This window comes from Streptomyces sp. NPDC005374, assembly GCF_042872225.1.
Classification (GTDB): Bacteria; Actinomycetota; Actinomycetes; order Streptomycetales; family Streptomycetaceae; genus Streptomyces.
Map to the genome: position 1 here is coordinate 459,439 of NZ_JBIAKA010000008.1, position 40,729 is coordinate 500,167.

36 protein-coding genes (1 of these 36 cut by a window edge) are annotated in these 40,729 nt (G+C 70.8%); 18 read left to right on the plus strand and 18 right to left on the minus strand.

Features of this window, described 5'->3' with window-relative positions:
• Positions 1 to 342 carry the 3' portion of a MalY/PatB family protein gene (locus ACFYRX_RS22980; protein ID WP_389102752.1) on the plus strand. The gene continues 843 nt to the left of window position 1, outside the view, so the window shows 342 of its 1,185 coding nt (coding positions 844–1,185); its start codon lies beyond the left edge, outside the window; the stop codon is at positions 340 to 342.
• Between the two features lie 44 nt (positions 343 to 386).
• Here ACFYRX_RS22980 and ACFYRX_RS22985 read toward each other — a convergent pair whose 3' ends face one another.
• The gene (locus tag ACFYRX_RS22985; RefSeq protein WP_389102614.1) at positions 387 to 1,649 is read right to left on the minus strand and encodes a cellulase-like family protein; all 1,263 of its coding nucleotides are present in this window, start codon (positions 1,647 to 1,649) and stop codon (positions 387 to 389) included.
• 76 nt (positions 1,650 to 1,725) lie between these two features.
• Between ACFYRX_RS22985 and ACFYRX_RS22990 the strand changes: the two genes are divergently transcribed.
• Entirely contained in the window at positions 1,726 to 3,774 is a 2,049-nt protein-coding gene (locus ACFYRX_RS22990) for a glycoside hydrolase family 2 protein (protein ID WP_389102616.1), read from the plus strand.
• A gap of 75 nt (positions 3,775 to 3,849) precedes the next feature.
• Here the strand turns inward: ACFYRX_RS22990 and ACFYRX_RS22995 are convergent, their stop codons facing one another.
• The 3 genes from ACFYRX_RS22995 to ACFYRX_RS23005 all read right to left on the minus strand — a co-directional run bounded on the left by ACFYRX_RS22995 (position 3,850) and on the right by ACFYRX_RS23005 (position 7,101).
• Positions 3,850 to 4,779 carry a carbohydrate ABC transporter permease gene (locus ACFYRX_RS22995; protein ID WP_389102619.1) on the minus strand — a complete coding sequence of 310 codons (930 nt, stop codon included), beginning with the start codon at positions 4,777 to 4,779 and terminating at the stop codon, positions 3,850 to 3,852.
• On the minus strand, positions 4,776 to 5,690 hold the full coding sequence (locus ACFYRX_RS23000) for a carbohydrate ABC transporter permease (protein WP_389102621.1): 915 nt from the start codon (positions 5,688 to 5,690) through the stop codon (positions 4,776 to 4,778). Before ACFYRX_RS23000 ends, ACFYRX_RS22995 begins: the two co-directional genes overlap by 4 nt.
• A 64-nt stretch (positions 5,691 to 5,754) precedes the next feature.
• On the minus strand, positions 5,755 to 7,101 hold the full coding sequence (locus ACFYRX_RS23005) for an ABC transporter substrate-binding protein (RefSeq protein WP_389102624.1): 1,347 nt from the start codon (positions 7,099 to 7,101) through the stop codon (positions 5,755 to 5,757).
• A 167-nt stretch (positions 7,102 to 7,268) separates the two neighbouring features.
• Between ACFYRX_RS23005 and ACFYRX_RS23010 the strand changes: the two genes are divergently transcribed.
• The 9 genes from ACFYRX_RS23010 to ACFYRX_RS23050 all read left to right on the plus strand — a co-directional run bounded on the left by ACFYRX_RS23010 (position 7,269) and on the right by ACFYRX_RS23050 (position 16,248).
• Positions 7,269 to 8,012, plus strand: a complete 744-nt coding sequence (locus ACFYRX_RS23010; protein WP_389102626.1) for an SDR family NAD(P)-dependent oxidoreductase — start codon at positions 7,269 to 7,271, stop codon at positions 8,010 to 8,012.
• Between the two features lie 43 nt (positions 8,013 to 8,055).
• Positions 8,056 to 8,802 (plus strand): FadR/GntR family transcriptional regulator, encoded by a 747-nt coding sequence (locus ACFYRX_RS23015; protein WP_389102629.1) that lies wholly within the window; start codon positions 8,056 to 8,058, stop codon positions 8,800 to 8,802.
• Complete coding sequence (dgoD, locus tag ACFYRX_RS23020; protein ID WP_389102632.1) at positions 8,799 to 9,944, plus strand: galactonate dehydratase; 1,146 nt, start codon at positions 8,799 to 8,801, stop codon at positions 9,942 to 9,944. Before ACFYRX_RS23015 ends, dgoD begins: the two co-directional genes overlap by 4 nt.
• A gap of 47 nt (positions 9,945 to 9,991) precedes the next feature.
• Complete coding sequence (locus tag ACFYRX_RS23025; protein ID WP_389102634.1) at positions 9,992 to 10,612, plus strand: bifunctional 4-hydroxy-2-oxoglutarate aldolase/2-dehydro-3-deoxy-phosphogluconate aldolase; 621 nt, start codon at positions 9,992 to 9,994, stop codon at positions 10,610 to 10,612.
• A 50-nt stretch (positions 10,613 to 10,662) separates the two neighbouring features.
• Positions 10,663 to 11,583 carry a sugar kinase gene (locus ACFYRX_RS23030; protein WP_389102755.1) on the plus strand — a complete coding sequence of 307 codons (921 nt, stop codon included), beginning with the start codon at positions 10,663 to 10,665 and terminating at the stop codon, positions 11,581 to 11,583.
• A gap of 17 nt (positions 11,584 to 11,600) precedes the next feature.
• Positions 11,601 to 12,500 (plus strand): SMP-30/gluconolactonase/LRE family protein, encoded by a 900-nt coding sequence (locus ACFYRX_RS23035; RefSeq protein WP_389102637.1) that lies wholly within the window; start codon positions 11,601 to 11,603, stop codon positions 12,498 to 12,500.
• A gap of 163 nt (positions 12,501 to 12,663) precedes the next feature.
• Positions 12,664 to 14,058: a C4-dicarboxylate transporter DctA gene (dctA, locus tag ACFYRX_RS23040; protein WP_389102639.1), complete on the plus strand. Its 1,395-nt coding sequence runs from the start codon at positions 12,664 to 12,666 to the stop codon at positions 14,056 to 14,058.
• An 84-nt stretch (positions 14,059 to 14,142) separates the two neighbouring features.
• Positions 14,143 to 15,042 carry a LysR family transcriptional regulator gene (locus tag ACFYRX_RS23045; RefSeq protein ID WP_389102642.1) on the plus strand — a complete coding sequence of 300 codons (900 nt, stop codon included), beginning with the start codon at positions 14,143 to 14,145 and terminating at the stop codon, positions 15,040 to 15,042.
• A gap of 111 nt (positions 15,043 to 15,153) precedes the next feature.
• Entirely contained in the window at positions 15,154 to 16,248 is a 1,095-nt protein-coding gene (locus ACFYRX_RS23050) for a tartrate dehydrogenase (RefSeq protein ID WP_389102645.1), read from the plus strand.
• Here ACFYRX_RS23050 and egtD read toward each other — a convergent pair.
• The 4 genes from egtD to egtA form a co-directional block, all read right to left on the minus strand.
• Complete coding sequence (egtD, locus tag ACFYRX_RS23055; RefSeq protein WP_389102648.1) at positions 16,238 to 17,242, minus strand: L-histidine N(alpha)-methyltransferase; 1,005 nt, start codon at positions 17,240 to 17,242, stop codon at positions 16,238 to 16,240. The genes ACFYRX_RS23050 and egtD overlap by 11 nt on opposite strands.
• A gap of 62 nt (positions 17,243 to 17,304) precedes the next feature.
• Complete coding sequence (gene egtC, locus ACFYRX_RS23060; RefSeq protein WP_389102651.1) at positions 17,305 to 18,084, minus strand: ergothioneine biosynthesis protein EgtC; 780 nt, start codon at positions 18,082 to 18,084, stop codon at positions 17,305 to 17,307.
• The gene (egtB, locus tag ACFYRX_RS23065; protein ID WP_389102654.1) at positions 18,084 to 19,415 is read right to left on the minus strand and encodes an ergothioneine biosynthesis protein EgtB; all 1,332 of its coding nucleotides are present in this window, start codon (positions 19,413 to 19,415) and stop codon (positions 18,084 to 18,086) included. The genes egtC and egtB overlap by 1 nt, the downstream gene beginning before the upstream one ends.
• On the minus strand, positions 19,412 to 20,701 hold the full coding sequence (gene egtA, locus ACFYRX_RS23070) for an ergothioneine biosynthesis glutamate--cysteine ligase EgtA (RefSeq protein WP_389102656.1): 1,290 nt from the start codon (positions 20,699 to 20,701) through the stop codon (positions 19,412 to 19,414). Before egtA ends, egtB begins: the two co-directional genes overlap by 4 nt.
• Before the next feature lie 236 nt (positions 20,702 to 20,937).
• Between egtA and ACFYRX_RS23075 the strand changes: the two genes are divergently transcribed.
• The gene (locus tag ACFYRX_RS23075; protein WP_389102659.1) at positions 20,938 to 21,768 is read left to right on the plus strand and encodes a TIGR02452 family protein; all 831 of its coding nucleotides are present in this window, start codon (positions 20,938 to 20,940) and stop codon (positions 21,766 to 21,768) included.
• Between the two features lie 39 nt (positions 21,769 to 21,807).
• Here the strand turns inward: ACFYRX_RS23075 and ACFYRX_RS23080 are convergent, their stop codons facing one another.
• From ACFYRX_RS23080 to ACFYRX_RS23095, 4 genes are all read right to left on the minus strand, one after another.
• The gene (locus ACFYRX_RS23080) at positions 21,808 to 22,263 is read right to left on the minus strand and encodes a type II toxin-antitoxin system PemK/MazF family toxin (protein WP_389102662.1); all 456 of its coding nucleotides are present in this window, start codon (positions 22,261 to 22,263) and stop codon (positions 21,808 to 21,810) included.
• A 38-nt stretch (positions 22,264 to 22,301) separates the two neighbouring features.
• Positions 22,302 to 23,816 (minus strand): SPFH domain-containing protein, encoded by a 1,515-nt coding sequence (locus ACFYRX_RS23085; RefSeq protein WP_389102665.1) that lies wholly within the window; start codon positions 23,814 to 23,816, stop codon positions 22,302 to 22,304.
• A 132-nt stretch (positions 23,817 to 23,948) separates the two neighbouring features.
• Positions 23,949 to 24,167 (minus strand): hypothetical protein, encoded by a 219-nt coding sequence (locus ACFYRX_RS23090; protein ID WP_389102668.1) that lies wholly within the window; start codon positions 24,165 to 24,167, stop codon positions 23,949 to 23,951.
• 26 nt (positions 24,168 to 24,193) lie between these two features.
• A complete protein-coding gene (locus ACFYRX_RS23095) occupies positions 24,194 to 25,618 on the minus strand; it encodes an amidase (RefSeq protein ID WP_389102670.1) in 1,425 nt (474 codons plus the stop codon).
• A 251-nt stretch (positions 25,619 to 25,869) separates the two neighbouring features.
• Here ACFYRX_RS23095 and ACFYRX_RS23100 point away from each other — a divergent pair, with 251 nt between their 5' ends.
• On the plus strand, positions 25,870 to 27,249 hold the full coding sequence (locus ACFYRX_RS23100; protein WP_389102672.1) for a glycoside hydrolase family 43 protein: 1,380 nt from the start codon (positions 25,870 to 25,872) through the stop codon (positions 27,247 to 27,249).
• A 77-nt stretch (positions 27,250 to 27,326) separates the two neighbouring features.
• Here ACFYRX_RS23100 and ACFYRX_RS23105 read toward each other — a convergent pair whose 3' ends face one another.
• From ACFYRX_RS23105 to ACFYRX_RS23120, 4 genes are all read right to left on the minus strand, one after another.
• On the minus strand, positions 27,327 to 28,406 hold the full coding sequence (locus ACFYRX_RS23105) for an MBL fold metallo-hydrolase (RefSeq protein WP_389102675.1): 1,080 nt from the start codon (positions 28,404 to 28,406) through the stop codon (positions 27,327 to 27,329).
• 55 nt (positions 28,407 to 28,461) lie between these two features.
• Complete coding sequence (locus ACFYRX_RS23110) at positions 28,462 to 29,832, minus strand: MFS transporter (protein WP_389102678.1); 1,371 nt, start codon at positions 29,830 to 29,832, stop codon at positions 28,462 to 28,464.
• 53 nt (positions 29,833 to 29,885) lie between these two features.
• A complete protein-coding gene (locus ACFYRX_RS23115) occupies positions 29,886 to 30,665 on the minus strand; it encodes a class II aldolase/adducin family protein (RefSeq protein ID WP_389102681.1) in 780 nt (259 codons plus the stop codon).
• Positions 30,666 to 30,804: 139 nt separating this feature from the next.
• Positions 30,805 to 32,427 (minus strand): PucR family transcriptional regulator, encoded by a 1,623-nt coding sequence (locus ACFYRX_RS23120; RefSeq protein ID WP_389102684.1) that lies wholly within the window; start codon positions 32,425 to 32,427, stop codon positions 30,805 to 30,807.
• Between the two features lie 159 nt (positions 32,428 to 32,586).
• Here ACFYRX_RS23120 and ACFYRX_RS23125 point away from each other — a divergent pair, with 159 nt between their 5' ends.
• Genes ACFYRX_RS23125 through hpaD form a run of 5 tightly spaced genes read left to right on the plus strand, consistent with a single transcriptional unit; the run spans position 32,587 to position 37,612 of the window.
• Positions 32,587 to 32,769, plus strand: coding sequence for a hypothetical protein (locus tag ACFYRX_RS23125; protein WP_389102687.1), 183 nt, complete (start codon positions 32,587 to 32,589; stop codon positions 32,767 to 32,769).
• Between the two features lie 10 nt (positions 32,770 to 32,779).
• A complete protein-coding gene (locus ACFYRX_RS23130; RefSeq protein WP_389102689.1) occupies positions 32,780 to 34,213 on the plus strand; it encodes a fumarylacetoacetate hydrolase family protein in 1,434 nt (477 codons plus the stop codon).
• Entirely contained in the window at positions 34,210 to 35,136 is a 927-nt protein-coding gene (dapA, locus tag ACFYRX_RS23135; protein ID WP_389102691.1) for a 4-hydroxy-tetrahydrodipicolinate synthase, read from the plus strand. Before ACFYRX_RS23130 ends, dapA begins: the two co-directional genes overlap by 4 nt.
• A gap of 2 nt (positions 35,137 to 35,138) precedes the next feature.
• Positions 35,139 to 36,620 carry a 5-carboxymethyl-2-hydroxymuconate semialdehyde dehydrogenase gene (gene hpaE, locus ACFYRX_RS23140; protein ID WP_389102694.1) on the plus strand — a complete coding sequence of 494 codons (1,482 nt, stop codon included), beginning with the start codon at positions 35,139 to 35,141 and terminating at the stop codon, positions 36,618 to 36,620.
• The gene (gene hpaD / locus ACFYRX_RS23145) at positions 36,617 to 37,612 is read left to right on the plus strand and encodes a 3,4-dihydroxyphenylacetate 2,3-dioxygenase (RefSeq protein WP_389102697.1); all 996 of its coding nucleotides are present in this window, start codon (positions 36,617 to 36,619) and stop codon (positions 37,610 to 37,612) included. The genes hpaE and hpaD overlap by 4 nt, the downstream gene beginning before the upstream one ends.
• A 77-nt stretch (positions 37,613 to 37,689) precedes the next feature.
• On the opposite strand, the gene ACFYRX_RS23150 is transcribed toward hpaD, so the two are convergent.
• Together ACFYRX_RS23150 and ACFYRX_RS23155 are read right to left on the minus strand one after the other, a co-directional pair.
• A complete protein-coding gene (locus ACFYRX_RS23150; RefSeq protein ID WP_389102700.1) occupies positions 37,690 to 39,705 on the minus strand; it encodes a beta-galactosidase in 2,016 nt (671 codons plus the stop codon).
• A gap of 47 nt (positions 39,706 to 39,752) precedes the next feature.
• Positions 39,753 to 40,637 (minus strand): carbohydrate ABC transporter permease, encoded by an 885-nt coding sequence (locus ACFYRX_RS23155; protein WP_389102702.1) that lies wholly within the window; start codon positions 40,635 to 40,637, stop codon positions 39,753 to 39,755.
• Positions 40,638 to 40,729 lie beyond the last annotated feature (92 nt).

The following is a 40,729-nucleotide window of genomic DNA, read 5'->3' on the forward strand; positions in this document are numbered from 1 at the left end:
GTGATCGCCCACACCGCCGCGCTGCGGGACGGCGGCGCCTGGCTCGACGCCCTGCTCACCGGCCTCGACGACAACCGACGGCTGCTGGCCGGGCTCCTCGCCGAGCACCTGCCCGCCGTGCGCCACGAACCGGGCCGGGCCACCTACCTCGCCTGGCTGGACTGCCGCTCGCTGGACCTGCCCGGCGATCCGGCGGCGGTCTTCCTGGAGCGCGGCCGGGTCGCCCTGAACTCCGGCGAACCGTTCGGCACGGGCGGCGCGGGCTTCGTCCGGCTGAACCTGGCGACAGCCCCCGAGCTGATCACCGAGGCGGTACGGCGCATGGCGGCGGCCCTCGACTGAGCAGCAGTACCGCCGACGGCGACAACCCTCGCCGCGGCCCGTGTTCAGGCCGCCGTGATACGGGCGTTGACCTTCCGCATCCAGTCCCGGTCGGTGTGCCACATGGGGTGGTGCGGGGCCGCGTTGGAGGTCAGGACGACGCCCCGGAAGCCCGCCGCGAGGCAGCGGTCGACGACGAACTCGGAGATGTCCTTGCCGACGGCGTCCTCCTCGAAGCGCGTCAGCAGCGGGGTGTAGCCCACGACGCCTTCTCCGAGGACCGCGGGGATGCCGCGGCGGCGGGCGAACTCGGCGACGGAGTCGACCCACCCGGCCAGCGTCTCCCGCATGGACTGCCGGTACGCCGGATAGTTCTCGTAGAGCCACAGGTCCCAGCGGTCGGGGTCGACCCAGTCGAGTGTGTAGAACAGTTCGCGTGGGATGCCGGTGGCAGCCAGTCGCCAGGGCTCGTCCGGGTGGTAGTCGGCGAACGCGGGTGCGTCGGGGCGCAGCATGGCGACCAGTTCGGGGGTGGGCCAGGTGGCCGTCTCGGGCGCCGCTTCGGTGCCGTGGCCGAGCCCGACCGCCTCGTAGAGCGCGCCGAGCACGCCGTAGACGTAGAAGTGGAAGTGCGCGATCTGCGCCCCCTCCGGCAGGTCGTCGATCTCGCTGGGCCAGGGCTCGCCCAGCGAGTAGGTGACGGGGATGCCGGGGTGGCGGGCCTGCAGCAGCTTCACGGCGCGGTCGAGGGGTTCGCGCAGGTAGGCGTAGTGGGTGACGCCGTCACGCGGTACCAGGGAGCAGTTGTCGACCTCGTTGTGCACCTCGACGTAGGCGACCTGGTCGGACAGTCCGCGTTCGGTGAGGAAGTCGAGGAGCTCGGCGAGCGCTTCGGCCACCGCCTCGGCGCGGTCCGGGCCGGGAATCTCGGCCAGGGCGCGGTGCCAGGCGTCGGTGTCGGCGAAGCTGGGGGACTGCTGGTACTCCCAGGAGGACACGATCACCTTGCAGTCGTGGCGGGCGGCCGCCTCGAACAGCTCGACGAGCCGTCGGCGGCCGTCCAGCGCATAGCCGCCGCGCACGTCGTACCAGCGGGTGCGCTGTCCGAACTCCTCGCCCAGGCCGCGGACCTGGATCGACTCCGGCTCCTTGACGCGTCCGGAGAACAGCAGGAAGGGCATGGCGCAGACGCGCACGGTGTTGAAGCCCCGGTCCACGGTCTCGGCGAAGGCGCGGTCGAGATCGGCGAAGGGCTCGCCGGGCCCTGCCTGTGTGTACCAGCTGAAGTCCCACAGGGTGATGGCCATTGGTTGCTGCTGTGTGGTCATGAGGGCACGGTAGCTCAATTCATTAATTATGAATAATGCTTGACAGGCGTGATGGGGCTGCCCAGGCTCATGTGCCATGACCGAACCCATGCACCCCTCCCGGCGCACCGTCGTCACGGCCCTCGCGGCGGCCGGCGTCGTCGCCCTGCCGGCCTGGCCGGAGACGGCACAAGCGGCGGACGGCACGGCCGCGGCCACCGCGAACGGCCCGGTACTCGACTCCCACCCCGCCACCGAGCCCTCCGGTACCCACGTGCGCGACGTCGGCGGCACCAACGTGGTCTTCCAGTACGGCGCGGTGCTTCCGGCCTTCGACGGCTGGCGCACCCACGAGCCCACCCGTGACCACCTCTCCCTGGACAAGCGGTGGCGCTTCCGCTTCGACCCCGCCGACCAGGGACTCGGTCAGACCTGGCAGTCCCCGCACCACGACGACCGGACCTGGGACCACATCGATGTCCCGGCGGCCTGGGACCTGCTGAACACGCCCGGATTCGGCTCGGAGACCACACCCTTCGGCAAGGGCACGGCGTTCTCCGACGGCTACGCCTGGTACCGCACCACCGTCGACGTGCCCGCGTCCTGGCGGGCCCGCCATGTGCGCATCGCCTTCCTCGCCGCCGGCTACAGCGCCGAGGTCTGGCTCGACGGCACACACCTCGGCAAGCACGAGGGCGCCAACTCGCCCTTCGCGCTTCCGGTGGGCGGGGCGCTGCGGCCGGGAACCTGCCAGACGATCGCCGTGCGCGTCTTCCGCCGGGCCGGCTACACCGACTACACGGCCGCGACGGCGCAACCCGTCACCGACGACCACGAGCTGCCCTACAAGCCCGTCGACTATTGGCCCTACGCGGGTCTGACCCGGTCGGCCTGGATCGAGGCGGTCCCGCAGGTCACCGTCGCCAAGCTGCTGGTGGCCGCCGCGAACGGGCGTCTCGAGGCACGTGCGGTCGTCGAGAACCACAGTGACCGGGACTTCGACGGCCGGCTCACCCTGGATCCCGGCCGGGGAAGCGGCGGCCGGCCCACCGTGGTCGCGGCCCGGATCGCCGCCCGGTCGGCGGGTCTCGTACGGGTCGTGGTCCGCATACCCGGCGCGCCCCGCTGGAGCCCGGCCGCGCCGCACACGCTCACCGCCCGCGCCACCCTGGCCGCCGGGAGGTCCTCGGGGCCACGGGTGGACACCCTGTCCACCGTGTACGGCGTACGCGAACTGAGCATCGCCGACGCGCAGTTGCGCCTGAACGACAAGCCACTGTTCCTCAAGGGCCTCAACTGGCACGAGGAGACGGCCGCGCACGGCAGGGCGATGACCCCGGCCGAGTACGACCGGGAACTGGGCCATCTCACGGCAGTGGGCGCCAACTTCATCCGCAACTGCGTCTACAACCGCCATCCGTACGTCTACGACTGGGCGGACGAGCACGGCGTGCTGGTGATGGACGACATCGACACGATGTGGCTCAACACCGCCCAGGAGAAGCTCCAGACCGAGCGCTACGGCCTCGCCCGCGCCCTGGCCCTGACGATGGCGTGGAACCAGCACAACCACCCCTCGGTGATCCTCTGGGGGCTCCAGAACGAGTCGGAGATCGACGCGGACGGCGCCCCCGTCTACCGCGCCTGGCTCGCCGACCTCAAGGCGGCCGTCAAGTCGGTCGACTTCACCGCCCGCCCCGTGACCTGGGCCTCCAACACGAGCAACGACCCCGCGTTCGACCTCGCCGACGTGATCGGGTTCAACGAGTACTTCGGCTACTTCTACGGCAAGGACGCCGACCTCGGCCCCACGCTGGACGCGGTGCACGCGAAGTATCCCGGCAAGCCGATCCTGATCACCGAGAACGGCACCTGGTCCGTGGCCGGCACCCACGGGCCCGCCACCACACAGGGCACGGAGGAGTGGCAGGCGGCGAGCTTCACCGCGCACTGGGCGCAGGTGACCGCGCGCAGCGCGTTCGTGGCCGGGTTCACCTACTGGGTGCTCAAGGACTACAAGGAGCGGGCCGGGTACAACCAGGACTACAACGGGATCTCCGTGATGGGCCTGCTGACGTTCGCGGAGGAACGGCCCAAGCTGGTCCACGACGCCTTCCGGAAGGCGGTAGTGCCGGTCGGCGAGTGAGCGTCGAACGACTGAAGGGGGAGGGGCGGACCGCCCCTCCCCTCCCAGGTGGCAGGACCGTCAGGTCCGGCGGCGTCAGCCCTTCACGCTGCCCTCGGTCAAGCCGCTGCGCCAGAAGCGCTGCAGGGCGATCATGGCGATCATCAGAGGGACGACGGAGACGAAGGCACCTCCGACGGTCAGCTGGTAGAGCTGCGGTTGGCGGTCGGCGAAGGACTGCCACGACGTCAGACCGAGGGTGATGGGATACAGCTTCGAGTCGGACAGCATGACCAGCGGCAGGAAGTAGTTGTTCCAGATACCGACGAACTGGAACAGGAAGATCGTCACCAGGGCGGGGGTCATGATGCGCAGAACCACGACCGTGAAGATGCGGAACTCTCCCGCGCCGTCGATGCGGGCCGCCTCCAGCAGCTCGTCCGGTATGGACGCCGCGGCGTAGATCCGGCTCAGGTACACGCCGAAGGGACTGACGACGCTCGGCAGCAGTACGGCCCAGTAGGTGTTGGCCAGGCCTGCCTTGCTGAACAGTAGGTACATGGGCAGCGCCAGCGCGGTGGCAGGGATCAGGACGCCACCCAGGACGATGTTGAAGAGGGTGTCGCGGCCGGCGAAGGAGAACTTGGCCAGCGCGTAGCCGGACATCGCGGCCAGCAGCGTCGCGATCCCCGCGCCGACGCCCGCGTACAGCAGGCTGTTGGCGGCCCAGCGCAGGTAGATCCCATGGTCGTAGGTGACCACCTCGTGCAGGTTGCTCAGGAACCGGGGATGGGAGAACCACAGCCCGAAGGTGCCGAACAGGTCGCCGGTGGACTTGGTGGACGCCACGGCCAGCCAGCACACGGGGAGCAGGAAGTACCCGGCGGCCGCGACCAGCAGTCCGGTGACCAGGATGCGGCTGCGCGCGGTGACCCCCGTGATGTCGCTGCGTGGCGTCGTACCGTCGTCGGAGCCCGGCGTCCCGTCCTGTGGCGGGACTGTGCGGGCCGGTGTCTGGAGACTCACGCGTCCCCACCTCTCTTGTTGATCAGCCGCAGAAAGCCGAAGGAGAGCGCGAACGCGGCGAGGGCGAGCAGCACTGCCTCGGCGGCGGCGAGGTGGTAGTTGTCGTTGGTGAACGCCTCGTTGTAGGCGCTGAGGTTGGGGGTGTAGGCGCTGTCGATGCTCGACGAGACGGGTTTCAGCACGAGCGGTTCCGCGAACAGTTGCAGCGTGCCGATGATGGTGAAGACCGTGGTGAGGATCAACGCGGGGCGCAGCAGCGGCAGTTTGACGTGCCGGACGGTCTCCCACGCACTGGCGCCGTCGATGCGGGCGGCCTCGTACAGTTCCGAGGGGATGGTACGCAACTGGGCGACGAGTACCAGCACGTTGTAGCCGGCGAACTCCCAGGTGACGATGTTCGCGATGGACCACAGGACCGTGTTTCCGCCCAGCAGGTCGACCGATATGCCCAGGTGGCTCATGCCGTCCACGAGAGGGCTGACTCCCGGTACGTACAGGAAGCCCCACAGGATGGACGCGATGACGCCCGGAACGCCGTAGGGCAGGAAGAAGGCGGCGCGGAAGAACCGCACGCCCCTGGCCGAGGCGCTGTCCAGCAGCAGTGCGAGCCCGGCGGACAACGCGACCATCACCGGCACCTGGACGGCCGCGAACAGCAGTACGCGACCGATGCTGCGTACGAAGGCGTGATCGGACAACGCGTCCGCGTAGTTGCTCAGCCCCACGAAGACGGTACGGCTGCCGCCGAGCCCCAGGGCTCCGGTGTGCTCGACGTCCATGACGCTCTGGTAGACGGCGTAGCCGATGGGGAGGGCGAAGGTCAGGAGGAACAGCAGGAGGAACGGCGCGACGAAGACGACGGGCGTCAGATTTCTGCGGCGGCGGCGGGGTGCGCGGGTGCGGGTGGGCATCTGGGTGCTTTCTTGAGTCCGGAGGGGAGAACGGCGGCGGCCGTGTCGCGCCCTCCGGAGGTGGTCACTGGCCGGTGGAAACCTTCAGGCCCTTCCTCTTCAGGTCCTCGACGGTCTGCTTCTGCGCCTGCTGGACCGCGGAGACGAACGTGCCCTTGCCGGCCAGGGCGGCCTGGAAGCCGTCGTTGAGGTGCTGGTAGGTGGCGTCGATCGTCGGTATCCACTTCCACGAGTTGTCGATGCTCTTGTCCGCCTCGGCGAAGACCTCGTTGTACTTCTGGCCTCCGAAGAACGTCGACGGCTTGTCCAGCGAGGAGCCCTTGTACCCGTCGGCCGCCGCGGGCCAGCCGTATCCGCCCTGCAGCAGCAGGTCGACGCTCGCGGGATCGGTGTTGAGCCATTCGGCGAACTTCAGGGCCTCGGGGATGTGCTTGGCGCCCTTGAGGACGGCAGTGGAGGAACCACCCCAGTTCGCGGACACGTTCGCGCCCTTGGTCCACTGCGGCATGGGCGCCACCGCCCACTTGCCGGTGGTCTTGGGAGCGTTGCCGCTGATGATGGCGTCGCCCCACTGGGCGCTGACCCACGACGTGATGCCACCGGTCTGCAGGTCCTTGTACCAGGCGTTGGCGAAGTCGGGTTCGGTCTTGATCACCTTCTTGGTGCGCAGGTCGTCCCAGAAGGCGGCGACCTTGAGGGTCTCCGGGGAGTTGATGTTCACCGTCCAGGTGTCGCCGTTCACGCCGAACCACTTGGCGCCGGCCTGCCATGCGAGGGCGGTGAACCAGGCGGAGTTGCCGGCCGGGAAGGTGCTGATGTAGGCCTTCGGGTCGGAGCTGTGGATCTTCTGCGCGGCCTGGGCGAACTCGTCCCACGTGGTGGGCGGCGTGATGTCCCACTTCTTGAACAGGTCGGAACGGTAGAACAGGCCCATCGGACCGGACGCCTGGGGGATCGCGTAGACCTTCGAGTCGAAGACGCCCTGCTGCCACTGCCAGTCCGTGAACTTCGACCGGTCCTTGTCCGCGCCGTACTCGGACAGGTTCACCAGGCCGTTCTCCAGCAGGAACGAGGGGATCTCCTGGTACTCCACCTGAGCCAGGTCGGGCGCGTTGCCGCTCTTGAGCGCGGCGCGCATCTTGGCGTAGGTGCCGCTGCTGCCCGCCGGGACCTTCTCCAGTTTGACGTGGATGTCCGGGTGGGTGGCGTTCCACTTGTCGACGGCCTTGTCGACACCGGGAACCCACGACCAGAAGCGCAGGTCGACCTTCTGGCCGGGCTTCGCGGGGGCCTGTGCCTTGTCGTCCTGCGCATCGCTCGAACCTCCGCAGGCGGAGAGGAACAAGGAGGCGGCGGCAAGGGCCACGGCGATGGTGCCCCGGCTTCTGCGGCGGGGTGTGGTGCGGCTCATGGGAGGAGGTCCTTCCTGGCTTCGACCGAAGCTGCTTGGTGCGTGCCGGTCAGTCTCGGAGCGTCACCGTCATGCCGTCAAGATATATTCATAATTAATTGAAACAGCTATGGTGGGCTCGTAGGCAGCAGCGAGGGGAGACGTACGTGATGACGGAATGCCGCAGGATGACAGGGCGCGTGGCGGTGATCACCGGGGCGGCGCACGGAATCGGCGCGGCCACGGCCCGGCGTTTCGCGGCCGAAGGGGCGGTGGTCGTGGTCACGGACGTGGACGACGCGGCCGGCAAGGCTGTCGCGGCAGAGATCGCGGACAGCGGCGGTCTCGCGGAGTACATACGCTGCGACGTCACCTCGGCCGCCGACTGGGAGCACCTGGCCCGTCACGTCGAGCAGCACCACGGACGGCTGGACGTGCTGCACAGCAACGCCTTCGCCCAACTCAACAAGCCCGCACACGAGTTGAGTGAGGCGGAATGGGACGGTCAGATGGCCGTGCTGCTCAAGCCGGCCTGGCGGGCCATGAAGACCTTCGCGGCCATGCTCCGTGAGGCCTCGGGCTCCGTCGTCCTCACCTCCTCGGTGCACGCGGTCATCGGGCTGCCGGGCCATGCCGCCTACGCCGCCGCGAAGGGCGCGCTGTGCTCGCTGGGACGGCAGTTGGCCGTCGAGTACGGTCCGGACATCCGGGTCAACACCGTGTTGCCCGGACCCATCCTCACCGCCGCCTGGGACGGCATACCCGAGCAGGACCGGGAACGCAGCGTGGCGGCCACCGCGGCCCGGCGCTTCGGGCAGCCGGAGGAGGTGGCGGCCGCCGTCGCCTTCCTGGCATCGGCGGACGCCTCCTATGTGACCGGAGCCAGCCTCGTGGTCGATGGAGGATGGAGCGTCATGAAGGAGTCCTCGTGAGAAGTGCGCACAGCACTTCAGGACCGATACGGAAACGGAGCACGTGGTGACCCATCCCCCCAAGGGGCTGCACGGCCAGGCCGTGGAGGAGCTGGGCCGGCGCATCATCCGCGGCGACTACCCCCCGGGTTCCGTGGTGGACCCGGTCAAGTTCGAGACCGAACTCGGTGTCAGCAAGACCGTGGTGCGCGAGGCGATGCGCGTGCTGGCCTCCAAGGGCCTGCTCGAGTCGAAGCAGAAACGCGGTACGACCATCCGGCCCCGCGCCGACTGGAACCTGCTCGACAGCGACCTGCTGCGCTGGCAGGGCAGCAGCGCCCCCACCGACGGCTTCCTGGAGGACCTCGCCGAGGTCCGCGCGATAGTCGAACCCGCCGGAGCCCGCCTCGCCGCGACCCGACGCACCCCCTTGGACCTGGAGGCGATGCGGCAGGCGCTCGACGCCATGGCCGCGGCCGGCGCGGACGCGGACGCGATGGTCGAGGCGGACCTGGCCTTCCACCGTGCACTGCTGGAGTCCGCGCACAACGAACTGCTCAGCCGGATGGAGGTCGTCATCGAGGCCGGCCTGCGCATCCGTGACCGGATCGTGCACGGCGCCCGGCACTTCTCCGACTCCATCCCCGTGCACCAGGAACTGCTGGACGCGGTCGAAGCCGGCGATCCGGACGCCGCCGTGGCCGCCGTCGAGTCCCTCCTGGCCCAGGCCTCCGACGACCTGGCGGCCGTACGGGCCCGCGACGACCACAACGACGTGGCGCCCCATCCGCTGCCGAAGGAACTTCCTTGAAGATAACCGGACTTGAGACGTTCCTCGTCGCCCCGCGCTGGCTGTTCCTGCGCGTCGCCACCGACGAGGGCGTCACCGGCTGGGGCGAGCCCGTGATCGAGGGCCGCGCCGAGACCGTACGCGCCGCGGTCCACGAACTCGCCGACCACCTCGTCGGCCGGGACCCGCTGCGCATCGAGGACCACTGGCAGGTGCTCACCAAGGGCGGCTTCTACCGCGGCGGACCCATCCTCTCCAGCGCCGTCGCCGGCATCGACCAGGCCCTGTGGGACATCGCCGGCAAGACCTACGGCGTCCCCGTGCACCGCCTCCTGGGCGGCCCTGTCCGCGACCGCGTCCGCATGTACGCCTGGATCGGCGGGGACCGGCCCAGCGAGGTCGCGGAACTGGCCGAGGAACAGATGAAGGCGGGCTTCACCGCCGTCAAGATGAACGCCTCGGCCGAACTCGCCCCGATCGACACCCCGGCCCGCACCGCCGAGGTCGTCGAGCGCGTCGCCGCCGTCCGCGAGGTGCTGGGCGACGAGCGGGACATCGCCGTCGACTTCCACGGCCGCGCCTCCACCGCCATGTCACGCCGCCTGCTGCCCCAACTGGAGCCGCTGCACCCGCTGTTCGTCGAGGAACCCGTCGTACCGGAACACTCGGGCAACCTGCGCAGCCTGGTGGAGTCCACCAGCATCCCGCTCGCCACCGGCGAACGCCTGTACTCCCGCTGGGACTTCCGCGAGGTCATGACCAGCGGCATCGCCGTCGCCCAGCCCGATCTGTCGCACGCCGGCGGCATCTCCGAGGTCCGCCGCATCGCGGCCATGGCCGAGACGTACGACGTCGCCCTGGCCCCGCACTGTCCCCTCGGCCCGATCGCGCTGGCCGCGAGCCTCCAGATCGCCTTCTCCGTACCGAACTTCCTCATCCAGGAACAGAGCCTCGGCATCCACTACAACAAGGGCGCCGACCTGCTGGAGTACGTGATGGACCCCGAACCCTTCCGCTTCCGGGACGGGTACGCCGTCGCCTCCACCCGCCCGGGTCTCGGTGTCGACATCGACGAGAAGGCGGTACGCCACGCCGCCGAGACCGGACACCGCTGGCGCAACCCCGTATGGCGGGGAGCGGACGGGGCGTTCACCGAATGGTGAGCACCATCAGGCCCCCACACCCCCGAGCCCAAGGAGAGCCCGCCCCCATGAACCTGGTGGAATCGCTGCGCGCCCACCGCCTGCTGGCGATCGTCCGCGGCAAGGACCCCGCCGCTGCCCTGCGCACGGTGAGCACCCTCGCCGAAGAGGGCATCGCCGCCATCGAGGTGTCGCTGACCACCGCCGACGCCCTGACCGTCATCCGGCAGGCGCGCGCCGAACTCGGCCCCGACGCACCTCTCGGTGCCGGAACCGTGCGTTCGGCCGATCACGCGGCCCGCGCCGTGGACGCCGGCGCCTCCTACCTCGTCACCCCGGCCCTCGTCGACGGACTCGAGCCGTACGGCGTGCCCGTGCTGATGGGCGCCCTGACACCGAGCGAGGTCGAAGCCGCCCTCGCCCGGGGCGCCGACGCGATCAAGCTCTTCCCCGGCTCCTTCGGCGGCCCCGGCTATCTGCGGGCACTGCGCGACCCCTTCCCCGAGGTGCCCTTCGTGCCCGTCGGCGGAGTGGACGCGCGGGCCGCCCGCGACTACCTGGACCGGGGTGCCCTCGCCGTCGGCGTCGGCTCACCGCTGGTCGGGGACGCTGCCGACGGCGGCGACCTGGAGCAACTCCGCGTCCGCGCGGCCGCGTTCCGCGAGGTGGCCGCGGGAGGGACCCCGTGACGACACTGACCGGCCTGGAGGCGCCCGAGGTGGTGACCTTCGGCGAGACGATGGCGGCCCTGCGGGCCCACGGCGCACTGCGCCTCGGCGGCAGCCTCGGCATGTCCGTGGCGGGAGCCGAGTCCAACGTCGCCATCGGCCTCGCCCGGCTCGGACACCGGGTGCGCTGGGCAGGGCGGGTCGGCGCGGACGAACTCGGCGCGCTGGTCCTGCGCACCCTGCGTGCCGAGGGAGTCGACATCGACCACGCCGTCACCGATGACACCGGCCGCCCCACGGGACTGCTGCTCACCGAACCGCGGCTGGGCACGCTCACACGCGTCAGCTACTACCGCGCCGGTTCGGCGGGTTCGGCCGTCTCCCCGGCCGACGTCCTGCCCGCACTGGCGCAAAGGCCCCGCATCCTGCACCTGACCGGCATCACACCGGCGCTCAGCGCGTCGGCGGCCGAGGCCGTCGTGGCCGCCGCCACCGCCGCCCGCGAGGCGGGCATCACCGTCTGCCTCGACGTCAACCACCGCTCCCGGCTGTGGACTTCGGACCGCGCCCGCACCGCGCTCCGGCCCCTGCTGGTCCACACCGACCTGCTCATCGCCTCCGAGGACGAGCTCCCGCTGGTGCTGGAACGGCCCGGCGCGGAGGAATCCGAGGCCGTGCACAGCATCCTGGCAGCAGGCGTGAGCGAGGTGGTCGTCAAGCGGGGCGCGAACGGCGCGACCAGTGTCACCGCCGACGGGACGACCGACCGCGCGGCGCGACAGGTCGACGCCGTCGATCTGGTCGGCGCGGGCGACGCCTTCGTCGCCGGGTACCTGTCCGGGCTCCTCGACGGCGCGGACATCCCGGCCCGGCTGCACCGGGCCGTCACCACCGCGGCCTTCGCCGTCGCCACCCGGGGCGACTGGGAGGGCCTTCCCACGCGGGACGAACTCGGTCTGTTCGACCAGCCCGAGGGCACGACCATCCGCTGAACCTGGAGAGAGGGAACATGACATCAACGGCAGCGTCGGCGGCGGTACTCGTGGACGGAGGGTACGAGCTCGCCGAGGGCGGCCGCTGGGTCGACGGCCGGTATGTGTACGTCGACATCCTCAGCGGCCGGCTCTTCGAACTGCGCGACGCGGGCGGCCCCGTCCCACGCCGACTGGCCGCCCTCGACGTGCCGTTGGGCGCCGTCGCGCCGGTGCACGGCCGACCGGACACCTGGATCGCCGCCGCGGGCACCGGCATCGCCCTGCTCGACGCGGACGGCGCCCTGGAGTGGCTGGACCGGCCCGAGGACCGCACGCCGGTCCCCAGCCGGATGAACGACGGCGTCGCCGACCCCGCGGGGCGCTTCTGGGCCGGCAGCATGGCCTACGACGGCACCCCCGGTGCGGGCTCGCTGTACCGAACGGACCACGACGGCACGGTGGTTCGCGTCCTCGACGGTCTGACCATCGCCAACGGCCCGGCGTTCACGGCGGACGGCACCACCATGTACCTCGCCGACACCGCCGTCGGTACCGTCCTGAGGTGCCGGGTCGACCCCGCCTCGGGCGATCTCCTGGGCGGCCCGGAGGCCTTCGCCCGGTTGCGTGACGGCGAAGGCAGCCCCGACGGAATGACCGTCGACGAGGAGAACTGCCTCTGGGTCGCGCTGTGGGGTGCCGGTACGGTCCGCCGGTACCACCCCGACGGCCGCCTGCTCCACACCCTGACCGTGCCAGCCCCTCACCCCACGTCGGTGTGTCTGCGCCCCGACGACAACCGCCCCGACGACAACCGCCTGTTCGTCACCACGGCCCGGTACGGGGTGACGAACCCGACCGCCGCGTCCGGCGCGGTGCTGAGCGTTCCCGTACCGGTCGCGGGAGCGGCGGCCTGCGCCTGGCGGGGCCTGCTCTGAGACGCGCGCCGAGCCCGGGGTGAGCCTGCGCCGGTACTGATAGGCCCGGCCTATACAGGGCATCGATTTTTGGTCGTGGACCCCTCAACCGCGGCCCGGTTCACTGTGGCGAAAGTCCGCGCGGACCGATCGGGCTCGGTGCCGTGCGATCAGGGAGGCTGCAATGACGCATACCCCGGGCAACGGACGAGCCGAACAGGCCGCGCGCATCACGGCGAAGCCGTGGTACCGGCAGTTGTACGTCCAGGTGCTGGTGGCGATCGTGATCGGCATCGTGCTCGGCTGGCGATGGCCGGACCTGGCCACCGACATGGAACCGATCGGTACGACCTTCATCACCGCGATGAAGATGCTCATCGGCCCGATCGTCTTCCTGACGATCATCGGCGGCATAGCGGGGGTCGCCGACCTGAAGAAGGTCGGACGCACCGGGATCAAGGCGCTCACCTACTTCCAGGCCGGCACGATCGTCGCGCTGCTGACGGGCCTGGTGGCGATCAACGTCTTCCGGCTCGGCGACGGCGTGCACGCCGATCCGTCGACGCTGCGGACCTCGGGCGACGCGAGCCAGTACGTCGAGCAGGGCGAGCACCAGCACTGGTGGGAGTTCCTCACCAACATCGTGCCGAACAGTTTCTTCGGCCCGTTCGTCGAGGGGAACATCCTCCAGGTCATCTTCCTCGCCGTCGTCTTCGGCATCGCGATCAAGATGGTGGGCAAGCCGGGCGAGCCGATCATCGCGGCCGTCGGGCGGCTGACGGAGGTCGTCTTCAAGGTCCTGTCCTTCGTCATGAAGGCCGCGCCACTGGGCGCGTTCGGCGCGATGTCGTACGCCATCGGGAAGTTCGGCCTGTCCACACTGACCAGCCTCGGCTCACTGATCGTCCTGTTCTACGTCACCTCGGCCCTGTTCGTCGTGGTCGTGCTCGGCGGAGTGCTCGCCCTGTACGTGCGGCTGAACATCTTCCAGCTCTTCCGCTACTTCAAGGAGGAGTTCTGGCTGATCCTCGGCACCTCGACCGCCGAACCCGCGCTGCCCGGACTGATGCGCAAGCTGCACTTCATGGGCGCGGAGCGCTCCACTGTCGGTCTGGTGGTGCCGACCGGCTACAGCTTCAACCTCGACGGCGCGGCGATCTACCTCTCGCTGGCCACCCTGTACATCGCCCAGGCCACCGACACCTCACTGTCGATCGGGCAGCAACTCGGCCTGCTGGCCGTCATGTTGCTGACGTCGAAGGGTGCTGCCGGTGTCGCGGGCGGCGGGTTCATCGCGCTCACCGCGACCTTGTCGACGGTCGGCTCGGTCCCGGCGGCGGGCATCATGCTCATCTTCGGCATCGACAAGTTCATGTCGGAGTGCCGGGCCCTGGTGAACTTCTTCGGCAACGCCGTCGCCACCCTGGTCGTCGCCAGGTGGGAGAACGGCCTGGACCTGGAACGGGCCCGGGCGGTGCTGGCCGGCCAGGCGGGCGAGCCTCCCCTGACCACCGAGGCCGAGGACATCCGGCCGGTCGCCGTGGCCCCGGCCCCGCAGACCGCCCAGGCGGCGCCCTGACCGGCCCATGCTGGAGGCGGCGGAACGGAAACCGGCAGGTAGGCTCGCCCCGCCCGTCGGACCAGCACAGAGCGGGGAGGCGCCGTGGACGCCCGGCAACTGGAGTACTTCCTCGCCATCGTCGAGCACGGCGGCTTCAGCAAGGCCGCCGCCGCCCTCCACGTGGCCCAGCCCTCGCTGTCCCAGGCGATGGCGAACCTGGAGGCCGACCTCGGAGTGGCCCTCTTCCACCGTGTCGGGCGGGGCGTCGTACTGAGCGAAGCCGGTGCGGAACTGCTGGAGCCGAGCCGGCGCGTGCTGCGGGACCTGACGGCCGTACGGGACACCGCGGCCGCGCTCGCCGGGCTGCACGGCGGCAGCGTCGAGGTCGCCACCATGCCCTCGCCCGGCATCGAACCGCTCACCACCCTCATCCACCGCTTCTCCGAACTCCATCCGTCGGTGACGGTGAGCACCCGGGCCGCCTTCACGCCGGACGAGGTCGTCTCCCTGGTGCGCAGCGGCGCCTGCGAACTGGGGCTGCTGGGCAGCGCCGCCCCCGTGCACCCCTCCGGCCTCGACGTCCTGCACGTCGAGGACCAGCCGTTCGTCGTCGTCGCCGCACCCGGCGGCGCGATCCAGGACGACGTGACGATCCGGCCCGAGGACCTGGCAGGCCAGAAACTCATCGCCTCCCGGACCGGCAGCCTGATGCGCAGCATCGTGGACGACATCACCGCGGGCGGCACCGGCACGGAGATCGTGACGGTCGTGGACCACCGCACGTCGATCCTGCCGCTGATCCTCACCGGGGTGGGCGTCGCGGTCCTGCCCTCCGCGTGGACCCGGCTGGCCCGCCGTTGCGGCGCGGTGGTCGCCCCCATCGAACCGACCGCCCACCTCCACGTGGCGATGGTCGGCCTGCCCGCGCACCTCACACCGGCCGCGCGCGCGTTCCTCACCCTCACCAGGTCTCTGGCAGAGCGGCGGGCACGCCCCACCTGACGCAGGACCGATCGGCCACGCCTATACGTCGTATCGAAAGCAGGTCTTGGACGCGCACTGACACCGGTGTGTTGACTCGGACCGACCGCACGACGCGAGCCGGAGGCACCCATGACAGCCGCACCCCGCACGTTCCGCATCGCCGCCATCCCCGCCGACGGGGTCGGCAAGGAGGTCGTCGCCGCCGGGCGGTCCGTCCTGGACGCCCTGGCCGAGACCTCCCGGGACTCCGCCGAACCCTTCGCGTTCGACTGGGAGGAGTTCCCCTGGGGCTGCGAGTACTACACGCGCACCGGGAAGATGATGGACGAGGACGGCCTGGAGCGGCTCAAGGACTTCGACGCGATCTACTTCGGCGCGGTCGGCTGGCCCGGCGTCCCCGACCACGTCAGCCTGTGGGGCCTGCGCCTGAGGATCTGCCAGAACTTCGACCAGTGGGCCAACGTCCGCCCCGTGCACTTCCTGCCCGGAGTGCGGAGCCCCCTGCGCAAGGCCGACGACACCGAGCTCGACTGGGTCGTCGTCCGCGAGAACAGCGAGGGCGAGTACGCCGGTCTCGGCGGCCGCAACTTCGGTGGGCGCGGACCGGGCGGTGAAGTCGCCGTCCAGTCCGCCCTGTTCACCGAGGTCGGGTGCGAGCGGATCATGCGGTTCGCCTTCGACCTGGCCCGCACCCGGGACCGCAGGAAGGTCTCCTCCGTCACCAAGAGCAACGCCCAGCAGTACGGCATGGTGCTGTGGGACGACGTCTTCAAGCGCGTCGCGCTCGACTACCCGGACGTGGAGACGGAGAGCGTCCTGGTCGACGCCATGTCCGCGAAGTTCGTCCTCAGGCCCGAGGACCTCTCCGTCGTCGTCGCCTCCAACCTCAACGCCGACATCCTCTCCGACCTCGGCAGCGCCCTCGCCGGCAGCCTGGGCCTGGCCGCCAGCGCCAACCTCAACCCCGAGCGCCGCTTCCCCAGCATGTTCGAGCCGGTCCACGGCTCCGCCCCGGACATCGCGGGCCAGGGCCTGGCCAACCCCATCGGCGCGGTCGGCAGCGCGGCCCTGATGCTGGAACACTTCGGTCTGCCCGACCAGGCGGCCCGCCTGAACAAGGCGATCGAGGCCACGACCGGTGCGGGCATCCTCACCCGCGACGTCGGCGGCACGGCCACGACCGAGGACGTGACCAAGGCGCTGATCGACGCGCTCAGCGCCTGACGGCCTGCTCTGTCCGGTGCGCGGTGGCGAGGGTGATCGCGAAGCCCGCCTCGGAGTCGGCCCACACCTGGTCGGTCTCCAGACCCGCAGCGGTCAGTTCCGCCCGCAGCCCGTCCGTGGTGAACTTCGCGCTCCGTTCGGTGATCCATTCCTCTCCACGGTCGAAGTGCACCGTGAGACCGAGTCGCCGGATGGAGACGCGCTGCTCGGTGAGACTGCGCAGCCTCATCTCGATGTGCTGTTCGGCGTCGTTCCACACGGCCCGGTGCTCGAAGGAGTCGGGCTCGAAGTCGGCGTCCAGCTCACGGTTGAGGACGTACAGGAGATTCTTGTTGAACTCGGCGGTGACGCCTTCACAGTCGTCGTACGCCGCGATCATCTCCTCGGTGTCCTTGACCAGGTCGGCGCCGATCAGCAGGAAGTCCTCGGGGCGCATGAGGCTCCGGATCTCCCGCAGGAAGGGGACCCGGACGGGCCGGCGGAAGTTGCCCAGCGTGCTGCCGATGAACGCGATCAGCCGTGGCGCGTCCGCCGGCGGCTCGGGCAGTTCCAGAGGAGCCGTGAAGTCGGCGCGAAGGGCATGGAGCGTGAGCTCCGGATACGCCTGGACGAGTTGGGCTCCGGCCTGGTGCAGAGCGTCCTCGCTGACGTCGACGGGGACGTAGTGCAGCCCCGCAGGACCGAGGGCCTCCAGGATCAGTTTCGTCTTGGTGCTGCTGCCCGAGCCGAGTTCCACCAGGCTGCGGGCCCCGGTGCGCTCGGCGATGTCGCGGGCGTGGAGCACGAACAGCCCGAGCTCCGCACGCCACAGCGGGTACTCCTTGAGCTGGGTGATCTCCTCGAACAGCTCGCTGCCACGGGCGTCGTAGAACCAGGTGGGCGCGGTGGACTTGGGAGTGCTCGTCAGGCCGTGCCGGATGTCGGCCCGCAGGGCCCTCGCGTAGTGCTCGGCGTCCAGGGTGTCGGTGTAGCCGTAGGTGCGGGTGCCGGTCACGGGTGCCTCACTTCGGTCGACGGCGGAGGACGGGAGGTCTGACCCCCACTGAGGGAACGGGCTCACGTGCGGGGCTCCTTGAGTGGTTCCGCGGACGGTTCCTTGAGTGGTGTGAGCAGGACATCGGTGCGGCTCGCCGCGAGCAGGGTGCGGTCGGGGACCTCCTGCCAGTGCGGATCGTCGTCATACGGCTCGGAGGCCACGACCGTGCCGCCGCCGGGGCGTGAGAGGTACCAGAGGGTGTCGCCCCAGGCGGTCGCGGCGATCGACTCGCCGTTGGTCAGAAGGAGGTTGAGCCGCGAGGCCGGTGCCGCCTCGGCCACCTCCAGGACCGTGTCGGCGAGCGCTTGGCCCTCCTCGTCACCGCCGCGCAGCCGGTTCAGGACCAGGGCCCACACGAACGCCGAGTCGTTGCGGGCCTCCATCGACAGCAGATCCGCCGGCGGCACGGAGGCGGTCAGGGAGGCCAGGGAGTGCGGCCAGCCCTTGACCGCGCCGTTGTGGCTGAACAGCCAGGGTCCCGAGGCGTACGGGGCCGCGGCGGCCTCGGCGTCGGCTCCCGCCAGGGTCGCGTCCCGTACGGCGGCCAGGACGGCCCCCGAACGCACGACCCGTGCCAGGTCGGCGAACGACAGGTCCGCCCAGATGGGCCCGGCCCGCCGGTAGCGCGCCGGGGACGGGTCGCCCTCGGCGTACCAACCGACCCCGAAACCATCGGCGTTGACCGTGCCGTGCCGTTGCCGCCGCGGTTCCCACGACTGGTGGTACAGGCTGTGCGGGGGCTCCACGAGGAGCCGGCCGAGCGGCTCCTCGGGGCCCAGGTACGCGAGGTGACGGCACATCAGGCGGCTCCCGCGGAACGGGCCGTGCGGAAGCCGGAGAAGATCTGCCGCCGGATCGGGTAGTCCCAGTTGCGGAACGTGCCCCGGCAGGCCACCGCGTCCACGGCGAACGAACCACCGCGCAGCACCTTGTGGTCGGGGCCGAAGAACACCTCCGAGTACTCCTTGTACGGGAACGCCTGGAACCCGGGGTAGGGCTCGAAGTCGCTCGCTGTCCACTCCCACACGTCACCGATCAACTGGCGTACACCGAGCGGCGACTCACCCTCCGGGTAGCTTCCGGCGGGGGCGGGGCGCAGGTGCCGCTGGCCCAGGTTGGCGTGCTCGGGCGCCGGGTCGGCGTCACCCCACGGGTAGCGCGTGGAGCGGTTGCCCGCCGGGTCGTGGCGGGCCGCCTTCTCCCACTCCGCCTCGGTCGGCAGCCTGCGTCCGGCCCAGCGGGCGTAGGCGTCGGCCTCGTACCAGCACACGTGGACCACCGGCTCGTTCGGCGGCACGACCTCGGTGACGCCGAAGCGCCTGCGCAGCCACTGCTTGCCGTCGCGGTTCCAGAACAGCGGGGCGTGGATGGAGTGCGCGCGGATGTGGGCCCAGCCCGCGGCCGTCCACCAGCGCTCCTCGTCGTAGCCGCCGTCCTCGATGAAGGCCTGGTACTGGGCGTTCGTCACCGGGGTGGTGTCGATGTGGAAGGAGTCCACCTCACGCCGGTGCGCCGGGCGTTCGTTGTCCAGCGCCCAGGGTTCGTCGGAGGTGCCCATGGTGAACGGGCCGCCGGGGACCAGGACTTCGGCCGGACCGGTGAACAGCGGGGCCGGTCCGGGGTCCGGGGCGGTCAGGGCCGGGGGGCCCTTGCGGAGCTGATGGGTGATCAGCATGGTCTCGTCGTGCTGCTGTTCGTGCTGCGCGACCATCCCGAAGGCGAACCCGGCCTCGGTGAGCCGGGTGCCGTGCAGCGCGGTGCTCTCCAGGACGTCGAGGACCCGCCCGCGCACCTCGGCGGCGTAGCGCCGGGACTCCACGGGCGACAGCAGGGGCAGGGTGGGGCGTTCGGAGCGCGGGTGCTCGAAGGCGTCGTAGATGCCGTCGATCTCGGGCCGTATCGCCTCCTGCCCGGCGACGTTCCGCAGCAGCCACTGCTCCTCCTGGTTGCCGATGTGGGCGAGGTCCCACACGAGCGGCGACATGAGAGGTGAGTGCTGGGCGGTCAGGTCGGGGTCCTCCACGCAGCTGGTCAGGAGTGTCGTGCGGTCCCGGGCGGTGACCAGCGTGGCCACGGCCCGCTCACGAAAGGCCTCGGGGTCGACCGGGGAGTCGGCGGAGAGGTCGGTCATGTGCGGATTTCCTTCCCGAGCGAACCGTGCGTCCGGTCCAGCAGATCGTCGGCGGGGCAGCGGCCCCGGATCACATAGCGGTGCAGATACGTTTCGACGGCGTCGGTGACCTCGGCGGTGGCGCCCAGCCGGGGCAGGGCCTCCAGTGCGGCCGAGAAGCACGCGATCGCCGCCTCGTGCAGCTCGGGGTCGGCCAGACCGTGACGGGCCGCGTCGATCCACAGTGGGTTGTGCGGGGCGGGCAGCGAGTGGGTGCGCTCCGCCAGCGGTTTCACCACCCGGTAGGCGGTCTCGGCGGCCTCCGGGTCGTCGAAGAGCGCGGTCGTCACGGCGAGCGGCACGATCCAGCCGTCCTCGCCGGGCTGTGCGTCGAGCATGCGCAGTTCGAGGTGGCCGCGGGGTCTGACCGGCGGGAACAGGGTGGAGACGTGGTAGTCGAGATCCTCCCGGGTCGGCTGCCGGGGCACTCCCGACCTGGCCCATTCCCGGAAGGCGAGCCCTTCCGGGACGTCCCAGGGGCCGCTGTCCCGTCGGATGCACATCACCGGCGCGTCCAGGACGTGTGCGGTCCAGGCGCTGCGGGGGTCGGTGTCCAGGGCGGGCCCGCCCGCCCGGTCCTTGCCGATCTCGGTCCACCGCAGCTGGCGGGTGGAGAGCCAGCCGGTGGGCTCTCCACCGGCGAGGGGGGAGTTGGCGAAGGCGGCCAGCAGGACCGCGCCCAGCTGGTGTGCCAGCCACCAGCGGCGCCCGAGGCCCAGGGGGCCGGGCTCCTCGTGGCCGGCGTCCACGCACACCTGCACGGAGGCCGTGCCGCACATCATGGCGCGGCCGGCCGGACCGGTGCGGTCGAGGCAGGTCTCCAGGGCGTCGTAGCGCGGTTCGTGCAGGAACCTGCGGGGCGGGTGCCAGGGTTCGTGGCCGATGCCGGCGAGGCCGAGGCCGTGCCCGGCGAGGGCCGCCCGGACGGCGGCGAGGTCGTCGGAGACGGTACCGATGCACTCCATCAGGGAGTCGGCGGGCTGTGAGCTGAGCTCCAGCTGACCGCCGGGTTCAACGGTGAGCGCCGACTTCAGGGGCACGGTCCGCAGTGCGGCGTAGGCCGCCGCGAGTCGTTCCGGTGTCACGGGGAGCCGCGGGTCGCGCAGCTCGTGGACGAGCCATTCCACTTCCACCCCGATGCGGCGGGGCGGGCCGGTCTTGAAGCAGATACCGCGGACCAGAGCCTCCAGCTCGGCCTCCGGTACGGCTGTACGGGGCTCCGTACAACCACTTACCGAGTCGGACATGTCGGGATCCTCCTAGGTGGCCCGGACAGACAACTCGTCCTACCCAAGACCCCCGCCGCGCTTGGCGCAAGGGTGCGTACCGGTACGTTCCGGACTCGTGGTCGTCATTTCCTCCATGGTGCGGGCACCCGGAAAACTCTGTTGCACCGCAGGACCAGCATCGCTCACGATGCGTTCATGAGCACGACGGGGGAGACCGCGCGGCCCGCACTCATGGCGCTCACGGGGGTGGCGCCATGAGCGCGCGGCTGCGCGGCATCGCGCAGGAGACGGAGCGGATCGTCGAGGCGGGACGCTACCGCGCGCCGGACGGACGGGAGGTCTCCGTGGCCGCCGAGATCGAGGCGGCGCGGACGGGGACGCGGATGTACGGTCCGGGCCCGGTGGAGGCCCCGCCCTCCGATCCCGGGGACACGTTCGTCGAGGTCACGGGCGAGAGCAGTCTGGAAGCGGCCCGTCGGCTCGGCGGGCACGTGGCCGTGCTGAACTTCGCCTCGGCCCGCAATCCGGGCGGCGGCTATCTGAACGGCGCCCAGGCCCAGGAGGAGGCCCTCTGCAGGGCCTCCGCGCTGTACACCTGCCAGCGTCAGGCCCGTGAGTTCTACGAGCACCACCGGGCCCACCGCGACCCGTTCTACACGGACCGGGTCATCCACTCACCGGCCGTGCCCGTGTTCCGCGACGACCGCGGCACACTGCTGGACTCGGCACACCTCGTGGGTTTCCTGACGGCGGCGGCCCCGAACGCGGGCGTTATGCTGCGTACGGCGCCGGAGCGCGCGGCCGAGCTGCCGCGGGCCCTCGCGGTGCGCGCCGAGCGGGTGCTGGAGGTGGCCGCGGCCCACGGCTACCCGCGAATGGTCCTGGGCGCCTGGGGCTGCGGGGTGTTCCAGAACGACCCCGCACAGGTGGCGGGGGCGTTCCGGAAGCTGCTCGGGCCCGGCGGACGGTTCGCCGGGGCCTTCGAGCACGTGGTGTTCGGGATCCTGGACCGGACGCGCGGCGCGGTGGTGCGCGAGGCGTTCGTCACCGCGTTCGCGGAGCGGCGGCTCCAGAACCAGGGTTAGTCAGGTCGACGAGGGGTCGGGCAGCTCATCCAGGGTTGGTCAGGTCCAGCCGTACCGCTCGTGCAGCCGGTTCCTGACCAGGTTGAACCGCCCCCGGTCCAGTGCGCACGCCTCCCGGCGCATGCCCTCCTCGTGGAGCCGCAGGATGCGGTCGACGTCCACCCAGGAGTCCCGTCCGGACTTGTCCCAGGGTCCGCCGCCGATCGCGACCCACTCCCGGTCCCCGTCGTGCCTCTTGCTCGACAGCTGTACGGCGAGGAAGGTGCCGGCCGCCTCGCGGGCGACCACGAGCACGGGTCGGTCCTTGCCGCGCCCGTCGTTCTCCTCGAAGGGCACCCAGGTCCAGACGATCTCTCCGGGGTCGGGGTCCCCGTCGTGCGCGGGGGAGTACTCGGTACGCACGGTGCCGACCTCGCGGGGGTCGGCCTCGGTGGTCGCGCCGGCGCCGTGGCGGCCGGGGACGTTCTCATCGGTGTCATGGGTAAACGCAGTCACGGGGGCACCTTAAGGGGTGCCCCCGTGAGCGCGGTGGGTCAGTCCTCCTGGACCGGCACCCGCTGTGCGGCCGGCGACTTGACCAGCCCGTTCAGCGGCGAAGTGCCGTTCGGGTGCTGCCCGTTCCGGTCCCCTGCGCCCTGGTCCCCTCCGTTCTGGTTCATCGACGACAGCAGCTGACGTGCCAGACCAAGCCCGGTGCCGCCCATGGTGAGCGCCTTGGCGAACATGTCCGCCATGCCGTCGGCGCCGTTGAGGATCACCATGTTGTCGGCGTTGCCGAACGCGGACGCGCCCGCCCTGACGATCTCCGGCCAGTTCTCGGCGAGTTGCTGGGCGACGACCGCCTCCTGGTTCTCGGCGAGGGCGGCGGCGCGGGCCTTGATGGCCTCCGCCTCCGCGAGCCCCTTCGCCCTGACCGCCTCCGCCTCCGCGAGACCCCTGGCCTGAGCCGCCGCGGCCTCGGCCTCACCGGTGGCCCGGGTCGACGCGGCCATGGCCGTACCGTGCGCCTTGGTCGCCTCGGCCTCGGCACCCGCGGCCGCCTTGACCCGGGTCGCCTCGGCCGCCGCCGCGAGCTCCGTCTCCTTCGCCTTGGCCTCGGCACCGGAGATCCGCACATCGCGCTCGGCCTCGGCGAGGGTGCGCTTCTCGTAGGCCTTGGCGTCCGCCGGCTTGCGGACGTCCGCCTGGAGCTGCTGCTCCCGCCGGTGCGCCTCGAGTTCGGCGACCCGGGTCTCCTGGATGACGACCTCCTGCCGGGCAGCGGCGTCGGCGAGCGGACCGGCCTGCTGCGCCTTCGCGGCCGCCTTGTCCCGCTCCGCCTGGTAGCCGGCCTGGAGGATCTCGCTGTCCCGGGTGGCCTCCGCCATCCGCGCGAAAGCCTGCTGCTCGGCCTCGGTGGCCAGCCGGTTCGCCTCGGCCTGCGCGATGCGGGCGTCCCGCTGGACGGCGGCCGCGTGCGGCATTGCCATGTTCTTGATGTACCCGGTCGGGTCCTCGATCTCGTGGATCTGCAGGGAGTCGACGATGAGCCCCAGCTTCTCCATCTCCGTGCCGCAGGCGGCCCGGGTCTGCCCGGTGAGCTTCTCCCGGTCACGGATCATGTCCTCGACGGTCAACCCGCCGACGATGGACCTGAGATGACCGGCGAACACGTTGTGCACGCGCTCCGACATCAGCTTCTGCTGGTCGAGGAAACGGCGCCCCGCGTTGGCGATCGACACGAAGTCGTCGCCCACCTTGAAGATGACCACGCCCCGCACCCTGAGCGGGATGCCCTGGTGCGTCGCGCAGTCCACATGCAGTTCGGTCTCGTTCAGGTCGAGCGAGAGCTTGCGCACCGCCTGCACACCGGGCAGCACCAGAGTGCCCCGCCCGGTGACGATGCGGAATCCCATGCCCGCCTCGAGCCCCTCGGTCTTGTGGTTGGAACCCGAGATGATCAGTGCCTCGTTGGGTTCCGCGACACGCCACATCAGTTTGAACAGACCGATCAGAACGGCGATGGCAGCAACGGCCACCCCCGCAACGACGCCGACAACCATCGGCATACGCCCCCTTTGGATGGTGCCCTTTCGGCACCGAACGAAGGGAGTGTGCGCCTGTCCGACACCGGAATACAGACGCCGGCGATTCCTTGTCGAAACCTTGATACTACGACTCTCACCTGCGCGTCAGCGGGCTCAACTGTCGTACGCGGCCTGCACGTAGACCGTCCTCGGCGGCAGGTGTTCCACCACCATCACGACCGTTCCGCGCTCGATCCGGTCCGTGCCGGTGGCGGGGTAGGCGAGGAAGTGTTCGGCGCCGCCCCGCACCCGGACGATCACCTCGCCGACGAGCCCCGGCCCGATCGTCCCGGTGACCCGCCCCATGAGCCCGACCATCGACACATCGTCCATGGTCACAGGGTACGGGCCCGATGCCGTCACGCGGCCGGGGAATCCACGGCGGCCTGCTGGTCAGGCCAGGTCTCGTGCCAGCGCAGCTCCGCCTCCAACTGCGCCGCGAGCGACAGCAGAAGCGGCTCGCTGTTCGCGGGCCCGAGCAGTTGCGCCCCGACGGGCAGGCCCCCGTCGACGAACCCGGCGGGTACGTTGACGCCGGGCCAGCCCAGCACGTTCCACGGCCAGGCGTAGGGGCAGGCGGCGATCATCGCCCGGTCGGTGGCCAGTCCGCCCAGCTTCAGCATCGCGCCGATGCGCGGCGGGGGAGCGGCCGTGGTCGGGGCGAGGACGACGTCGTACGACGTGAAGAACCCGCCGATACGACGGTGCAGGACCGCCTCCGCGCGCCGCGCCGCGCGCAGCGGGACCCCGCCGAGCAGTCCGCCGAGCCGGGCCGCGTCGCGGGTGCGTCGGTCGAGGAGTGCGGGGAAGGGGGCCTCGCGGACCCGTTCGGCGAGGCCGGCGGTGGCGCGCGGGATGAAGGTGAGCCCGATCTGCCCGTACGGCGGATCGGCTTCCTCGACGATGTGCCCCAAGTCGCCCAGTTTCTCGGCGAGTTCGACGACCCGTGCCCGCACCGCTGGGTGAAGTCGTGCGGGCAGGGCGGTGAACGGCGGCTTCAGTGCGAGCGCGATGCGCAGCCGCCCGGGGTCGCGGCCGACCGCGGCGGAGGCGTCGACGACGGGCGGGCGGTGCGGGTCCAGCGCGTGGTTGCCGCTCGCCGCGTCGAGGAGCAGGGCCGCGTCGGCGACCGTGCGGGCCAGCGTGCCGTTGACGGTGATGCCCTGGAAGGACTCGCCGCGGGGCCAGGTGGAGATGCGGCCGCGCTGCGGCTTGATGCCGACGAGATGGGTCCAGGAGGCGGGGATGCGTACCGATCCCGCCCCGTCGGAGCCGAGCGCGGCGGGCACGAGACCGGCGGCGACGGCCGCGGCGGACCCGCCGGACGAACCGCCCGGCGTGTGCTCCGGACTCCAGGGATTGCGGGTCGCCCCGAAGGCGGGCCCCTCGGTGAACGGCCACTGCCCGAACTCGCAGGTGTTGGTCTTGCCGACGATCACGGCCCCGGCCGCGCGCAGCCGCCGTACCGCCTCGCCGTCCCTGGCGACCGCCGGGAACTCCCCCTGGCAGCCGAACGCGGTGGGTTCACCGGCCACGTCCATGTCGTCCTTGACGGCGACCGGCACGCCGAGCAGCGGTTTCCTTGTTCCGGCGGCCAGTTGGGCGTCCGCTGCCTCGGCCTCGGCGAGAGCGGCCTGCGTCCGGACGATCCGGAAGGCGTTGAGGGCACCTTGGGACGTCTCGATCCGCGCCAGGGTCTGTTCGACGAGCGCCCGGGAGGTGGTCGTGCCGTCGGCCAGAGCACGGGCGGTCTCCGCCAGGCCTGCGGAACGGTCGTGCGTCATACGGGCACCTCCGGGACTCCGGGACGATGTTGCCTACCGCACGGTAACGTCCGAAAGCGCTTCGCCGGAACGACCCTGGCGGGAGCGGCGGTCCGCCGGGCGCCACAGCTGCCTCACCACGCTCACCAGGTCATGCGCAAAGCATTGACGCGTCCGGGTCACAGTCTTACCTTCTGATCGACTTTCCGAACCTCGTTCGGCATGTCGGACATTACGAGCCGCGTTGTGTCCTTGCCCCAGGGAGAGCCGCCGTGACCACACGACCCCCCGCGCCGTCCCGGCGTACCCTGCTGCGCGCGATGGCGGCCCTGCCCGCCTCGGCCGTCCTGCTGGGCGAACTGCCCGGCGCGGCCTTCGCCGCCGCCCCGCCGAGCGGTTCCGCGACCCGCTACACCATCGTGCCGTTCCTCAACAGCAACGACGGCACCGTGAACGTCTACCAGTCCGACGACGCCACGGACTTCCGGCTGCTCAAGTCCTCCGCCTACACCCCGCCCGCGAACAGGATCCGCGACGCGAGCGTCTTCAAGCACACCGACGGCTACTACTACGTCACCTACACGACGCACACCTGGCAGGACGTCAGCACCACCATCGGCTTCGCGCGCAGCTCCGACCGGTCCAACTGGACCTTCCTGTACGACTACACGGTCCCGATCGCCAACCTGTCCCGCGCATGGGCGCCGGAGTGGTTCGTCGACAGTGACGGCAGCGTCAACGTCATCGTGTCCTGCTCGCTCACCAGCGACGAGTGGATCTTCACGCCGTACCGGCTGAAGGCGGCCAACTCCGCGCTGACTGCATGGAGTTCACCGGTCGCCCTGTCCGGCATCGGCCCGAACCACATCGACACGTACATCGTGAAGGTCGGTTCGACGTACCACGCCTTCACGAAGAACGAGACGGCGAAGTACATCGAGTACGCGACGGCTTCCGCGCTCACCGGCCCCTACACGGTCTCCAGGACCGGCGACTGGGCGGGCTGGGGCAGCTACCGCGAGGGCCCGTCCGTGATCCAGCTCGACAACGGCGGCTGGCGGATCTTCTTCGACGGCTACGGCGACAACACCTATTACTACAGCGACAGTTACGACACCTTCGCGACCTGGTCGGCCCCGGCCGCGCTGCCGGTCGTCTCCGGTACGGCACGCCACTTCACGGTCATCAAGGAGACCGTCTCGGGCGGACCGGCACTGGCGAAGAACGTCACGCGCTCCTTCCAGTCGGCCAACTTCCCCACCCGCTACTGGCAGACGCAGTCCGCACTGCTCAACCTCCCGGTGGTGACCGGCTCCAGCAGTTCCGCCGAGAAGACGGCGTCCACCTTCACGGTCGTCGCGGGACTCGCCGACTCCGCCGGCTACTCCTTCCGCGACTCCTCGGGCAACTACCTGCGCCACTGGGACTTCCGCGGCCGCTTCGACGCCAACGACGGCACCTCGACCTTCGCCAGGGACGCGACGTTCATCGCCCGCACGGGTTCGTCCTCGGGCTCGATCCGCTGGGAGTCGTACAACTATCCCGGGTACTACCTGCGCCACTACAACTACCAGCTCCGGGTGGACCGGACCAACGGAACAGACCTGTTCCGCCAGGACAGTTCCTTCGTGCCGGTGACGGCCTGGGGCTGAGCTTCCCCCGCCGGCGGCCGACGGTCACCGCTGCCCCGGCAGCCGGTGACCGTCCTGTCGCCGCGCTGTCGCGGACCTCAGCAGCAGCCTGCCGTATGCGCGCTGGTGGCCGCCAACGTGGTCGCCGTGGGAGTGGCGGCCTGCTGGTCCTCGGCGATGCGGCCGCGCAGCATGGTCTCCACGATCTTCATGAAGCGCTGTGCTGTCGGGGCGCCCACGACGAACGGGTTCTCGCGGCCGTTCGGCGCGCTGCGCAGTTCCTCCATGCGCTCGAGGCCGTAGTCGGCGAAGGCGTGGTTGCTCACCTCGACGTCGACCCCGGCCCGCCTCGCCCGGGAGGCGAAGGTGAGGGCGGAGGCGAGGTAGGTCTCCTTGCTCGCGGTGGCCGCGGGCGGGTTGGTCCCGCCCCACAGCATCGCGGTGTGGGTGCGGCCCCGCCAGTGCGCCGGGAAGATCGGCGAGACGGTGCCGGGTGTGTGGCCCGGCGTGTGGTTGAGGGTCACGGTGGTGCGGCCCAGCGTCAGCTTCTGGCCGTCGGCGATGTCCAGGTCGCGGTCGGGTGCGTTGGCCGGGTTCGTGGAGGCGACGAGGTCCCAGTCGGCCGGGGCCATCATGACCCGGGCGCCGTACTGGTCGGCCAGGTACTGGGCGCCGCCGAAGTGGTCGCCGTGGCCGTGGGTGACCACGACGTACTTGATCTTCGAGGGGTCGGCCCCCAGGCTGCGCAGGCCCGAGACGATGTACTGCTCGGCCTCGTCCGGGTTGTCGAGGGCATCGATGAGGATGATGCCGCCCGGGGTGAGGATCGCCGTGGCGGACACGAAACCGACGCTGAGCACGGCGACGTTGTCGAAGATGCGCAGGGGCGCGGGAGCGGGGGGCCTCGGCGGGGTGTAGCCGGTGGTGAGCGCGCCGACGATGCCCGTGAGGACCGGGTTGTCGCCGGCCAGTTCGGCGGCGCGGTCGTAGTAGTCCTGTGCGGTCGGGGCCGTGGCCGGCGAGGGCTCGGCGGAGGCGCGTTCGGGAAGCAGCGAGGCGGTGCCGGCGGCGACCGCTGCGGCGGCACCGAGCTGCCAGAGCCGGCGGCGCGTCAGGGCTCCGTGGGGGCGGCCTTCGGCCGTTGCCGGGCGGATGGGGTCGGTTTGCGGCTCGTTCATGTGGGGCTCCTTGCGATGGGGGCAGCAATGGGGGGCGTGGTGTGGTGCGGTCGCCTCAGGCGGTCACGGTCGCCTGCTCGTCCTTCTCACCGGTCTCGGACCCGGACGCGGACCCGGACCCGGCCTCTGCCTCGCTGAGCGGCACGTCCTGGCGCTCCTTCAGGACGAAGGTGACGGCGAGTCCGATCACCGTCACCCCCGCGAGGTAGACGGCGACGGAGTACACGGTGCCGGTCCCGGCCTGCAGGGCCTCGGCGATCATGGGGGCGAAGGCGCCGCCGAGGACGGCTCCGATGGCGTAGGACAGGGCCGCACCGCTGTACCGGACGGCCGTGGGGAACAGCTCCGAGAACAGGGCGGCCTGCGGCCCGTAGGTGAGCCCGAGGCCGATGCTGTAGAGGACGAGCGCCACTACGACGAGACCGGCGTTCGCCGTGTTGAGCAGGGCGAAGAACGGGAACATCCAGGCGAGTTGGATGACGAAGCCGATGCGGTAGACGCGTAGCCGGCCGAAGCGGTCGGACAGCCGGCCGCCCGCCAGGGTGCTGGCCATCCAGCCGACCGCGGCGACCATGACGCAGATCAGGATCAACGTCGGGTCCATGCCCAGATGGTTCACCGAGTAGCTCTGCACATAGCCACCGGTGGTCATGTAGCCGACGGCGTTGTTGGCGGCGAAGAGCAGGGCGCCGGCCACGACGAGCGGCCAGTGGCTCCTGAACAGCACGGCGATCGGGGCGCGCGACTGGTTCCCGGACTCCTTCAGCTCCTGGTAGACGGGGCTTTCCTCGACCTTGCGACGGATGACGAACCCGGCGCCGACGAGGACGACGCTGAGCAGGAACGGGATGCGCCAGCCCCAGGCGAGGAACTGGTCGTCGGTGGTGAGAGCGGTGACGGCCGCCAGGGCGCCGTTGGCCAACAACAGGCCGAGCGGTGCGCCGAGTTGGGGGTAGGAACCGAACCGGCCGCGCTTCCCCGGCGGTGCGTGCTCCACGGAGATCAGTGCCGCGCCGCCCCACTCGCCGCCCGCCGACAGGCCCTGGAGGATCCTCAGGAACACGAGGATGACCGGGGCGGTCATACCGATGGAGGCGGACGACGGCACGAGACCGATCAGGGTCGTGGAGACGCCCATGAGCAGCAGGGTGGCGATCAGCATCGCGCGGCGGCCGAGCCGGTCACCGAGGTGGCCGGCGAGGGCGGCTCCGACCGGCCGGAAGAAGAAGCTGATCCCGATGGTCGCGAAGGAGACGACCAGCGAGTCGTCGCCGAGTCCGTCGAAGAACTCGCTGCTGAACACCAGTCCGGTGCACAGGGCGTAGATGAAGAAGTCGTACCACTCGATGGTGGTGCCCGCCATGGCGGCCAGTGCGACGGTGCGGTGCCGGCTCCGGGCGCCGGTTGTCTGAGCGGATGGGGACATGGGGAGGTCCGATCGTCGTCGGGTCGTCGTCGGCCCGGGGGAGCGGGAGGGTGTCAGACGGCGTAGTCGGGGGTGATGCGGTCGATCCTGCGGCGCAGTGCGTCGAACAGGGTCCTGCCCGCCTCCGTGCGGTCGCCCATCTGGAAGGACTCCTTGGTCGAGCGCACCGCCGCCGCCCGGCTCACCGGCGTCAGCGGCTGCCCGGACTGCTGGGCGGAGAGCTGGATCTCGCAGGCGCGTTGGAGGGTCCACAGGGCGGCGAAGGCCGCGGGGACGGTCGGTCCCACCGCCAGCAGGCCGTGGTTGCGCAGGATCATCAGGTCGCGGTCACCGAGGTCGGCCACCAGGCGTGGCTTCTCCTCGGGGTCGACGGTGATGCCCTCGAAGTCGTGGTAGGCGACCATGTCGTGCAGTTGGGCGGCGTAGAAGTTGTCCGGGTCCAGTCCGTCGCGCAGACAGGCGACTCCGGTGCCCGCGGTGGTGTGGGTGTGCATGATGCAGTGCGCGTCGGGCCGGCCGGCGTGGATCACCGAGTGGATCAGCAGACCCGCCTCGTTGACGGGCCAGGCCGAGTCGGACAGGACATTGCCGTCGAGGTCGATCTTCACCAGGTTCGACGCGGTCACTTCGTCGTACATCAGGCCGAACGGGTTGATCAGCAGGTGCCCCTCCTCGCCGGGCACCTGGACGGTGATGTGGTTGAAGATCATCTCCACCCAGCCGAGGTGGTGGAAGACGCGGTAGCAGGCGGCGAGTTCGAGCCGTGCCCGCCACTCCGCGTCGCTCATGTGCGGCGGCTTCCTCGTGCTCGTCGGGGTGTCCAGAACGGTCACTGCCGTGCTCCTTGATCGCTGCTCGGGCATCGCCGGTGCCGGGTGACGGCCTCGGTGTGCAGGAGCATGGGCGCCCGACCGCTCCCGGGCCAATGTCGGGATCGACAGTGAATCCGGCCGGGTGGTGTCCGATGCGACATCAGTCCCTGGCCGACGGCTCCGACAGACCGGCCAGGGCCGTCAGTTCCAGCGTCAGCAGGAGGCGCCGCGTCGGATCGGCGAGCGATACGCCGAAGAGTTCCTCGGCCCGGCGCAGCCGCAGCCGCAAGGTGTTCTGGTGGATGTGCAACTGGGCGCTGGCCGCGGCGACATCGCCGAAGTGCCGCAGATAAGCGAGCAGTGTGGCGCAGTAGTCGGTGGCGTGTTCCCCGTCGTGGGCGCGCAGGCGTTCCGCGATACCGGTGCGCAGTTCGGCATCCTCGCGCACCGCGCCGACGAGCCGCCGCAGCACCAGCTCCGGCCGCAGGTCCTCGGCGTGGTGGGCGCCGGGCGCGGCCCGACGCTCCCGGAGGTGGTCGAGCGCGGCGTCGATGTCGCGGCGGGCCGCGAGCAGGGCGGAAGGCGTCCCGACGGTGGGGGAGTCGACCGCCGTGAACGACCGGTGCAGGCTGTGCCGGGCCCGGTCCAGAAGGTGGTCCAGCAGGACCCCGGTGGACACGGCGCCGGCACCGGCGGTCGGCAGCAACACGTAGACGCGGTCCCCGAGCAGGGCGGCCGCCGGTTCGTACCCGAGGGAGCGCCCGTCGAGGACGGCCAGGTCCAGCGCCCGAAGCAGCGCGGCCCGGCGCCGGGCCGCGCTGCCGGCTTCCCACGACTCCTCGTCGCCGCGCTCCTGTCCCGCCTCGGCCAGCCCGACCAGCACGGCGGGAAGCCGGACGCCGCCGGACGGGTCGCCCTGCCCCGACCGGCCCTCCAGCGCGTGACGCAGGGCACGGTCGCGGCTCTCCTGCTCGGCGTCGGCCTGGCGGCGCAGCGCCAGCATGTGCAGGGCCGCGACCCGGGCCGCCTCCTGCAGGGTGGGCCCGCAGTCGGCGGCCGCCGCCTCGTCGGGAAACGCGACCCAGAGGGAACCGAGCACGTCCTCGCCCGCTCTGACGACCACGGCCGTGCGCGGCAGATCCCCGGCCCGGTGCTGACGCACGACCGTGTCACTCACCCACACCTCCCGGTCCAGGTGATCGGCGATCGCGTCCTCGGGCACCCGCCTGCCCAGGATCCCGCGGCGCCGGGTCTCGTCGATGGGCTGGTCGGGCAGGTTCGAGTAGGCGACCACCACCTGCTGTGTGTCCATGATCGCGACAGCGCCGCCGACGATTCCGGCGACCGCGTTGGCCAGGGAGAAGAGGTCGCCGCCCGTCGTCCCGCCGCCCGGTTCCGCAACCGCCTCGCGCGCGGCCAGGATGGTCGTGACCAGGCGCTGCACACGCGTCCACGGCACCCGCGGATCGACGGCCAGGACAGGGACGCTTGCCCTGTCGACCTGTGCCGAGACCTCCGGCGGCGGGGGAGCGGGGCACTTGACGGCGAGTGCGCAGGAACGGTCCGCCGCTGTGCGGAGGGCTGCGCCCAATGCATCACGGTCGGCGATGTCAAGACCGACCCCGAGCAGCAGATGCCCGGGTGCGGTGGTGCCGAGCGCCTCCGGGCAGTCCAGCAACTCGGCGCCGTTGACGCGCCATTCAGCCGCGCCGCCATCGGACAGCAGGCTGATGACACCGCCCCGCAGGGCCTCGACGAGCTGGTCGAGGGGGATCGCGGCCATGCCGGCCTCCGTTCGAGGGGATGTCGGAATCCACATCACGTCACCGTCGTGAGTGTAGGCACCGACATTGTTGCGGGCCGCGACGGGGGCGCATGCTCGCTGCGAACGGCCACACCGGTCCACGAACCCGAGCCCATCCGAAAGGGAGGCGCGACGGCGTTGTCGTATCCGCCCGGGACCCCGCCGCACAGCCGCCCGCCCCGGATCACCGTCCTCGGCCGGGGCGCCGTCGGCGCCACCCTCGCCGGGGCGTTCGCCGCCTCGGGCGCCGCGGTCGGGCAGCACGGACTGCTCGCCCTGCGCGAGCGGGTCCGCGGCCACGGCGAGTCGTCCGGCAGCTGAAGGAGCCCCCGTGCCACACCCCTTGGGGAACCCCCCATCGAAGATCATCGCTGTCCACCTCAACTTCCGCAGCCGCGCCGAGGAACGCGGCCGGACCCCCGCTCATCCCTCCTATTTCCTCAAGCCGCCGTCGTCGCTGGCCGGCACCCAGGAGGCGATCATCAGGCCGCGGGGCTGCCGGCTCATGGGCTTCGAAGGCGAGATCGCCCTCGTCATCGGCTCGCGGGCCCGGCAGGTGCGGCCGGAGGACGGCTGGCGCCACGTGCGCTGGGTGACCGCCGCCAACGACGCGGGCGTGTACGACCTGCGGTACGCCGACCGTGGCTCCAACCTGCGCTCCAAAGGCGCGGACGGCTTCACCCCGATCGGGCCACGGCTGCTGGACGCCACCGAACTCGACCCCGCCGGACTGCGGTTGAGGACCTGGGTGAACGGCGAGGTGGTCCAGGACGACACGACCGACACCCTGCTGTTCCCCTTCGGCGAGCTGGTCGCGGACCTGTCCCGACTGGTCACCCTGGAACCCGGGGACGTGATCCTCACCGGCACCCCGGCCGGCGCCTCGGTGGTCGCACCGGGAGACCTGGTCGAAGTGGAGGTCGGCGACGGCCGGTTGAGCACCGGAGTACTGCGCAACCCGATCGCCTCCGCCGAACACGACCTGGAACCGTGGGGCGCGCAGCCCAGGACGGACCGGGCCGAGGTGGAGTCGGCCTACGGAGCCGGGTACGTCCCGGAGCCGCTGCTGGACGAGGACCTCGCCGACGGTCTGCGCTCGGTCGCCGTGGCGACGATCAGCGCACAGTTGCGCCGACGCGGTCTCCCCCACATGTCGGTCGACGGCGTGCACCCCGTCACGCACGGCACCCGCATGGTGGGCGTGGCACACACCCTGCGCTATCTGCCGCTCCGCGAGGACCTGTTCGAGACGTACGGCACCGGCATGAACGCCCAGAAGAGGGCGATCGAGGAACTCCGGCCCGGACACGTGCTGGTGATGGACGCCCGCCGGGACACCTCCGCCGGAACGTTGGGGGACATCCTCGCCCTGCGCGCCCAACAGCGCGGCGCGGCCGGGGTCGTGACCGACGGAGGGCTGCGGGACAGCGCGGCCGTCGCCGCCCTCGGACTGCCCGTGTTCCACGGCGGAGCCCATCCCTCGGTGCTCGGCCGCCGCCATGTCCCCTGGGACACGGGCGTGCCGGTCGCCTGCGGCGGGGCGCTCGTCCAGCCCGGCGACCTGATCGTGGGCGACGACGACGGCGTGGTCGTCGTACCCCCGGACCTGGCCACCGAGTTGGTCGCCGACTGCCGGGAGCAGGAGCGGCAGGAGCGGTTCATCACGGAACAGGTGGCCGGTGGCGAGAGCGTCGACGGCCTGTATCCGCTGGGCCCTGCCTGGCGGGATGCCTATGAGAACTGGTGCAAGGGAGAGACACAGTGAAGTTCCGCAGCGACCCGTCCATGATCCGCGGCTCGATCGCCCCGCTCATCACCCCCTTCACGGCCGAAGGGGCGGTCGACCACGACAGCCTGGCCGGGCTCGTCCGCTTTCAACTGGAGTCCGGTTCGCACGGCATCTCGCTGGGCGGTTCCACCGGGGAGCCGAGCGCGCAGAGCACCGCCGAGCGGATCGCCGGAATGCGCACGGCGGTCGAGGTGATCGCCGACCGGGTGCCGTTCCTGCCCGGCACCGGCTCGCACAAGCTCGACGAGACCCTCGAAATGACCGCTGCCGCAAGGGAGTTGGGTGCGGACGCGGCTCTGGTCATCACGCCGTACTACGCCCGCCCCACCCAGGAGGCGCTCTACACCTGGTACGCCACGGTGGCCCGCGAGTTCCCGGACCTGCCGATCGTCGCCTACAACGTGCCTTCCCGCACGGCGGTCGACATCGCGCCGGAGACGGTTCTGCGGCTGTTCACCGACTTCGAGAACTTCGTCGGAGTGAAGGAGACGACGAAGGACTTCGAGCACTTCTCCCGTGTACTGCACGCCTGCGGACGCTCGCTGCTGGTGTGGTCCGGCATCGAGCTGCTGTGCCTGCCTCTGATGGCGCTCGGCGGCGCCGGATTCGTCTCGGCCGTGGCCAACCTGGCCCCGACCGCGGTGGCGCGGATGTACGAGCTGTGGGAGGCGGGCGACTTCGACGCCGCCCGTGACCTGCACTACCGCCTGCATCCGCTGGTCGACCTGCTGTTCGTGGAGACCAACCCGGCCCCCGCCAAGTGGGTCCTCGCCCAGCAGGGCCGCATCGCCTCGGCCCACGTCCGCCCGCCGTTGACGACGCCCACCGAGGCGGGTCTGACGAAGATCCGTGCGCTGCTGGCCGAGGGCGGCGACCTGACCGCACAGATCGGAGCATGACCATGAGCATCGAGAACCTGCCGCCCGTCATCCAGCACTGGATCGGCGGCGAGTCGGTCGACAGCGCCGACGGACGGACCTTCCCCGTGGCCGATCCGGTGACCAACACGCCCTACGCCAAGGCCGCGGCCGGCGGTCCGGCCGACATCGACCGCGCGGTGGCCGCCGCAAGGTCCGCGTTCCCGGCCTGGTCGTCGCTCGGCAACCGGGAGCGTGCCAACGTGCTGGTCAGGATCGCCGACGCCGTCGAGGCCCGCCACGAGAGGCTGGCGTCCTTCGAGTCGTACGACACCGGGCTCCCCCTCACCCAGGCCCGCGGTCAGGCCCGCCGGGCGGCGGAGAACTTCCGCTACTTCGCGGACGTGATCGTCGCCCTCGGCGAGGAGTCCTTCCGGCAGGGCGAGGAGCAGTTCGGCTACGTGGTGCGCAGGCCGGTCGGCGTGGCCGGGCTGATCACGCCGTGGAACACCCCCTTCATGCTGGAAAGCTGGAAGCTGGCCCCGGCTCTGGCCTCCGGCTGCACGCTGGTCCTCAAGCCCGCCGAGTGGACCCCGCTGTCCGCCTCGCTGTGGCCGGAGATCTTCGCCGAGGCCGGGGTCCCGGCGGGCGTGGCGAACATCGTGCACGGCATCGGGGAGGAGGCCGGTCAGGCACTGGTCGACCACCCGGACGTACCGTTGATCTCGTTCACCGGCTCCACCGACACGGGCCGCCACATCATCCGCTCCAGTGCCCAGCACCTGAAGACCACCTCGATGGAGCTGGGCGGCAAGTCCCCGGCCGTCGTCTTCGCGGACGCCGACCTCGAAGCCGCCCTGGACTCGGTCGTGTTCGGGGTGTTCTCCCTCAACGGTGAGCGCTGCACGGCCGGTTCACGCGTCCTGGTGGAGCGCCCGGTGTACGAGGAGTTCACCCGCCGCCTGGCCGAGCGGGCGGCGAACGTCCGTGTGGGGCCGCCCTCGGACCCGGCCACGGAGGTGGGCGCGCTGGTCCACCCCGAGCACTACGAACGCGTCCTGAACTACGTCGAGATCGGCAGGAAGGAGGCCCGCCTCGTCGCCGGCGGCACCCGGCCCGACCACCTCACCGACGGCAACTACCTCCAGCCGACCGTCTTCGCCGACGTCCCCCGTGACGCCCGGATCTTCCAGGAGGAGATCTTCGGACCCGTGGTCGCCGTCGCTCCCTTCGACGACGAGTCCGAGGCGATCGAGCTGGCCAACGCCACCCAGTTCGGTCTCGCCGCCTACATCTGGACCTCGAACCTCAAGCGCGGCCACCGCGTCGCCCACGCCGTCGAGTCCGGCATGGTCTGGCTCAACTCGCACAACGTACGCGACCTGCGCACCCCCTTCGGCGGGGTCAAGGCGTCCGGCGTGGGCCGTGAAGGAGGCGCCCACTCCATCGACTTCTACACCGAGTCGAAGATCGTCCACGTCGCCCTCGGGGACGTCCACACCCCCCGCTTCGGAGCCGCCTCATGACCGCGCCGGACGTGATCCGCTCCGCCTACGCCCAACTCGCCGTCACCGACCTCGCCGCATCCCGCTGGTTCTGGGTCGACATGCTCGGCTTCCACGTCCAGTACGAGGACCGGGCCACCCTGTGCCTGCGCGGCACCGACGAGCTGACCCACCACTCCCTCGTCCTGCGCGAGGGCGACATCGCCGCCCTCGACCACATCGCCTACCGGGTCCGCGCCCCCGAGGACGTCGACAGGGCGGAGAAGTTCTTCGCGGACCTCGGCCGACCGGTACGGCGCATCCCGAAGGGGGAGGGCACGCCCGGCGTCGGCGACGCCGTCCGCGTCGTCGACCCGCTCGGCTTCCCCGTCGAGTTCTTCCACGACATCGAGCGCGCCGAACGCCTCATCCAGCGCTACGACCTCCGGCACGGCGCCGAGGTGGCCCGCCTGGACCACTTCAACATCTGTACCCCGGACATCCCCGCCGCCCACGCCCACTACAAGTCGCTCGGGTTCGGTTGCTCGGAGACCATCGAGGGCGACGAGCACGAGCTGTACGCGGCCTGGATGTACCGCAAGCAGACCGTCCACGACGTCGCCTTCACCGGCGGCGCCGGACCCCGCCTGCACCACGTGGGCGTGGCCACCCACGAGTCCCACCAAGTCCTGCGCGCCGCGGACCTGTTCGGCTCGGTCCGCAAGGAACACCACATCGAACGCGGCCCCGGCAGGCACGGCGTCTCCAACGCCTTCTACCTCTACCTGCGCGACCCCGACGGCCACCGCGTCGAGATCTACACCTCCGACTACTACACCGGCGACCCCGACCACGAGACCTACCGGTGGAACGTGAACGACGATCGCCGCCGCGACTTCTGGGGCAACGCCGTCATCGAGTCCTGGTACAAGGAGGCCACCCCCGTCCTCGACCTCGACGGGAACCCACAGCCCGTCTCCCACGCCGTACTGGACGAGTCAGCCGTCCAGATCGGCGCGGACGGCCTCGGCTGACCCGGGCCGACGGGACCGCGACCCCGGTCGTGTCCGTCGCCGCGGCCCGGTGCGGGGTGCCGGAGCGGACCCGCTGATCAGCGCGGCTCGCGGACGACGGCGACGCCTCCCGGCGGGATGGTGACGGTTCCGGAGACCGGTGTGCCGGTGAGGAGTTCGAGGCCGTCGGCGGGTGCTTCGGCGCCCTTTCCGGTGTGGTCGATGAGGAACAGGTAGTCGGCCTCGGTGCCGTGGCGCCGGACGACCTCGACTCCGGCGGGAGCCTCGTGCTCCGGTGTCATGCCGGCCTCCTGACACATGCGGTGGAGCAGGGCGGCGAGGGTGTCCCGGTCGGGGTGGGTGGCCACGTACCAGGCGGTGCCGTCGCCGTACTGGTGGCGGGTGACCGCGGGCTGGCCGGCCAGGGGGCCGTCGGCGTGGGCGGCGACGGTCTGCGCGCCGGTGAGCCGGATGCGTTCCGACCACAGGTCGGCCGTGGCGGCGGCGGGCACGTCGCCGGTGAGGCCGGTCGTCTCGCCCGGCAGCAGCGGGAAGAGCTCGTCGGAGACCACGCCGAGGACTTCGCGGAACGCGCCGGGGTAACCGCCCAGGTACACATGGCAGTTGGCGTCGACCATGCCGCTGTGGAACCCGACGGCCAGGGTGCCCCCGCGTTCGGTGTACCGGGCGAGGTTCGCCGCGGCCGCCTCGGTCACCAGGTACAGCGACGGCGCCAGGACCAGGTGGTAGCGCTCGAGATCGGGGTCGTCGGGGCGTACGAAGTCGACGACGACGCCTGCCCGCCACAGCGGGGCGTACCAGTCGCGTACCAGGTCCTGGAAGCGCAGTTCGCCGCTGGGCTGGGAGGGCAGTTCCAGTGCCCATCGGGCGTCCCAGTCCCACACGATCGCCACCCGCGCCGCGACGGTGGAGTCCCGGACCTCGGCCAACGCGCCCAGATCCGCGCCCAGTTGGACGACGTCTCGCCAGATCTGGCTGTCCGTTCCGGCGTGCGGGAGCATCGCCGAGTGCCACTGCTCGGCGCCCGCCCTGGCCGCACGCCACTGGAAGAACGCGATGCCGTCGGCGCCGTGGGCCACGTGCGCCAGTGCGTTGCGGCGCATCTCCCCGGGCCGCTTGGCGCGGTTGACGGGTTGCCAGTTGACGGCGCCGGTCGAGTGTTCCATGAGGAACCACGGGCCGCCCGCGAGCGAACGCATCAGGTCGCCGTGCAGGGCGATGTCGAGCTCGCCTTCAGGGTCGTCGGACAGCAGGTAGTGGTCGTTGGAGAGGATGTCCAACTCCGGTGCCCAGCGCCAGTAGTCGAGGGCGTCGATGGTGCGCAGGACCAGGAAGTTGGTGGTCGCCGGGGTGTCCGGGGCGGCCCGGCGCAACACCTCGCGTTCGGCGGTGCACAGGGAGAGGAGTTCGTCGGAGCAGAAGCGGCGCCAGTCGAGTTGCTGGGTGGGGTTCGGGGGAGCCGCGGTGGCGCGGGGCGGGAGGACCTGGTCCCACGTGTAGTACCACTGGCTCCAGAAGGTGGTGCCCCAGGCGTGGTTGAGGGCGTCCAGGTCGTTGTCGTAGCGGGCGCGCAGCCAGGTGCGGAAGGCGGCGGCGCTGGTGTCGCAGTAGCAGGCGTCGTTGTGGCAGCCGTACTCGTTGTGGATGTGCCACATGGCGACGGCCGGGTGGTCGGCGTAGCGCTCGGCGAGGGCTTCGGCGATCCGTAGTGCCGCTCGGCGGTAGGCGGGGCTGGACGGGCAGAACGTCTGGCGGCTGCCGTACGACAGCCTCCTGCCGTCCCTGTCGACCGGCAGCGCCTCGGGGTGCTTGTGGAAGAACCAGGCCGGCGGTGCCGCCGTCGGTGTCGCCAGGTCGGCGGCGATCCCGTTCTCCTGGAGCAGGTCGAGGATCTTGTCCATGCGGGTGAAGTCGTGGACGCCCTCGGCCGGTTCGAGCAGGGCCCAGGAGAAGATGCCGACGCTGACCATGGTCACCCCGGCCTCGCGCATCAGACGCATGTCCTCGGCCCAGACCTCCTCGGGCCACTGCTCGGGGTTGTAGTCACCTCCGTAGGCGATTCCGGGAATGCGGAGACGGCGTGCGGTACTCACTGGTGGTGCTCCGGGTGGGGTGTAGGGGAGGGGCAAGTGAAGGGCGGTCAGCCCTTGTTGGCGCCGAGGGTCAGTCCGCTGACGAACTGGCGCTGGAGCACGAAGTACACGATCAGGGTGGGGATCGCGGTGAGCAGGGCGCCGGCGGCGACCAGGTTGGGGTCGGTGAAGTACTGGCCGGAGAGGTTGTTGAGGGCCGAGGTGATCGGCATGTTCTCGCCGGTGGAGATCAGCACGATGGCCCAGAAGAAGTCGTTGTAGATCCAGATGGACAACAACGTGCCCAGGGCGGCCATCGCGGGCTTGCACAGCGGCAGCACGATCTGCCAGTACATCCGCCACACCGACGCCCCGTCGACCAGGGCGGCCTCGGTCAGCTCGTGCGGCAGCATCCGCATGTAGTTGGACAGTACGAAGGCGCAGAACCCGGACTGGAAGGCGACGTGGATCAGGACCAGGCCGAGCGCGGAGTCGTACAGCTTGCCGCTCATGGTGATGCCGGGCAGGTCGACGAGCAGGTACAGCCGGTACAGGGGGGTGATGATGACCTGCTGCGGGAGCAGGTTGCCGGCGGTGAAGACCAGCAGCAGCGCGATGTTGAGGCGGAAGTCGAAACGGCTCACGTAGAAGGCGACCATCGACGACAGCAGCAGCGTGATCAGGACGGCCGGGACCGCGATGATCAGCGTGTTGCCGAAGTAGTGCATCATGTCGGACTGCGTGAAGGCGTTCTTGAAGTTGTCGAAGTTGAGCGTGTCCGGCCAGGACACATAGCCCTTGTCGCTGGTCTCGGAGTAGGGGCGTAGGGCCGCGAAGACCGCCCACAGGAGTGGCGCCAGCCAGGCCAGCGACGTCACAACCAGGAAGGTGTGCAGCAGGACCCGGGAGGGGCGGACGGGGGTGCGCTCCTTGGTCACCAGGGCGGTGCTCATGCGCTGCGCTCCTTCCGGAAGGTCGCGATCAGGTACGGGATGATCACCACGAGGGAGATGACCAGCAGGACCACGGCGATGGCGGAGCCGTA

What these genes read in the sequence shown, in the direction of transcription:
- ACFYRX_RS23110 (WP_389102678.1), bottom strand. Translation starts at nt 29,832, where the DNA reads ATGTCCCCATCCGCTCAGACAACCGGCGCCCGGAGCCGGCACCGCACC.
- ACFYRX_RS23085 (WP_389102665.1), bottom strand. Translation starts at nt 23,816, where the DNA reads ATGCCGATGGTTGTCGGCGTCGTTGCGGGGGTGGCCGTTGCTGCCATC.
- ACFYRX_RS23010 (WP_389102626.1), top strand. Translation starts at nt 7,269, where the DNA reads ATGACAGGGCGCGTGGCGGTGATCACCGGGGCGGCGCACGGAATCGGC.
- ACFYRX_RS23120 (WP_389102684.1), bottom strand. Translation starts at nt 32,427, where the DNA reads ATGGCCGCGATCCCCCTCGACCAGCTCGTCGAGGCCCTGCGGGGCGGT.
- ACFYRX_RS23025 (WP_389102634.1), top strand. Translation starts at nt 9,992, where the DNA reads ATGAACCTGGTGGAATCGCTGCGCGCCCACCGCCTGCTGGCGATCGTC.
- egtA (WP_389102656.1), bottom strand. Translation starts at nt 20,701, where the DNA reads ATGTCCGACTCGGTAAGTGGTTGTACGGAGCCCCGTACAGCCGTACCG.
- ACFYRX_RS22985 (WP_389102614.1), bottom strand. Translation starts at nt 1,649, where the DNA reads ATGACCACACAGCAGCAACCAATGGCCATCACCCTGTGGGACTTCAGC.
- hpaE (WP_389102694.1), top strand. Translation starts at nt 35,139, where the DNA reads ATGAGCATCGAGAACCTGCCGCCCGTCATCCAGCACTGGATCGGCGGC.
- ACFYRX_RS23035 (WP_389102637.1), top strand. Translation starts at nt 11,601, where the DNA reads ATGACATCAACGGCAGCGTCGGCGGCGGTACTCGTGGACGGAGGGTAC.
- ACFYRX_RS23030 (WP_389102755.1), top strand. Translation starts at nt 10,663, where the DNA reads ATGGCGGCCCTGCGGGCCCACGGCGCACTGCGCCTCGGCGGCAGCCTC.
- hpaD (WP_389102697.1), top strand. Translation starts at nt 36,617, where the DNA reads ATGACCGCGCCGGACGTGATCCGCTCCGCCTACGCCCAACTCGCCGTC.
- ACFYRX_RS23005 (WP_389102624.1), bottom strand. Translation starts at nt 7,101, where the DNA reads ATGAGCCGCACCACACCCCGCCGCAGAAGCCGGGGCACCATCGCCGTG.
- dctA (WP_389102639.1), top strand. Translation starts at nt 12,664, where the DNA reads ATGACGCATACCCCGGGCAACGGACGAGCCGAACAGGCCGCGCGCATC.
- ACFYRX_RS23000 (WP_389102621.1), bottom strand. Translation starts at nt 5,690, where the DNA reads ATGCCCACCCGCACCCGCGCACCCCGCCGCCGCCGCAGAAATCTGACG.
- ACFYRX_RS23105 (WP_389102675.1), bottom strand. Translation starts at nt 28,406, where the DNA reads ATGAACGAGCCGCAAACCGACCCCATCCGCCCGGCAACGGCCGAAGGC.
- ACFYRX_RS22990 (WP_389102616.1), top strand. Translation starts at nt 1,726, where the DNA reads ATGACCGAACCCATGCACCCCTCCCGGCGCACCGTCGTCACGGCCCTC.
- ACFYRX_RS23090 (WP_389102668.1), bottom strand. Translation starts at nt 24,167, where the DNA reads ATGGACGATGTGTCGATGGTCGGGCTCATGGGGCGGGTCACCGGGACG.
- ACFYRX_RS23095 (WP_389102670.1), bottom strand. Translation starts at nt 25,618, where the DNA reads ATGACGCACGACCGTTCCGCAGGCCTGGCGGAGACCGCCCGTGCTCTG.
- egtC (WP_389102651.1), bottom strand. Translation starts at nt 18,084, where the DNA reads ATGTGCCGTCACCTCGCGTACCTGGGCCCCGAGGAGCCGCTCGGCCGG.
- egtB (WP_389102654.1), bottom strand. Translation starts at nt 19,415, where the DNA reads ATGACCGACCTCTCCGCCGACTCCCCGGTCGACCCCGAGGCCTTTCGT.
- ACFYRX_RS23075 (WP_389102659.1), top strand. Translation starts at nt 20,938, where the DNA reads ATGAGCGCGCGGCTGCGCGGCATCGCGCAGGAGACGGAGCGGATCGTC.
- ACFYRX_RS23050 (WP_389102645.1), top strand. Translation starts at nt 15,154, where the DNA reads ATGACAGCCGCACCCCGCACGTTCCGCATCGCCGCCATCCCCGCCGAC.
- ACFYRX_RS23155 (WP_389102702.1), bottom strand. Translation starts at nt 40,637, where the DNA reads ATGAGCACCGCCCTGGTGACCAAGGAGCGCACCCCCGTCCGCCCCTCC.